Here is a 44,492-nt window from a genome sequence, read left to right on the forward strand (position 1 = left end):
GCGCGGGAACGAGCAGAAATAAAAGAACAGCAGTGAACGCGACCCCGAGACGGGCGGGGGCGCCATCCCCCCCAGGCGCAGGAGACTGCACTAAGCCCCCTACATTTGCGGCATCATCCGGCACACGAGTGTGCAACAACGTGCTTCTACATTGACGCGGGGGGAACATGAAGCGGGTGCTGGCGGCAATATGGGGGAGCCTGGCAATCGTTGCCGCGCATGCAGCCAGTTTCGATTGCGCACAGGCGGAATCCAGGGCGGAAAAGCTCATCTGCGCCAGCCCGAGCCTTTCGGCGCTGGACGAGAAACTGGCGTCGGCCTTCGGAGCCGCTCGAAGTGCCGCTTCGAAAGACCAACAGCAGCGATTGATCACAGCGCAGCGCCTCTGGATCAAGACCGCACGTGATCATTGCGCCGATGAAGCTTGCCTGGCAACAGCCTACGCTGCTCGTATCTCGCACCTTGTGTCCGCGCCTGCGCTGCACGCCGGCGAAGCGCCGTTCGTGCAGGCCAACACCCTGGCGAACCACCCCGCGCCGATCGGAAAGGGCTTTCCAGAGTTGATCCGCCCGATCGACGGCGATCTCGTCTATTCGCACTACGACGACAACGGCAATACAAGAAGCATTGTCCAATTCGACTTTACGAATGGGCACTGGACCAACTTGGTATCTGGGAAGACAGACCCGGCATTGATCGCCCAAGATGCCCGGTACATCGTGCTCCACACACCATATCCCGCATCCTTCCCGATTGAGGTGATCAACCGGAAAACCGGTGCAGTGCTGGGCAAGATACGTCTCGCCAATCCAGTTCTGGGTGCATTCATCCAAGGGAACAGATTGGTGTTGTTTCAGGGGCAGACGGGGGCCTACACCTTTCAACAGGCGGTCGCTATCCTGGCCCTACCCTCACTCAAGCTCATCCAGGAAACCACGGTGCCAGGCTTTCGCCTGATCGGCTCCCGGGGCGACCGCATCTATACAGCTACCTCGGCAAGCGGCAAGAACGATCTGATGGTCTTCGATCACCAGCTTCGAGAACTCGGGCGCATCCAGATCCCGCCGCCATTGGAAAAGATCAACGCCAACTGCGAACTCTCCGTGGAGCAAGCCGACAATGACAACGCCGTGCTGACCGCGAATTGCGGCGAGATGCATGTCGTGGACCTGAAGTCGTTTTCCATCGTGCAGAGCATCCCCAGGTATGCGCACTTCTATTCCATGGCGCTGCATGGCGGACTGATATTCACCACCGCAACTGACAAGTCCACCGGTGCCGATGGTGGCGTCGTCGTTTTCGACATGGGCACAGGTAAGGAGGTCGCACGTTTGCCAATCTCCGCCTCGACCATCGCCATCAAGGGAGACATCCTGCTGGCTGCGGGCTCGCCGGTTTCCACGGGCAACACTGCCAGTTGGCACATGGAGACGTATCGGATCAACGCAGATGCGCTTCGCAATGGCGCATGGCAGGAGGCGAGGGTCGTGCAGCAGTGCCGGCAGGCCGAGGCGCAATTGGCGGACTCGAAGGATCTGTATGCCGCAATCGGCCTCTGCAAACAAGCTGGTATCGAAGGCTTTGCTCGGGACGCATCCGTTTCGGCGGCCGTGTTTCCCGCGCTCAGGCAGTACGGGCTCTGGTTGAGCCAGACCTTGGATGAGTGCCCGAACGCGGTGAGGATCCTCGAAAAGGTGCAGGCTGCAAACCCTGATCCGGATGTGGCACACGCGCTGAATGAGGCGCGCCTCAAGGCGCAAGTCGTCAGTGGCGAGGTTGTGGTGGAGCTCTCCCAAGCCGAGCGGCAAACCGATTTCGCGCAGGTGCTGGTAAATGGGGAGCCGTTGGCAAACACAACCACCAAGAACCTGGAGTTTGGCGCTTTTCCGGAGCTGTTCCATTTCTCTGGTGACCGGCTTTATGTTGGACGCTATGGGTGCCGGACGACCCGTTGCGGTGGCGGCGCAACCATCGGCGTATTCGACCGCAACACGCTCGACGAGCTGGCATCCATCCAGATTGCGCCCAACGACGAGGAATACCAGGACGCCATCGGTTCCATCGCTGCAGACGACCGGCACATTTACGCTTCCGTGGGGTATCAGTACGAACAGGAAGGGCGGCCAAACTTTTTCGTCGTCGACCGCGCGACGCTCAGGATCACCAAGCGCGCCCAGGCCAAATCCATCGGCCTGCTGCACATCGAGCGAGGCAAGCTCATGGCATGCGGCTGCCACTTCACGCAGCAACAAGCTTGCGCTGAACTCGATCCGGACACGCTGAAATCGACGGAGACGCCGGACAAGGCCTGCGTGCAAAGCGAGCCGGGCAATGAAACCATTGTCACCGTTGATAGGAAGATGGTTTCAGATGCAAAGTTTTTCGCAGCGACCCGAGACTACCTGGTTGCGGGCGATGAAGTGAACAGCGACGCAGGGTATGTTTTTTACCCACGTGCCGGCGGGCAACCTCTGCCGCCCGTGCGTGGTTTGGGCGACGCGCTAGAGTGGCCGGTGTCCGTGGACGGCAATGACATCGTGATCCGACAGGGCACTCTGGGCGGGCAGTTGATCAAGCTCGTCAGCCTCCCGTCTGGTGCCGTTCAAACGCTCCTCGGCCTGCCGGTGACGCCCTTACGTGTGCCCGTACCCATGCTGCATGAGCAGACCCTCTATGTTGGTTACGGCAGAGATCTGCTGATATATGACCTCAGCGCCCGTCGTCTCAACCGCTACATCAAGGACTTCATTCCAGGCGAGTTCAAGAACAACGGATTTGGCCTGGATGCGCACCGCATTACTCGGTTGATGATCGACCAGGGCAGGCTGATCGCACTCACCTTCCATGGCGTGAACAGCCAAATCATTCGATTGAGCGATCTCTGAGCGAGGGTACGTCGCCGCGCTGGAGGGCGTGTTGGTGGATCTGTACCAGTGGGAAATCCTGCGCGTGCTGGAGCGCGGGAACGAGCAGAAATAAAAGAACAGCAGTGAACGCGACCCCGAGACGGGCGGGGGCGCTATAGAACGGCACCGGCAGAATCGCGCATCTGTGGCACCAACCGTGAAGAAAAAACCGGCGCCAAAACCAGCCGCTACCGGCTGCCCTGGCCGGCGGGCCGCATCCGCATGATCTGCACGGCCTTCAGAAGCCTTTCCACACAGTCCAGGAGGGGCCCGATGTCCTCCAGTGCAACACCGCCATCCTGGGGCCCGAACGACGATAGATTCTCCGAATGTTCCATCTCTTGAGCGCCGCCATCGGCATGCGCCAAGAGGCAGTCACGGGCTTCCTCCAGCCGCTGACACAGCGCAACGAAAGCCGCACGATCCGATGCCTCCGGAAATGCCTGCCGAACGCACGCTTCACGAAAGCTTGCGATGGGGGCGTCTCGGTTTCCGGCCACGTTGCCCTTGTCTTCCGTGCCCGGCTTGAACACGGTCAAGAACGTGATGACAGCCATCTGTGCCAGGCTTGTGCTGATGAGGGCGCCATCGACCGGGGTGGGGAAGGATTGATCGGCGAAATCCCACTTCAGGCCGGCTTGCTCGGCCCACTCGCGTGAGCGGATGGCCGTGCGCAGCATCCTGCTGCATCGGGTCAATGCCGCCATCCAAATGAAGCGCCGCGCCTCAAGCGCCAGTTCTGCGCCAGTGGGCGCGCTATCTCGCGCGACGTGTACGCTCCCGTCCGCCCTCTGCGGGGTCGGCGCGTTCTTGTCTCGGTCCTCGGTCATGGCTCAACCCTTGCTGTCGATGTCGCCTTCTGGGGCGGCTCAGGCCGTCCTTCAGCTTACGCGCACAAGCCAAGTGCGCAACGCCGAGCAAAAAGTGACGCGGGCGACCCTCAGACATCCAATCGCGAGGGTAAAACTGTCGCGTGCCAGGGTCTGAGACCCAAACGCCGAGCAAAAACACTCGAACGCCGATCTCAAAGACCCAAGCGCCGAGCAAAAACACTCAAGCGCCGACCTCAAAGACCCAAGCGCCGAGCAAAAACACTCGAACGCCGACCTCAGAGACCCGAGTGCCGAGCAAAAACACTCAAACGCCGATCTCGGAGACCCGAGTGCCGAGCAAAAACACTCGAACGCCGACCTCAAAGACCCGAGCGCCGAGCATAAACACTCAAACGCCGAGCTCGAAGGTCGAAAATTCCGAGCTCAGAGTGCCAAGCGCCGAGCTTGGAGGGCCAAACGCCGACGTCCGAGCTCGGAGCGCGGAGGCCAGAGCCCCGAATGCGGAGCTCAGAGGTCGAAAACTTCGAGCGCAGAGGCCCGAACGCCGAGTTCGGAAGCCCGAATGCCGAGGTCCGAGCTCCGGATGCCGAGCGCAGAAGCCCGAACGCGGGTATCTGGGACCTATCTGTGGGGGTATCGGGGGTATCCGTAATGCTGTGTGCGGGCGGGTCAAGCATCAGCGCCCGACGAGCAACCCCTACGCACTCAATGCCCCGTGAGCCGCAAGCCCAGCAGCAACACAACTGCCAGCGCCAGCAGCACCGCGAGTGTCTGCCAGAAGGCCACCGGATTGCGTTCCAGCAGCGGCACCGCGCGGCGGCTCTGGTATTGACGCCCGGCGGTGTGCAGGTCCTGCACGAACTCGGACAGCGCTTCCTGCCGCTTGCGCCCGCTCGGGTGCAAGGCCCGGCGCAGCACGCCGTCGATCCATGCGGGCAAGTCGGGCCGCCGCTCACGCGCAGGGATATAGCGCAGGCGCCGAAGATCATCGGGCGTGCGTACGCGCGTGACCTGCAGGCCGTAGGGCAGGTGCCCGGTCAGCATCTGGTACATGATCACCGCCAGCGAGAACAGGTCGGAAGCGGTGCTGCCGCCCAGCCCAAGGAAGTATTCCGGCGCGGCATATTGCAATTCACCCACCGGCGCCTGCGCGTGCGGGGTGCGCGTGCCTTCGGCCAGGCCGGCCACGTGCACGGCCGCAAAGTCGATGATCTTGACGGTGCCGGTGTGGTCGATCATCACGTTCTCGGGCCGCACGTCCTGGTGCAGCATTTCACGGTGGTGAAAGGCCTGCAGCCCCTGGGCAATCTGTTCGACGATGCGGCGCACGGTGTCGAGATCGGGGCGCGGGTGGTCGGTCATCCACTGCGCCAGGGTCTGGCCGTCCACGTATTCCATGGCGACATGCAGCGTCTGCCGCGCGTGGTCGGCCGCATGGGGCTTGAGCACATGCGGGTGGTCGATCCGGCGTGCGACCCATTCTTCCAGCAGAAAGCGGTCGAGGTAGGCGGGGTCTTCGCGCAAATCCACCGAGGGCGTTTTCAGCGCGACATGGCGGCCGCTGCGTTCGTCCACGGCCAGGTGCACGTGGCTGCGTGCGCTCGCATACAGCTCGCGCACGATGAGGTAGCCATCCACCTGCATGCGTGGCTGCAACGGCGGTGGCAGGACCAGGCTGCGGCGTTCGGCATGCAGGTCTTGCGCGGCGAGCTCGGGCAGCGCATCCACCCGCATCAGTTGCACGGTGATGTTGTCTTCGCTACCGCGCGCCAATGCGGTGGACACCAGCATGGCCGCGGCGGCATTGAGGTCATCGGGGTGCGCGGCCAGCGCCTGGTGCACGGCTGCGCTGTCGAGGTAGGCGTAGGCGCCGTCGGTGGCCAGGATGTACACCTCGCCCGCTTCGGCGCGCAGGCAGCGGTAGTCGACCTCCACGGTGGGCCCCACGCCGAGCGCACGGCCCAGGTAAGACTCGACCGAAGACACGCGCACGCGATGGTCTTCCGACAGTTGCTCCCAAGCCTGCGGATGCAGCCGGTAGATGCGCGAATCCCCGATATGCAGCAGGTGCACCTCGCGGCCCTTGAAGACCAGGGCGCTGAAGGTGCAGACGTAGCCGCGGTCCTTGTCGAAGCGCGCATCGCTGCGCTGGGTCTGCGCGTGCAGCCACGAATTGAGCGCCGCCAGCACGCACTGTGCCGACCGCCGCACGGTCCACGTCTCGGCCGTGCAGTAGTAGTCGTCCAGGAAGCCCCGCACGGCGGCAGCGCTGGCTACCTGGCTGACGGCGCTACTGCCGATGCCATCCGCCAGCGCCACGGCAATGCCCTTGGTGCTCAGGCGCGGCTCGGCCGGGTGCGCCGCGCCATGAAAATCCTGGTTGACGTGCTTGCGCCCCGCTACCGAATGCTGGCCGACCGAGACGCGCAGCGTGCTCATGCGTGCGCCAACCTCAAGCCAGGGCGCGCTTGGGGTCGCGCTTGGGTGCGGTCTTGTAGTGGGTGGAGTACAGCGCCGCCGCCACGAAGGTCAGGCCACCGACCACGTTGCCGAGCACGGTCGGGAGTTCATTCCAGAGCAGGTAGTCCATCAGCGTGAACTTGCCGCCGAGCATCAGGCCGGACGGGAACAGGTACATGTTCACGACCGAGTGTTCGAAGCCCATGTAGAAGAACACCAGGATCGGCATCCACATGGCAATGACCTTGCCCGACACCGAGGTCGACATCATGGCCGCCACCACGCCGGTGGACACCATCCAGTTGCACATGACCGCGCGGATGAACAGCGTGAGCATGCCCGCCGCGCCGTGGGCGGCGTAGCCAATGGTGCGGCTCTCGCCAATCAGGCCGATCTTCTGGCCGACCAGGCTCGGGGCCTCGCTAAAGCCAAACGTGAAGATGATGGCCATGAACACCGCAACCGTGAGCGACCCCGCAAAGTTGCCGCAGAACACCAGCCCCCAGTTGCGGAACACGCCGCCCCACGTCGCGCCCGGCCGCCGGTCGATCACCGCCAGCGGCGCCAGCGTGAAGACCCCGGTCAGCAGGTCAAAGCCCAGCAGGTAGAGCATGCAGAACCCGACCGGGAACAGCAGCGCGCCGATCAGCGGGTTGCCCGTATTGACGTTGATCGTGACCGCAAACACCGCCGACAACGCCAGGATTGCGCCCGCCATATAGGCTCGGATGAGGGTGTCCCGGGTGGACATCAAGAGCTTGGATTCACCGGCATCGACCATCTTGCCGACAAATTCGGCAGGAGCTAAGTAAGCCATCGCGCATTCCCTTAAGGGGTGGGGTCAAAAAAAGAAAAACGTCCGCGCCCGGGGTGCGAGCCAATGCTGCTACCCCGGAGGCGGACGCCGTTGTCCACGAGTTCCGGCCCTCCGCTTTACAGGCGGCTGGGGCCGATACCAAGCCGTCATTGGCCTGATGTACGCCGTTGTGCATATTCCATGCCTGGGGCATGCGACGGTGGCAGGCTTGGTTTCTGGGCGCTTGTGCGGGTGTGGCTGCACGGCTCTGGTGCGTGGGCGTGCGGTGCGCTCAGTTCTGGTGCGGGCGCGGGCGGGCGGGGGCGCCGGCAAATAACGCCATTCCCAACGGCTCGTGGGTGTCTAGGAAAGCCGGGGCGATTCACATCGCCGGAGCGTTTCGATGCACTAAGCTTCTATTCGCTCGGACAAAAAAACAGCGGGCAGGCCACATCCACTTGGCATATGAGGAGTTTCACCATGCTTGAACTGGTCGATCCGAATGACAGCCGCGCGGTTCGCAACAAAGACACCGTCCTTGGCTTCTACGACCTCGTGATCAACAAGAAGCAGTCCGAGGAATCCGTGGCCAAGTTCATCAGCCCCGGATACATCCAACACAACCCGCTGATTCCGGACGGCCCCGAGGCGCTGGGGAAATTCTTCAGCCAGATCACCAAGGAGCGCGCCAACGCGCGCGTTGTCGTGCACAGGATCATCGCCGTGGGCGACTATGTTTTCGCGCACGTCAATTTCCTGAATCTGTTCAACGACGACCCTGCGGATACGGGGATCGCTGGCGTTGACATCTACAGGATGGACGCCGACGGAAGGGCGGTCGAGCACTGGGACACGCTGCAGCCAGTCGGAGACCCGCAGAACTCGGCCCCGTGGCTCGCCCCGAATATCCCGCGCTCCAATTCCAATGGGATGTTTTGAGCGGGGCGCTCGGCAATAGCAGAGGTTTGAACGCCGAGCGCAGACCTTCACGCACGGAGCATCAGGTTCGTCATCCGCCTGCGCCACGCCCTACAACGCCCGCGCCAGGAACAGCGTCCCAGGAACCGGATTGAACGTAACGGCCGGCGCTGGCGTAAAACCCAGCGACGCATACAGCTGCTGGGCCGCCTTGAACTCCGGCAGCACGTCCAGACACATGCACGCATAGCCGGCGGCCTTGGCGTCTTCGAGCAGGCGCTCGACCAGGCGGCGGCCGAGCTGCGCTCCGCGCGCGGCCGGGCGAACGTAGACGCGCTTCATTTCGCACGTGGCGGCATTCACCTCCCGAAACGCCGCGCACCCGACCACGGTGCCGGCCTGCCACGCCAGCAGCAGCCGCCCGCGCGGCGCCGCGTATTTGCCGGGCAGCGCCGCAAACTCGGCTTCATAGTCCTGAAACTCCAGGCTGACACTGGGGCTCGCGACGTATTCGCGAAAGATGGCCTGCACGGCGGACATGTCGTCCGGAAACTGCGCCTGTCGAATGTTGATCATCGGTCGTTCATGTCCTTCAAGGTTCAGCGCCCCGCGCCGAGCGGCGGTACGGCGGGCAACAAAAAACCCGCCTCGGGGGCGGGTTCTGGATGGCTGACGGCCACGCACTACCCTCCCGTTGGCAGGTGGGCGCGAATAATCAACAGGGTGGTAGTGGGTGCGCGTTGCATGGCGTCATGGTGCCATTGGTTCAAGTGCCTGCACAAGCGCCTTACGCCGTCACAACCCCCCGCATCAACTGAGGCGGCATCGGCACCACAACCACCCGGTTCCGCCCGCCAGCCTTGGCCGCGAGCAGCGCGTCATTCGCCGTCTTGACGAGGACATGCGGCAACGCCCCATCCAGCGCCCAGCCGCCCGCCACGCCCACGCTCACGGTGACATGGCCCGCCACCACCGAGCCCGCATGCGCAATGTCGAGCGCCGCGACCGCTTCGCACAAGCGCTGCCCCACGTGCGCCGCTGCCTGCATATCGGCATCCGGCAGCAGGACAGCGAATGCCGCGCCGCCATAGCGGGCGATCAGGTCACCATCGCGCGGTACGTGCCTGGCCAGACAATCGGCGACAACGATCAGGCATTGGTCGCCCTGCAGGTGGCCGTATCGGTCGTTGTAATGCTTGAAGCAATCGACATCGATCAACAGCGCAGACAGCGCAGACCCGGCATGCGCGCCGCGCTGCCATGCCTCGCTCAGGCCAGACTCGAAGGCACGCCGGTTGGCCAGACCGGTGAGCGGGTCGGTGGCCGCGAGCCGCTTGAGTTCGGTGCGCGCGGCCACCAGCCGGGAGTGCAGGACACTGTTCTCGATCAGCAGCAGCAACAGGATGAAGCTCGCCCCCAGCAGCCCAAAGGCGCGCCCCAGATAGAAGCCGAGGTCGTAGCGCGCATGGTTGAACAGCGCGCTGAGCGCGATATCGCAAATCCACACGCACAGCACCACCATCAGCCAGATGTCGATGGTCAGATGCGGCTTGCTGCGCCAGAGCACGGCCAGCGCCACCACGCAAAAACCCCACACCGCGCCGGCAATGATGGGCTGGGCCGGGGCATAGCCATTGCCGGCCATGACCGCCGGCAGCCAGTGCCCGCCCGCCGTGGCCAACGCCACGCACGCAACCGCCGCGCCCACCACGGCGGCAATGGTGAGCAGCGTGGTCCGCCCCGTGAGCGTGTAGGGTGTGAAGCGATCGGGCTGCTGTTCTTCCCGGTCTTTGAGCACGGCATAGGCGATCACGAACAGCGGAAAGCCCGCGTGCCAGAACATGTAGATCCAGGCCGTGCTTTGCGGCCCCGCGCCGAGCAGCCCACTGGGCGCAAACAACCCCGGGAACGACAGCAGGTGCCCGCCCGCCACGGTGGCCGTAAACAGATAACCGCTCGCCAGTGCCAGCATGGCGCGTGAACGCGTGATGGCAAACTGGCCAAACAGCAGGACAGCCGTAATCAGGTCATTGAGGATGAGCGCCGACTCATAGGTCGGGATAAACGACGGAAGTTGTGCCAGCTGCACCTTGGCAAACGGCACCACCGAGAGCAAGACCACCAATGACAGCAAGGCAACCGCCTGCGCTATCTGATAGGTCCGACGCCCTGGCGACATGCCCAGCAGCAAGCCTGGTTGGACTGCAAGCGATCCCGATGCCAAGATGGCCCCCCTCAAGCGGCGGTGACTGCGTCACTCGTTCTATTGCGCGTACGGCTGTCGTATGTTCTGGTGCCGCAACGCCTCGTCAGGGCGCGTTGCGTGCCACCGATCATCACCTACCGTTGATAGTCAAGGGGGTAGCCGATGTCAACGCCGCAAATTAGGTACTGGCGGCGCGTGCGGGGTGGGGGGGGGGCCGATGGCGGATCGCGCCGCCCCGTAGGCATGACTCAGCCCGAGGTTTGTCTAACCAGTTGCACAAGCCTTGAAAACCAGGGGTGGAGGGGCTGGTTCAGGCTAAGGTGGGTCAGAAAATGATCGTCGCCTCGGTTTCGGTGGCAGGAGATCAGCCGGTTGAGACTCGTGTGCTTGAGGATGGCGTACATGCGCCGGTTCGAACGCGCCACACCCGCGTCGTCGTACTGCCCATAGCTCAGCAACATCGGAACGCTGTTTGCGGTTGCCCAGCTCAGGACGCTCATCGAGGCGGCGGACTCCGTCTCCTCCACCAGCACGGCGGGGTCATATTGCTTGGTGTCATCCCAGAACGAGCAGGGGTGCCGGAGATCCATGACGCCACTGATCGGCAAGCACCCGCGAACGGCCTTGTGGTTGAACTTCACGAGCTGCAAGGTCGATCGGCGCAGGGCGGTCATGGCGGCAATGGCGCCCCCGGTGGAATGCCCCGCGAGGTAAAAGCGATCCGGGTCGCCGCCCCATTCATGTGCGCGTGTGCTCAGGTGGGCAAGCAAGATGGCCGCGTCATCAAACGCGGCGGGGAGCCGATGCATGGGCGCCAGCCGATGCGTTGGCGCGACCAACACCATGCCAAGGCGGGTGATCGTGGATGCCAGAAACGACACCGCCTCCTTGCAGCCGCGCGTCCAACCTCCGCCGTGCCAGAAGACCAGCACCGGCGCGTTCTCCAGCCTGGGGGTGGTGAAGACGTCGTAACGATGCTGCGGGTCGGGGCCGTAGGACAGATCGCGCCACGCGCGAAGCCCGCTGGGAAACGGCTTTGCCCAGCCCAGTACGGTGTTCTCGTACTTGAAGACCGCCGGTGAGGGCAGGCTCATCGGGCCTGCGTGCAGCATGGACTCCGAGTCAATCAATTGCGGTTCAGCCCGAACGTCCATACCGACTACAGATGCCTACTAAAACGAGTGAATTGCCAATGCGCGGGTAGGGCAGGGATTCCAAAACCAGGCGCCTGCCTTGCGAGGTGAACCCGTGTGCCGTGCCAACGGGCTTGGCCGCAGGCGGGTGCGGACCCAATGTGGTTCACATGACCACGCGTCACGTCATGTTTGACGCGTGGGAGCGGGCGTAGACTACCTACCTCGTCCGATGTACTTTGTGCCGATCGGGACAAAGGCGACGACGACATGCACCAATCTGCCGGGCCGTTCGATCGGGCAAGAGCGGAAGCCATCCTGACCCAGGCGGGCTGGCTTGCTCTGCAGCCACCTGAATTGCAGCGCGAGGTCTTGCGCAGCGCTCGCCTTGTGCAGTTGAAGCCGGGAGAGATCGTCTACCGCGTGGGAGATCCGCTGGGGGGGATTTACGGCCTGGTTGGCGGGGTTGTGGCCGTCAGCGTTGCGCCAATGAAGACTGCGCCGAGACTTGTTCATATCAGCGAGCCGGGCTCCTGGATCGGCGAAGGTTGCTTTCTGACAAAGCAGCCCCGTCGTGTCGAAGTGCGTGCCCTCGACCATGCCTGGCTGTTGCACTTGCCGCTCGAAGACATGGACCGAATGGCCGCCGATTCACCAGAGGCCGCGCGCCAATTCGGGGCAATTTCAGTGCTGAATGGCGACAGGCTCATTCGATTGGTGTACGACCTGCTGATTCGGGACGTCACCCGACGGATCGCCGCCGTTCTCGAGCGCTTGGCGTCCGGAAACGAGCGGTTCGTACCGTTGTCGCAAGCCGAAGTCGGGGCGATGGCCAATGCCTCGCGCAAGCAGGTCAATGCCGCTTTGCAGCGCTTCGAGGCGAAGGGGTGGGTGCAACTCTCTTATGGTGCGGTCACCATTGCAGATGCCCGCGCATTGCGCGGGTTTGCGGCGGATGAGGATGGGGTGTGAATGGGATTTGGATCGAAGCGCGCACCACCCACTTCTATGATGCCGTCGCCGTCGGCGCATTGCTCCTGACCTTTGCACTTCCGTTTGGCTGGCAATCGCTCGGGTGGACGTGGTGGTGGCTCCTGCTCCTGATGGGCAGCGTCAGCGCGCTGGGCCATGCCTTGCTGATCCTGGCGCGAGCGCCGGTGGCGGCGCGCTACGAGTGCATGGGATGAGGCGGTCGCGCGCCATCGTTGTCAGCCGAATCGCTCAGCCGATATTCCATTGCGGGGCAATGGCCAGGAGTTCGCCACGCAGTTGCTCGACCTCGCTGGCGAAGCGCAGCGCCAGGGCGCGGTCGGCGGGCAGCGGGCTGGGCAAATGGCTTGCCGGTTGGCTGTCCGCCGCGCGCTCGTGCGTCAGGCGTGCGACCGTCCCGAACCTGAGCGCCCGCGCCATGCCGATCAGTGTGTCGCGCGTCTGTTGGTCCTCCATGGCAGACCATTCATCTGCGCTCGGGTGCGTGGCCGGTTCGCCCGACGATGCGCGTGCCGCGTCGAGCAGCTCCAGCGTGCTGATGCAGATGCGCAGGCTGCGCTGGATGCGTTCAAGCCGCGCAACCGGCACGTCGATCTCCTTGGACACCGAGGGCATGAGCGAACGCAGTTGCACCAGCAGCGTGTTCAGCTTGCCGAGGTGCGTGCGATACCCATCGCCCGTTGTGTCGCTCGTTGGGTCGCCCGCCGCCGAGAGGCTCGCATAGGCCTTGGCGCATTCACGCAGCGCATCGGCCAGCCGGTAGCGCCACGAGTAGGTGGCGTACAGCGGCAGCGCAAAGGAGAACAGCAGCGCAATCGCAATCCCGATCAGCACATTGAGCGTGCGCCAGGCGCCGTCGAGCAGGTTGTTGTCGCCATGCCCCACCACGATCACCAGCGTGATGGCCGCCAGCAGCGCGATATAGCCGCCCTTGCCGATCGCGTGATAGGCGCAGATGCTGCAGGCGATGGCCATCAGCGCGTAGGTCAGCGGCGGGTGGCCGAGCCAGGTCTGCTGGACGATGAGCAACAGGCCGGCCAGCGCGCCGATCAGCGTGCCCCAGGCCCGCTCGGCCGCGCGCTTGCGGATGTTGCCATGGTGCTGCAGCCCGGCGATGACGATCAGCAGCGAGATGGTGGCCCATTCCCCATGCGGCAGGCCGAGCCCCGACGTGACCGCGATGGACAGCAGGACACCCAGGCCGACCCGCGTGCCATGGATGGTTCGCGCAAAGCGATAACGCCGATGCGGGTCGCGCAGCAGCCGGAGGGTTTGAAGGAGGGGCATGGGAAGTCTTGAAGCTCGAGGGGCGCTGATGGAAGTCGGCATGGGAGGGGTTGGCTGTCGGTCCTAGGATGCGCCGTGCACTGCATCGGCGCCATTCACGTGCCGATGCTTCACCGTGGTGCGTGCGCGCGGCAAAACATCGGGTTTTCCCTAGGTATTGCACGAATCTTGCCATGTGCGAAGTGGCTTGGGTGACGCAATCTTTCAACAAAGCGCTTCAGTCGTCCCTTGGTGTTGCCGTTTAACGTGGCCGTAGTCCGAAGAAACGCGTTCTTCGAAAGCCCTGGGATTCGCCGATACCACCTCGAAAAGAAGGTCGAGCCCTATGACCACGCAAGCGCCTGCGCCTTGGCTCAGGTTTCTCACCATCGTTGAGCAAGTCGACCGCCGGCCGTATTTCATCGCCATTCGTCGGGGGCTTGCGCTGTCCCTGCCGCTCATCATGATTGGCGCGCTGGCGCTGCTGCTGCGTTATCCGCCCACCGCCGGGATACACCGGTGGTTGACCGACGCCTTCGGCACGCGCCTGGATTCCTTTTGCGACAGCCTGCTCGCCGGCACCTTCGGGATCGGCTCGCTCGTCGCCTTGTATGGTTTTGCGGATGTCCTGACGCATCTGCATAACCAGCGCGCCGGTCATCGCGTTGTCAATCCCACGGTGGCGGCGGCGGTGGTGGTGTCGTGCTTTTTTACGCTGATTGCCCCGAACGGCGACGCGACACTGATGGCGTCGCTCTCGCTGGGCCAGGGGCTGTTTGGCGCCCTGCTGGTCGCGTCGCTTGGCGGCAGTCTTTTCCTGAAGCTTTGCGGTATCCGCCGCCTGCGCATTCCGTCGAATCATCTCAGCAACGACCCGCTGGTCGGTGACGTGTTCACGGTGATGCCGGCCGGCATGCTGACGATCCTGGCGTTCGCCCTGCTCAAGGCAGCGCTGGTATGGGTCGGCTGGTCCAATTTGACCGGGGCATTGAGCGCGCTGCTTGCGGCGCCGTCCTCGAACGTCTCCAATAGCCTCCTGTTCGGCCTCGGCTACGAGACCGCCACCCAGGCGCTCTGGCTCTTGGGCATCCATGGGCCGAACGCGTTGTACAGCGTCCAGCAACACGTCCTCGAGCCGGCGGCTCACGCAAACGTGGCCGCGGTTGCCAGCGGCGGCCACCCTCAGTTCATCTTCACCTACGACTTTTTCTCGGCGTTTGCGCGCATGGGAGGGTCCGGCGGTACGCTGAGCCTGATCCTCGCGCTGCTGCTGTCGAGCAGCACCCTGCGCGGACGCAAGATGGCGCTCTTCGTGATGCTGCCGGCGCTGTTCAACGTGAACGAGCCCTTGCTCTTCGGGCTGCCGCTGGTGCTGAATCCCGTGTATGCGGTTCCATTCGTCCTGGCCCCGGTCGTGCAGATTCTCATTGCCTACGGAGCGATCGTCGCCGGCCTGATGCCGAACACGGGCTATAGCGTGGCCTGGACGACGCCGGCCCTGTTCAGCGGCTACGCGGTCACGGGCTCGTTTGCCGGCACGGTGGTGCAGGTGCTTGCCCTGGCGGCGGGGGCGGCAATCTACGTCCCGTTCGTCCGCATGGCCGAACAACTTTCCAGGCGCAAAAGCCAGGACGTGCTCGCGTCCCTTCTCCATATCGCGGAGTCGCCAGAGGCGAGCCTGAAGGCAAAACGGTGCCTCGACCTCCCGGGCGACGAGGGTCGGATGGCGGTGGCGCTGGCGAGCGATCTTGAAGATGCGGTCAAGACGGAGGAGGGGCAGATCTTCCTCGAATTCCAGCCGCAGGTGGATTGCCAGACCGGGCGCGTCTTCGGCGCCGAGGCACTGTTGCGCTGGCAGCATCCGGTGCTGGGGCGCGTGGCCCCGCCCATCGTCGTGACGCTGGCGGATGACATTGACCTGAGCGATCGTCTCGGCCTGCATATCCTGTCGCTCGCCTGCCGGCAACGGGGCCTTTGGCGCGGCGTCGTGCCGGATGACTTCATGATTGCCGTCAATCTCTCCCCCCGGCAGCTGCAGGACCAGGCGTTCCATCGGAAGGTGATCGACATTCTGCAGCGCGAGCAGCTGCCGCCTTCGGTGCTCGAACTCGAGATCACGGAGTCGACGATGCTGCTGCCGGACACGCACACGGTCGACAACCTGAAACGGCTTCGCGAGGCAGGGGTCAAGGTGGCGCTGGACGATTTCGGGATGGGGCACACCTCGCTGCACTATCTGCGCGAACTGCCGCTGGACACGGTCAAGATCGATCGCTCCCTGGCGGATGTCGGTGCCGGCAGCGTCAACGAGCACATCGTCCGGAGCATTGCCAATCTCAGCCGCACGCTCAATCTGTCCACCGTGGTGGAGGGGGTCGAGAATGCGCAGCAGCTCCAGCGTCTTTCCGCCCTGGGCTGCGATCGGTTCCAGGGCTACTTCTTCAGCCGGCCGCTGGCTGCCAACGGTTGCCTGGCGTTTGTGCTCGATGCTAATCGGGGGCGGTGGTTTGCGGCGTAGTTGCATTGGGGCGCCACCCGGCGTCCTTGCCTTCATCCAGACCGCCAACCATACTGCTTTCGTTTCGCATCCTTTCCAGGCGAGCTGCGATGAGTCACGACGATCCGCATGTGTTCGGGGGCGCGCAGCATCCGGACGACGGCCACCACCATCACGAGGGCAGCACGTTGTCGGCGATGGACTTGCGCGTGCGCGCGCTGGAATCGCTGCTGGTGGAGAAGGGCTACGTCGACCCCGCCGCGCTGGACGTGTTGATCGAAACGTACGAACACAAGGTCGGGCCGCACAACGGCGCACGCGTGGTCGCCAGGGCCTGGAGCGATGCGGCGTATCGGCAGTGGCTGCTTGACGATGCCACGGCGGCGATTGCGTCGCTCGGCTACACCGGCCGGCAAGGCGAGCACATGGTGGCGTTGGAAAACACGCCGGCCGTCCACAACATGGTGGTTTGCACGTTGTGCTCGTGCTACCCGTGGACGGTGCTCGGGCTGCCGCCGGTCTGGTACAAGTCGGCGCCGTACCGGTCCCGTGCTGTCATCGACCCGCGTGGCGTCCTCCAGGAATTCGGCGTCGAACTGCCGCCCGGGGTGGACATCCGCGTGTGGGATTCCACCGCCGAGGTCCGTTATCTGGTGTTGCCGATGCGCCCCGCCGGCACCGATGGCTTGAGCGAAGACGCGCTCGCCAAGCTCGTCACGCGCGACGCCATGATCGGCACTGGCTTGCCGAGCACACCGGGCGAACGGCCGCAGGAGGGCACATGAACGGTGCACAAGACCTGGGCGGCATGCAGGCGTTCGGCCCCGTCCGGCCAGAACCGGACGAGCCGCGTTTCCATGCCGATTGGGAACGCCGTGTGCTCGCCCTCACGCTTGCCATGGGGGCCACCGGCAAGTGGAACATCGACATGTCGCGTGCCGCACGCGAGAGCCTGCCACCCGCGCAATACCTGGCCAGCAGCTATTACGAGATCTGGTTCGCGGGTCTCAAGACCCTGCTGATCGGCGCTGGCCTGGCCACGGCCGAAGAGATCGAAGCCGGGGTGTCGCGCACGGCGGCCATGCCGGTGCCACGCGTGCTGAGCGCCGATCAGGTGCCGGCCGCGATGGCGCGCGGCAGTCCGGTCGAACGCCCGGCGCCCGCCGCGGCGCGCTTTGCGGTGGGCGACTTGGTCCTGACCCGTCAGTTGCACCCGCGCACGCACACTCGCCTGCCGCGTTACTGCCGGGGTAAGCGCGGGCAGATCATCAAGGTGCATGGCGCGCACGTCTTCCCGGACACCCATGCGATCGGTCAGGGTGAACAGCCGCATTGGCTCTATACCGTACGCTTTGAGGCCGCCGAGCTGTGGGGGGCGGATACGACGGCGTCTGCGGTGTGCGTCGACTGCTGGGAGCCGTATCTCGACTTCGCAAACGGTGGAGCACCCTGAGATGACCGCGCCCGACACGCCTGCGCGCAAGCCCTGCATGCCCGCACTGCAAGCGCCCGGCGACGGTGCCGCACCGGTGTTCGGCGCGCCATGGCAGGCGGCGGTCTTCGCCATGACACTTGCCCTGCATGAGCGCGGGCTGTTTACCTGGAGCGAATGGGCGGCGCATTTGGGGGCGGCCATTCGCGACGCGCAGGCCGCTGGCGATCCGGATCATGGCGATACCTACTACGACCACTGGCTGACTGCGCTCGAACGCCTTGCCACCGAAAAGGCATGGGTGACCGGCGATCTATTGCAGCAACGCCGGCAGGCATGGGACGAGGCCGCCCGGCGCACGCCGCATGGCAAGCCGATCCAATTGCCATGATCGTTCCTCCCGGCGACGGCCTGTGGCTGTAGCTGGATGTCGAAGGAAGCGGTCGGGTTGCAGGGCAGGGCGTAGGGAAACGGTGGCGCGGGCTTGTCCAGCGAGGCGCCGCTTGATCAACGGCAGTCGCAGGGGCTCGCCGGTTTGCTGAGGTGGCTGAAATGTCGATCGAGTATTTTGCAGAGAGCAATCCGGGCACGCGCACCCTGCCACGCTCGCTGGCGACGAAGGCTGGCGACTTTGTGTTTGTCTCCGGTCAGGTCGCCCGAGGTGAAGACGGCAGCATCATCGACGGCGACATCGAGGCGCACACCCGTCAGACGCTGACGAACGTCGCGCATGTTCTCGCTTTGGCGGGTTGCGCACTGGCGGACGTGGTGAAGACAACGGTCTGGCTGGAAGACGCGCGCGATTTTGATGCCTTCAATCGCGTGTACGGAGAATTCTTCCCGGAGAACAAGCCAGCACGTTCGACCCTTCAGGGGAAGAACATGGTCGGCACCAAGATCGAAATCGAGGCCATTGCCTACAAGCCTTGAACCACTGCGCAGCGGGCGCCGCCGGCCCGGCGGACGTGCTGCAAACGCTTGGGGCATCTGGCGGCGCCCCCGCTCATGCGCGCGGCGGAATGCGCCACCAGGTGACCACCACCACCAGCAAAAACGCCACATAGGCGATGGCGAACACCCAGGTCGGCAAGTCGTAGTACAGCCAGGCGCTCACCCAGCGTTGCACGAAGCCTTGTGGGCCGGCCGCGCCGGTGCGCAGCCAATCTTCCAGGACGGTGAGCGGGCACGGCACGTCGAGGGCCGCCAGCGCCGCGACGATGCCGATCGCCACCAGGTGCGTGAGCCGGAAAGCGCGGTTGCACACCCAGCCTTGCCTGAACGCGGCGCCCACCCAGATCGCGACCAACCCGCCCACGATGAAGAGGACGAGCAGCGCGTGCAATACCAGAATCGTATTCGCCAGCCAGATCATGGTCGTGGGGCGCCAGCCCGGTGCGGGTGGGCGAGTTGAAGGCCGGGCTCCGAGCCCTGGGAATGCCATGCCCATCGACATTCTCACGTTCGATGCCTTCCGTAAACCCAGCGCGGTTTCGCGGGCCGGAAGTCGGTGCGCGAACGCGGCGCCCCGTGCCGAACCAGCGCTCTGCGTCAGAGCGATAGCGCTTCGAAGTGTTCGAGCGGATCGCTGAGCGCGGAGATCGGCACTGAGAGGGGCGACGACGTTTGCGCCACGCTGCTCGCCCCGCCGTCGTCGAAGGTCCAGTACCGGTGCGCGAGAAAGGCGAGCGTGGCCGACAGCGCAGAGGCGGACAATTGGGCAACCAGGTAGTACAGCCCAAGCCGCAGCGCGACGGCCATGATGGCGGCATTGCACGCCACGGCCATGACCGCCACCGCGGCAAAGCGTGTCATGGCGTTGACGTGGCTGCGCGTGGCCTGATGAAACACCGTGCGCCGGCTGATCACGTAATACAGCACTGCACCAATGGTGTTACTGGCCACCGACGCGCGCCACGCTGGCACATGGGCGTGCACCAAACCGAAGAGCGCGGTGTAGTGCACCAGCGTCGCGCCGCTGCCGAATCCAACATAGCGGACAAACTGCTCCACCAAGGCCCGAAGCTGCTGCCGAAGGGTTTTCATGCGCGCGCCCCCTTGTTGTTGGAGTCGGTGACGGCGCTGTATCACGCAAGTCCTATGCCAGTGGCAGTTACGGGCCGCTTCGCACCTTGCGCCGCTGGGCGGCCCTAGGCAGCCGCCATTTCCGCGAGCGTGGCCACGGTGTTCATGTTGCGCGCCGTGCCAGCCTTGGCGGCGGGGATCTTCAGCTTCGAGCCCGCCATGCCATCGCCGTAGTGCACGTAGATCTCCCGCGTGCCGAGCGCCATCTCCTCGGTCTGCAGGCCGCTCACACCCGCCAGGGTATCGGCGGGCGGCGGTGCGTCGAGAAAGATGGCAACGGTTCGGTTGGGCGCCGTGGTCTTGAACGGATTGGCTTCCAGCACGGCGGCCAGTTCCGCGCCGGTGCGCACCAGCACGCCCACCGGCTTGCCGGCATAGGTCTGCAGGCACTGCTCCAGCCGGGCCTTGACTGATGCTTCGGCAAGCCGGCTCTCGAAGACGACATTGCCGCTCGCAATGTACGTGCGCACGTTGGTGAAGCCGGCCGACTCGCACATCGCCCGCAGCTCGGCCATGGGGAGTTTGCCGGTGCCGCCAACATTGACGGCCCGCAGGAGGGCGATATAGGTCGGCATGTGGGCCTCGGGTTGCCTGTGCATCGTTGGTGTGCTGCTTAGCCCGCATCATCCCACGTCATTGGACGCACCATTGCCGCACGCGATGCGCTGCGCGCCACATGCCGCCCCAGGTCACACCACACACATTCTGTTACTAGATTGTTGAGCTTGTGCCACAGCCGGCGATGCTATTCTTCGCCGCGAGCCGGTACCCACGGGATACGCAATCACCGGCGCGTGAATCAGGAGGAATCAAGCATGTGGAAAAAAATTGCCCCGACCCTCATCGTCGCTGCACTCGCGGGTGCGACGGCGCTGCCGGCAGCGGCGGATGATTTGAACAACGCGCTCGGAGGCGCGCTCGGCGGCGCGGCTGGCGCGGCAGTGGGCGGTGCCGTCGGCGGGCAGACCGGCTCGGTAATCGGCGGCGCGATTGGCGGCGGTGCCGGCGGCGCGGTGACGTCGAACCGGCGCGAGCGCACTGGTGCAATCGTTGGCGGCGCGCTTGGCGGCGGTGCCGGCACGGCTGCTGGCAATGCCATGGGCGGCCGCACGGGCGGCATTCTGGGCGCGGCCGTTGGCGGCGGCGCGGGTGCGGCGGTGGGCGGCAATCTCCAGCGCAATTCGTATGGCGGCGATCGCGGCGAAGGCCGCGGACACCACCACCACAAGCACCATCACCATCACGAAGATTGATGGCCTGCCCCGCGCGCGCGGCCACGGCTGATGCGCTGGGCGGGGCGGAACCCTGCACACCGACGGCGCCGCCTCACCTGCGGCCCGTCGGATTGGTACGGTGCCACGCGTCAGGTTGACGCGTGCGCCGGCCTCACACGCTCAGGTGATGGCGCGCGCGTTCGCTGCTCGCCCCCCAAGGACCTCGACTTAGCCAAGGGCGTACCGCGTCTGGCTGCACCGCAGCAGCAAAATCGACCGTCCGTCAAAAAATCGCCGGTTTCAATCACCAGCGCAAGCCCCACCGGAAACACCATTCTCCGGCCCCCTCCTGTTTGGAAGATCGAGCCTAATTGAGCCATTGGCGCGGCGGCATGCCGGGCCTATAAACAGATGTCGGGCATGACCCCGGCGGCGCGCCCGTGCGCGCACGATCGCCATCGACCCAGGCACGACAGGGCAAACAGGAGGAAGACACATGTCCACACCCGGCACGGTCGCGCCCGTTGAATGGAACGACGGCAAGCGCTATCTCTGGATGCTCGGGGCGCTGACCATCACGCTGCCGATCATTGCAGCGGTCTCGGCGCTTGCCACCGGTTGGCACGCGTTGTGGTGGGCCGGCCCCGTGATCGTGTTCACCGTCATCCCGATCCTTGACGTGCTCATTGGCGATGACCGCGACAACCCGCCCGAGGCGGTCGTACCAACACTGGAGAAGCAGCGCTATTACCGCCGCATCGTCTACCTGGCGACGACCGTGCTGTACGTCAGCTTTGCGGTGGCGATGTGGGTGCTGCACACCTACGAGTTGACGTGGTACGACTACGTTGCGTTCGCGTTTTCGGTGGGCGTGGTGACCGGCATCTCGATCAACACTGCGCACGAGCTCGGCCACAAGACCGACGGCTTCGAGCGCTGGCTGGCGAAGATCACGCTCGCGCCGGTGGCCTATGGGCACTTCTTCGTCGAGCACAACCGCGGCCACCACGTGCGCGTGGCCACCCCGGCCGACCCGGCCAGCGCGCGCTATGGCGAATCGTTCTGGGCGTTCCTGCCGCGCACCGTGGTCGGCAGCATCAAGTCGGCCTGGGCGCTGGAGAAGCAGCGGCTCGAACGCAGCGGCCACGCGGTGTGGTCGTGGCGCAATGACGTGCTCAACGCCTGGGCCATGACGGTGGTGCTGTGGGGCGCGTGCATTGCCGTGGTCGGCATCAAGGTGGTGCCGTTCCTGCTGATCCAGGCGGTGTACGGTGCATCGCTGCTGGAGGTGGTCAACTACCTGGAGCACTACGGCCTGTGCCGCAAGCAACTGCCCAGCGGCCGCTACGAGCGCTGCACGCCGCAGCACTCGTGGAACAGCAACCACGTGGTGACGAACCTGTTCCTCTATCAGCTGCAGCGCCACGCCGACCACCACGCCAACCCGACGCGCTCATTCCAGGCCCTGCGCCACTTCGAGCACTCGCCGCAACTGCCCGCCGGCTATGCCGCGATGATCCTGCTCGCCTATGTGCCACCGTTGTGGTTTCGCGTGATGAACCCGCGCGTGGTGGCGCATTACCACGCGGATATGTCACAGGCCAACATCAAGCCCTCGATGCGTGCGCGCGTGCTCGCGCAGTATCCGGCGCGCGCCTGACGATCGCTGCCCCCACACCGGCCGCACCCGCCGGCCGCGCCCGCTGCCAGCAGCCTTCCGCTGGCTTTGCACTCCCAGGGACTGTTCAACGCTGCAACGTGTGCATGTTGCAGCGTTGAACAGTCCCCAATCTTCGTTTGCCAGACGCATGTCGAGCCGTTAGAGTGTTTTGCACTGTGTAGCAAGCAGTGGTTTTCAGGCAAAACCGGAGCGATCCGGTGACGCAAAGCTAGAGGGGCTTCCGCTTTGGAAGTCAGCCAGTTGCCTGCTGCCATCTCGGGTTGGCGGCGGGCCAATTGACAGGCGCGGACCATCGCGTCGTCAGGAGGCATCACAATGAAAAAAGAGAAATTCACGGGGGGGCTCACGCCCGCATTCGCCGCTGCAGCAGCGGCATCGCTGGCGGCCGGCGGCCGCGCGGCTTTCGTACGCATCGCGTGTGTGAGCGTTGCGCTTGCGGCCGGCGTACTGGGGGCCGCCCCGCACGCCCGCGCGGAATCGCTGCTCGTGCCTGCGTACATCTATCCGTCTGACGCCGGCGCGACCCAATGGAACACGCTCGCCTCGACCGCGCGGACGGTGCCCACCACCGTCATCCTCAACCCCAACAGCGGCCCGGATACGGCGCAGGACCCGAACTACGTTGCGGCGGTGGCCCAGATTCATGCCGCGGGCGGCAAGGTGATCGGCTATGTGTCGACCTCGTATGCGGGCCGGCCGCTGTCGGATGTGGTGCAGGACATCAACACGTACCTGTCGTTCTACAACGTTGACGGCTTCTTCATCGACGAGATGACCGCCGACAGCGTGACCGCGAACGTCCAGTTCTACCAGTCGGTCTACAACTACATCAAGGGCTTGTCGCCCAACTACACGGTGACGGGCAACCCGGGCACCGACGTGCCCGAGATCTACGCCAGCCTGCCGGTGGCGGACCAGATCGTGGTGTTCGAGGACAGCGCCCGGAACTACGCCAGCTATGCGCCGCAGGCATGGCAGGCGAACTACCCGACCAGCCGCTTCGCGCATATCGTGTATGCCGCGTCGACTACGCAGATGGCGACCTTCGTGCGTGGGGCATCAGCCAAGGGCGCAGCCACCGTGTACATCACCTCCCTGACGCTGCCGGACCCATACGCGGCGCTGCCCAGGTACTGGAGCCTGGAGGTCACGGACGCGGCCGCCGCGAAGTGAGCGGAGCCCTCCGCTGACGTTCTCTCCATCGGCCACGCTCCGCTGAGGATGCGGTTGCTGGCGGTGTTGCCTTGATGTCTTGAAGCCGTCGCGGGGCCTGTGCCCCGCGCATGCTTTATATTCAGGCCACCCCTGCATCCACATCTGCCTCGCCTGCCGCTCTATGCGCGCGGCAAGGCGACAACAAGGAGAACCCCGTGGCCGTCACCTCCAACAAGCTGCCCCATTGGACGATTGCCGCCCCGTTGCTTGCGTGGGTGGTGCTGGTGGCCGGCACGGTGACCACGCGCCCCGGCTGGCTGATCGCGCTGATGGCGGTGGCGCTGGCCGGTGCCGTCTTCGCGGCTGTGCACCATGCCGAGGTGGTGGCGCACAAGGTGGGCGAGCCGTTCGGCACGCTGGTGCTGGCCATCGCCGTGACCGTCATCGAGGTGGCGCTGATCGTATCGGTCATGCTGTCGTCCGGGCCCGAGAAGGCGGGGCTGGCGCGCGACACCGTGTTTGCCGCGGTCATGATCATCTGCAATGGCATCGTCGGCGTGTGCCTGTTCGTGGGCGGCCTGCGCCATCGCGAGCAGGCCTTCCAGGCGCCGGGCGCGAATGCGGCCCTGGCGGTGCTGGCCGCGCTGGTGACGCTGACCATGGTGCTGCCGAACTACACCAGCTCTGCGCCCGGGCCCGTGTTCACCCCGTCGCAGCTCGGCTTTGCGGGCGTGACCTCGCTGGTGCTGTATGGCTGCTTCGTGATCGTGCAGACCATCCGCCATCGTGACTACTTCCTGGTCGAGGGCAGCGCCAGTGAGGACGTGCACGCGCCGCCGCCGCCGGCACGCGTGGCCATCGGCAGCGCCGTGCTGTTGATGGTGTGCCTGGTGGCCGTGGTGGGCTTGGCCAAGGTCCTGTCGCCCTCGGTGGAAGCGGCGCTGCTGGGCGCCGGCGCGCCGCTGGCGACGGTGGGTATCGTCATCGCCGCACTGGTGCTGCTGCCCGAAGGGCTTGCCGCCCTGCGCGCGGCCAATGCCGACCGCATCCAGACCAGCCTGAACCTGGCGCTGGGCTCGGCGCTGGCGAGCATCGGGCTGACCATCCCCACCGTGGCAGCAGTCTTCATCTGGATCGGCCGGCCGCTGGAGCTGGGGCTCGGGTCCAAGGAGACGGTCCTGCTCATCCTGACGCTGATCGTGTCGTCGCTCACGCTCGGCAAGGGCCGCACGACCATCCTGCAGGGCGTGGTGCATCTGGCGATCTTCGCGGCGTACCTGTTTCTTTCCGTGGTGCCCTGAAGCAAACAGGCCTGCACGCTTGCGCGGGCAGGCCTGTCTGCTGTTTGGCGCGGGGCCGGGCTCAGACCACGTTCAGCACGACGTTGATGTTGCCGCGGGTGGCCTTGGAGTACGGGCACAACTGGTGCGCATCGTCGACTAGGGCTTGCGCGAGTTCGCGGGCGACCCCCGGCAGGCTGACGTTCAGGCGGGCCTGCAGGAAGTAGGCGTCGCCCGTCGTGCCCAGGTCCACTTCCGCATCGACCGCCGCATCGCGCGGCAGCGCCATCTTCCTGGTGTGTGCCGCACGGCCCAGCGCCCCGATAAAGCAGGCCGACCAGCCCGCCGCAAACAACTGCTCCGGATTGGTCCCATTGCCCGCGCTGCCCGGCGGCGAGAGCTTGATGTCGAGCCGGCCGTCCGCGCTGCGCGCGGCGCCGTCGCGCCCGCCCGTGGTGTGGGTCTTGCCGGTGTACAGGATGTTTTCGATGTGCGTCATGGTGAGACTCGCTCAGGTGGTTGGATCGGTTGTCGCGCGGTGCGCATCGCGCCCGCCGCGCTACAACAGCATTTAAATCAACCGATGTATCTGGCCTGTAGCGATCGACGCCCCAAGTTGTGCGCCCACGTATCGGTGTCTGCGGCAGATACAGCCCGATACAAAGCAAGCCCGCGCACGCTCAGGCCGGCAGCGTGAGCGTGGCCTGCAGGCCGCCGCCCCGTCGGTTGGACAGGGCCAGATGCCCGCCCAGGGCCTGCGCCAGCTGCTGGGCAATCGCCAACCCGAGGCCGGTGCCGCCCGTGCCCCGATTGCGCGAGGTTTCGAGCCGGTAGAACGGCTGCATGACACGCTCCAGCTCCGCCTCGGGAATGCCGGGGCCGCGGTCCAGCACCGCGATGGCAAGGTCGCCGTCGGGCGCTCGGGACACCGCCACCTGCACATCGCCGCCAAACTTGATGGCGTTGTCGATCAGGTTGGTCAGGATGCGCCGCAGCGCCTGCGGCCGGGTCTGGAGCGGCGTACCAACCTTGCCTTCGATGGCGATCGCGGTGCCGCCGTCCTCGTAGTCGTGGGCCAGGCTGTCGAGCAGCGCATCGATATCCACGCGCGCGGGTGTCTCGGCGCTGCCGTGCAGCGTGCGCGCATAGGTGACGCCCTCGCGCACCAGATGCTCCATCGCGCGCAGGTCCTGCACCAGCTTCTCCTGCGTCTCCGATGGCTCCATCAGGTCCAGGCGCAGGCGCATGCGCGTGATGGGCGTCTGCAGGTCATGCGAGATGGCGGCCAGGATCTGCACGCGCTCGGCCAGGTAGCCGGCGATGCGCTGCTGCATGGCATTGAAGGCCGCTGCCGCATGCGCCACCTCCACCGGCCCTTGCTCGGAGAGGGTCGCTGCCTTGAGATCAGGCCCCAGGCTCTCCGCAGCCATGGCCAGTTGCTTGAGCGGGCGGGTGACCAGCCGCACGGCAAGCCAGGCGCAGCCGCCCAGCAGCAAGAGCTGCGCGCCCAGCAGTACTGGCAGCCAGCTCGACATCGCCGCGGGTGAGGGATGCACGTCGAGGGTGAGCGGGCTGCCGTCGCTCAGGCGCAGGTGGACCTGGTACTGGTTGCCGCCGCCGGGCACCGCGTTGGCGGTGACGTCATACCGGCCGTGCAAGGCGCGGGCGATGGTGGCGGCTGCGTCGCGGGACAGGGCGTCGCGCGGGGGCGTGTCGTTGCGGATGCCGTCGTCGAGCTGGTAGCGGTATGTACGCCGGCTCAGCCGACCGACCCAGGCTGCGCGCATCGTGGCGGGCATCATGTCGAGCATGGACACGGAGCTGGCCACGTCGGTGCCGAGATTGCCGAGCATCAACTGGTTAGCGGCATCGGAGCGTTCGTGCAGGACGAGGCTGAAGGCCAGCCCCTGCGCCAGCGCCAGCCCAACCACGAGGATCACCATCAGGCGCGCAAACAGCGTGCGCGGCCACAGCCGCACGGTACTCATGCGCGCGCCTCGCGAATCTCCACGGTGGCAGAGAACACGTAGCCGCCGTTGCGCACCGTCTTGATGTACTTGGGCTCGCGTGCATCGTCGCCCAGGCGCTGCCGCAGGCGGCTCACCATCAGGTCGATGGAGCGCTCGAACAGCTCGGCGTCGCGGCCTTGCGTGAGGTTGAGCAGCTGGTCTCGGTTGAGCACGCGCTGCGGGTGGTCGAGAAACACCCGCAGCAGCTTGTATTCCGCGCCGCTCAGCGCGACGACGACGTCATTCGCATCGAGCAGATGCCGGGCCGTCGTATCGAGCCGCCAGTCGCCGAAGGCCAGCACGGTGGCTGCCTCCGTGATCTGCAGATTGGGCGGCAGCATGCGCGCGCGCCGCAGCACGGAGCGGACGCGGGCCAGCAGCTCGCGCGCGGCAAACGGCTTGACGAGGTAGTCGTCCGCGCCCATCTCCAGGCCGAGAATGCGGTCGGCCTCTTCATTGCGCGCGGTCAGCATCAGGATCGGCAGGTTCTTGCGCGGGCCGGCGCGCAAGTCCCGGCACAGGGCGAGGCCGTCCTCGCCGGGCAGCATCAGGTCCAGCACGACCAGGTCGACCGAGCCCTTGTCGAGCGCCGCGCGCATCTCGCGCCCGTTCGATGCCAGCGTCACGCGCATCTCGTTGCGCTCCAGATAGGTCGCCACCAGTTCGCGGATCTCGCGGTCGTCGTCGACGATGAGGATGTGGTCAGGCTGGGTCATGGCGCGTGTTCAGTGGGGTCGGGGGGATGGACTCGTCACGGGCCCGGCTGGCGGGCGCGGGAAACACCCATCGGCAGGTGCCGGCACCGCGCAGCTCGCAGGTCAGCGCGGATAGTGCCATGGCAGCGAGGATCAGCAGGGGCCGCATTGTCGGTGTCCTTCATCGTGGTCGGTGACGGCATTGTGCGGTGGTTGCCGGGTGGCTTTGTATCGCTCTGTATCTGGCGCGGCCGCAAACAAGAAACATTGCACATGGGGCGGGTCCGGAAACAACACTGATACGCACCGGGCTTCAAATCACGCCATCGCATCCACCTGGAGAGGTTCACGATGGCCACCGTATCCCGCACATCTGCCGCGCACCTGCACGGCGGGCCCCTTGTTGACGGGGGGCGATCATGATCGACCTCGTTCTTGCAGCGTTGGCCGGCGTGCTGACGATCGCCTCGCCGTGCGTGCTCCCGGTGCTGCCCATGGTGCTCAGCGCCTCTACCGACGAGGCCAGCGCGCTGCGCCCGGTGGCGATTGTGCTGGGTTTCGTGGTGGCATTTTCCGCGCTGGGCGTTGCCTTTGGCGCGCTCTCCAGTTCGTTTGCCTGGGCGCATGACGCGGTCCGCAACCTCGCCATCCTGATCCTGTTCCTGTCTGGCCTCGCCCGCCTCTGGCCGAGCGGCTTCGAGCGGCTCATGGCGCCGTTCGGTGGCGTGGTCGACCGCTTTGCCGGTGTGGCGTCCCGGGCAGGCAACGGCCTGGCCGGCGGCTTCGTGCTCGGCATGACGCTCGGCGTGGTGTGGACCCCGTGCGCGGGCCCCACGCTCGCCGCCATCCTGGCCCTGGTGGCCAAGGCGCAGGACCTCGGCCGCGCAGGCGGGCTGCTCGCGCTGTTCTCGGCGGGCGCCGCCATTCCCTTGCTCGCCATCGCATATGGCGGGCGGTACGTGACCGCGCAAGTCCGCAAGGTCTCGCCGTACGCGCAGCGCGTGCAGCAGGTCTTCGGTGCAGCCGTCGCGGCCATTGCGGTTGCCATGTTCTTCCAGGTCGACGTGCTTGTCGTGGCACGGCTGGCCAGTGTCTTTCCCTCGATCAACCTAGGAGTCTGAATCATGCGCACCTCCCTTCGCGCCTGTGTCGCCGCCGCTGCGGTCTTTGCTGCCACCCTTGCCAATGCCGCGCCCACGCCGGGCGACACCGGCAAGGCCCCCGAGTTTGCTGGCATCGAGCAGTGGCTGAACTCGCCGCCGCTGACCCTCTCCGCCCTGCGCGGCAAGGTCGTCCTGGTCGATTTCTGGACCTACAGCTGCATCAACTGCGTCCGCACGCTGCCCTACGTCACCCAGTGGTACGAGAAGTACAAGGACAAGGGCCTCGTGGTCGTCGGCGTGCATACGCCCGAGTACCCGTTCGAGAAGTCCACCGCCAACGTGCAGGCGAGCCTGAAGCGGTTCGGCATCCGCTACCCGGTCGCCCAGGACAATGCGTACGCCACCTGGGACGCCTACAAGAACCAGTACTGGCCCGCGCTCTACCTGATCGACGCCAACGGCAAGATCGTCTACCAGCACTTCGGCGAAGGCCAGTACGCCGAGACGGAAGCGCAGATCCAGAAGCTGCTGCCGCGTTGACCCTGCACCTGACCCCACACCCCGCCCGATCCATCGTATGCGATGGATGGGCGGGCGACTTGTTACATGGTGGTCAGAATGCTGTTCCGCACGGTGGCTGGTTTCGCGAACGGCGCGCACCTAGAGTGGCTTCCATTCACCACCAACGCTTGATGCCAGGAGCCACCATGACCATCGAAGAACGCCTTGCAGCGCGCGGTCTCACGCTGCCCAATCCCCCGCAACCGCTCGGCAGCTACACCGCCGTCAGCCAGGCGGGCGACTTGCTGTTTGTGTCAGGGCAATTGCCGCTGGTCGACGGGAAGGTCGTCTGGCAGGGCCAGGTCGGCCGCGACCTGACGCTGGAGGAGGGCAAGCGAGCCGCCGAGCTGACGGCGCTCAACGTCCTCGCGCAGATCCGTGCGCATCTGGGCGGCTTCGAGCGCCTGGACCACATTGTTCGGCTGGAAGGGCACATCACTAGCGCGCCGGGCTGGCTGCAGCAGCCGGCGGTGCTGGACGGTGCATCGGATCTCTTTGCGGAAGTGCTGGCCGAGAAGGCCGGTCATGCGCGCGCGGCGTATTCGCAGTTCCAGCAGCCGGGCAATGCGGCGGTCATCCTGGTCGTGATCGCGCAGATCAAGCCGGCCTGATCGACCGGATCGGCTTGACGTCGGGCAGGCATGCATCGCGATGCCTCCCGTCGTCACTCCACCGGCCGCATCTCCTGCAGCAGTGTCGGCACCAGCTCCGACACGGTCGGGTGGATATGCATGGCGCGGCTGATCGTGGTGTACGGTGCCTTGGCATACATCACGTCGAGCAGCGAATGTACGACCTCGTCACCGGTCACGCCCAGGATCATGGCACCCAGGATCTCGTGCGTCTGCGCGTCGACGATCACCCGCATGAAGCCCTGGCTCTCGCCTTTCTCCACGGCGCGCCCGACGCGCGTCATCGGGCGGGTGCCCACCAGCAGCTTGCGCCCGGATTGCTTGGCCTCGGTGAACGACATGCCCACACGGGCCAGCGGCGGGTCGATGTACATCGCATACGCCTGGATGCGGTCCGACACCTTGCGCGGGTCATCGTCAAGCAGGTTGGCCGCCACGATCTCGAAGTCGTTGTACGACGTGTGGGTGAACGCGCCGCGGCCGTTGCAATCGCCGATGGCCCAGATGCCGGGGACATTGGTGCGCAGTTGCTCATCGACCTTGATATAGCCGCGCGCGTCGGTCTCGACCCCGGCCTTGTCCAGGCCGAGATCGTCGGTGTTGGGCACGCGCCCGACCGCCAGCAGCAGGTGCGAGCCTGAGACTTCGCGCGCGCCACCGGTGCAATCCAGCCCGACCACCACGTTGGCTCCGTTGCGCCTTGTGCTCAGGCAGTTGGCGCCCAGTTGGACGTCGATGCCCTCCGCCTCCAGGATCTCGCGCACCGCTTGCGAGACGTCCTCGTCTTCGCGTGCGATCAGGCGCGGGCCTTTCTCCACGATCGTCACGCGCGAGCCAAAGCGTCGGTACATCTGGCCGAACTCGAGCCCGACGTAGCTGCCGCCGACGACGATCAGGTGTTCGGGCAGCGTGTCGACGTCCATCATGGTGGAGTTGGTCAGGTAGGGCACCTGGTCCAGCCCGGGCATGGGCGGCACCAGCGCGCGCCCGCCGGCGTTGATATAGAGGCTGTCCGCCTCCAGCAGTACGCTGGTTCCACCCATGCCGACGCGAACGGCATGCGGGCTCTCGAAGCGCGCATGGCCCTGGATGACCGTGCAATGTTCCAGCCCGCGCATCCACTGTTCCACGCCACGGGCGGAGCGCCCGGCAATCTCGTCCTTGCGCGCCTTGACCTGCTGCATGTCCACCGAGACCGGCCCCCCGATCACCACGCCATATTCAGCGGCGCGTTGCGCCAGCCGCGCCGCATAGGCGCTGGCGACCAGCGTCTTGGTGGGGATGCAGCCGGTGTTCACGCAGGTGCCGCCAAAGCGCCCCCGCTCGATGATGGCGACCTTCATGCCCGCGCCGGATAGTCGCGCGGCCAGCGGCGGGCCCGATTGCCCGGTGCCGATGATGATGGCGTCGAAGCGTTGCGTCATGGCGCTCTCCTTCGTGGCGGCTGCAATCCGTTGCCGAGGTATGGTAGACCGTCGGCCCGCTGAAGAGAAATGCGGTTGGCTGCCAGGGCCGAGACGCCCTGGTCCGGTTCTGTGAAAATGGCGGCCCGGCAGCACGCCGGTCAACCGTCTCCTGATCTCACCTCACATCCCGCCCCCATGGAAGCACGCCCCATCGGCATCGTTGCCGCATTGCACGAAGAACTCAGCGAATTGCTGGCGCTCATGCCCAGCGGGCAGCAGGTGCGCATTGGCAGCCGAGAATTCTGGACGGGGGAGTTGGACGGGCACCCCGTGGTGGTCGTGCTCTCGCGCGTCGGCAAGGTGGCCGCCGCAGCCACCACGGCCGTGTTGGCGGCCCATTTCGGGGTGCGGGCGGTCGTCTTTACCGGCGTGGCGGGTGCACTGGCGCCCGGCGTCGCCATTGGCGATGTGGTGATCTCGACGGAGTTGCTGCAGCACGATGTCGACGCTTCGCCGCTGTTCCCCCGCTGGGAGATTCCGCTGACCGGCATGGCGCGCTTCCCGGCGGATGCCGCCTTGGTCGAAGGCCTGATCGAGAGTGCCGCAGCGGTGCTGGCCGACCCGCGCGCCCTCCTGGGCGAGCCGGTCATGCAGGCGTTTGGGATCGCGTCGCCCAAGGTGGTCACCGGCCTCATCACCAGCGGCGACCGGTTCGTGGCGACCGCCGCAGAGAGCCACGTCCTGCGCGAGGCGCTGCCCGATGCGCTGGCCGTGGAGATGGAGGGCGCGGCGGTGGCGCAGGTCTGCCACGAGTGGGGCATCCCCTTCGCGGCCATTCGCACCATCTCCGACCGGGCGGACGATGATGCGCACGTGGATTTCGCGCGCTTCGTGGCAGAGGTCGGCTCGCGCTACAGCGCGGCGATCGTGCGGCGGTGGCTGGCCGGTCAGTAGTCTCGTCGCCCACCGCGCTTCGGCTTTCGGCTGTTTGCGCAGGCCGTGCGCGATCGGGCCGCGCGCCATACGACCCAGCCGCGCGGCAAGCCGTGACGCGCTGGGCGTCAGGCCGGCATCCGATCCGTGTCGACGGACATGACTTCCGGCCCATTTGAGCGCGGGGTGGTGGCCGCTACGGTGGCAATGCATGCAATGGCGCATGCCTGGTGCGCACCGCGCAACCAGCCACCCCATGGAGATGCACGATGCCACTCGTCAATGAAGTCGCAGGCAAGCCGTCGAAGGCCAAGGATTCGACCGTCAGCCAGTACCACCAGCAGAAGCAGAAGGGCATGAGCTACTGGGTCGGCCAGCGTGCGCTGGATGACCGCAGCAACCCCGACGTCTACGTGCTGGGCGGCCACCTCGTCGTGCGCCTGAACAACGTGGACGACGACCACGACGCGGACACGCTGGCGGGCCCGGACAACTACATCCTCAAGTCCAAGGACACGCACTACTACGGCGTGGTCGTGCCGGGGCCGCTCGACGCTTAGTCGCCGTGCCGTGTGGCTTGCGCGACGGCGGGCCCGCTCCCGTCGCGCAGGGCCCGCAACTGATCGACCGACACCGTTGCCCCGCCGCACACGATCACGGCAATGTCGTCCACGTGCTCGAACACCGCGTGGCCGCGATCGAGCACGGCCAGGGCGGCACCGCAGGCCGGCTCGACCAGCACGCGCTGCGCGTCGAGAAACGCCAGCGCCGCGGCAACGGCTTCTGCGTCGGACACCACCACGTTGTGGATCGCGTGCCGGCTCGTCCAGGCGAGCGCGCCATCGCAGGGCCGCTTCGCCCCCAGCGATGTGGCCACGCTGGTGATGGCGGGCAGCTCCACCGGCTTGCCCTGCGCCACCGACAGCGCGTAGCACTCCGCCCCCACCGTCTCCGCCGCGATGACAGGCACGTCGGACCACCCGTTGCGGTGCAGCCCCTCCAGCACGCCGCACAGCAGCCCGCCCCCGCCCACGGCCACGACGACGGCGCCCGGCTTGGGGCCGGTGGCGGCCATCTCGTCGATCATGCTGGCGTGGCCGTGCCACAGGAGTGGATCGTCGAAGGGATGCACGAAGGCATCGCGCGGGCCGGTCAGGGAGCGCGCCAGGTCGTTCGCGTCTGCCCACGCGGCGCCGTGCACGACCAGCTCCGCGCCTTCCTGCCGGATCAGCTCACGTGCGCGCTCGGATGTGCTCTCGGGCACCACCACCAGCGCGGGTATGCCCAGCGCGCGAGCGCAATACGCCACCGCAATCCCCGCATTGCCGCCCGACGACGACACGAACCGCTGCGCGCCGGCAGCACGCTGCGCCTCGCACACCGCACCGATGCCGCGCAGCTTGAAGGAGCCGGAGGGCTGCGCGGCCTCCATCTTGAGCCAGACGCGCTTGCCCAGGCGGTGCGAATACAACTGGGACTGGATGTACGGGGTCGGGATATGCAGCGGCATGGATCGAAGCGAAAGACCGAGAAGGAACGCACGATCCTATGCAATGGACGGTATGCGCACAAATACTATCGGCGTCGCTTTGCTATGCTTATCAGGTATGCATCAAGCGGGAGGGGGAGGGCGATGCGCACTGTGGAAATGCGCCACCTGCGCTACTTCGTGGCGGTGGCGGAAGCCGGCAGCGTGATGGCCGGCGCACGGACGGTCGGGATCGTGCAGCCTGCGCTGTCACGGCAGATTCGCGAGCTGGAGGCGGCCATCGGCACGCCGCTGCTGGTGCGCAAGACCAAGGGCGTGGAGCTGACCCCGGCCGGGCAGAGCTTTCTGCGCGATGCGAAGCAACTGCTGGCGGACCTGCAAGGCAGCCGCGAGCGCGCCCTGCGCAGCGCGGCGGGGCAGCTTGGCGAGCTGCGCCTGGGCGCGCTGCCCAACTACCTTCCGCTGCCGGTGGTCACGCAGGTGCTCAAGGCATTCCGCGCGGCATGCCCGGAGGTGAAGGTGTCGGTCGAGCCGATGCTCTCTGCCGAACAGGTGACGGCCATCGCGCGCGGACAACTCGACGGCGGCATCATGGCCTGGCGCGACGAGGCGGCACCGCAACTGTCCGGCATTGCGCTGCTCAGCGACCGGTTCGTGCTGGCCATGCCGGCAGCAGCGGGCAGCCGGCGCAAGCCACCCGCCGCGCTGGCAGAGCTGGCCGATCAGCCCTTCGTCTGGTTCGACCCCGAGCGCTCCGCTGCGCACCATCGCTTCCTGATGGCGCAGTGCGAGCGCGCCGGCTTCACGCCTCGCGTTACGCAGATCGGCGCCGACATCCCGACCGTGATCGGGCTTGTCTCTGCCGGCATGGGGTGCGCATTTGTGCCGGAGAGCCTGTCGGTGGTGTGCCCGCCCACCGTCCGCCTAGTGCCGCTGGATGAGGTGGCCGAACGGTTCAACGTGGACTTTGCGTTTGATGGGGCGTCGCAGCCGCCCGTCGTGGCGCGCTTTGTGCAAGCGCTGGAGGCAGTGACAGGCGGGCGAGCATAGGCAGGCGCGTTGCTTCCCGCAGCACGTCCCGCGTCAGCCGTGCGCAATCGGTCGCGCAGCGTGGGCCGGGCGGTGGCTCGGTGTCGCAACGCGAAAGGCCGATGAAAGCCAGGCTGCCGTAAAGTGCATCCACTGCGCGGTGACGGTCTCTGCCCGCGCAGCGGAATCCTTGATGAACGGGATCGGTCGGGTGAAATCTGAACGGTAGGTCCACAGCCGTACGCAGCAAGCGGCTGGTCGTAACACTTGGTGGACGCAACGGGCACCAGCCGGCCCATGCTCTTCGTCAACCATGTCTCCTCTCTCCATTTTCAGCCCGCTGCCTCGCGGGCTTTTTTCTTTCCCAGCCACGGCAGCACCTGCGGCCCCTGCGACCATCCGGGCCCTCGCGGCATACTATCGGCTTGGCAAGCTGGTGCCGCTTCGGCACTTCGCCACACGACGCCGCTGCCTGCGCCCCTGCACATGGAACTCTATCAACTCAAGGCGGTACTCGCCGTTGCTCGCACCGGCCAGCTCGGTCGCGCGGGCGAGCAGCTGCATCTCACGCAGTCCGCCATCTCCAAGCAGATCAAGAGCCTGGAGGATGAACTGGGCGTGCTGCTGTTCGACCGCACCCCCACCGGCATGACCGTCACGGCGGCGGGCCGGCGCCTGCTGCCCATCGCGGGGCGCGTGGTGGATGGGGCGCAGGAGATGGCCGCGCTGGCGGCGTCCCTGCGCGGCAACATCACTGGCGTGCTGCGCCTGGGGACGATCATCGATCCGGAGTCGCTGCGCCTGGGGCCGTTGCTGGCCGCGTTGCTCAAGTTCTATCCGCACATCGACGTGACGCTGGCTCATGGCATTTCGGGCAGTGTCCTGCAGATGCTGCGCGACGCTCAGGTGGAGGCGTGCTTCTACCTCGGCACGGTGCGCGACCCCGAGATCATGGTCCACCCGCTCGCAGTCGAACACTACGTGGTGGTCGCGCCCGTCGCCTGGGCGGCGCGGCTGCGTACGGCCACCTTGCAGGAGCTCTCTGCGATGCCATGGTTGGCGACGCCCGCCGGCAGCTCGCAGCACGGCATGGTCGCGCAGATGTTTGCCGAGCGCGGGCTGTCCTACAGCACCGTGGTCGAGGCCGACCAGGAAGCGTCGATGATCGAGCTGGTGCAGTCCGGTGTGGCGCTGGGCCTGATGCGCGAGCGCCTGGCCGCCGGCATGGTGCAGAGCGGGCAGGCCGTCATCTGGGACGGCGCGCGCCTGCCGTGCCCGCTGTGCCTGCTGCACCGGCGCGCCAGTGCGGAGGAGCCGATGGTCCAGGCACTGCTGGCGACCGTGCCGATGGTCTGGCCGCCGGAGGCGGACGCTGCCTGAGGCGCGCCGGTCGCGCCGCAGGGTTGGGGGATCGTCGGCAAAGCCTCGTCGCACCAGGGGTTTCCCGTGCGGCCAGGCGGCCTTGAGGATTTGCCAATAGGCGCGTCGCACCTTCGTGCGTAGACTGCAACCGGGCCGCATGTCACCCGGCGCGGCTTAGATTCGCTCACATCATCCGAGGCAGTCCATGCATTCCAAGCCCCACGCCAACCAGCGCGCGCTGCTGCGCGCCATGTTCGACGCCGCGGTTGCTTCCGCCCAGCCGGCGCGCTGCCTCGCACCGCATCTGCCGCAGCCGCCCAAGGGGCGCACCATCGTCATTGGGGCCGGCAAGGCATCGGCAGCGATGGCGCAGGCACTGGAAGCCCACTGGACCGCGCCGCTCGAAGGGCTGGTCATCACGCGCTACGGCTATGCGGTGCCATGCGAGCACGTCGAGATTGTCGAAGCCGCGCACCCGGTGCCGGACGAAGCGGGCCTGCACGCCACCGCGCGTATCCGCGAGCTGGTGTCGGGGCTGACGGCGGACGATCTGGTCATCGCCCTGATCTCTGGCGGCGGCTCGTCGCTGATGGTGGCGCCGGGCGAGGGCATCACGCTGGCCGACAAGCAGGCCGTGAATGGCGCGCTGCTCCACAGCGGCGCCAGCATCTCGGAGATGAACTGCGTGCGGCGTCATCTCTCGCAGGTCAAGGGCGGCCGGCTGGCCGCGGCGTGCTATCCGGCGCGCGTGCTGACGCTGCTGATTTCCGACGTGCCCGGCGACAACGCGGTCGACATCGCGTCCGGCCCCACCGTGGCCGACCCGACCACGCGCGCGGATGCGCTCGCCATTCTCGACCGCTACCGGATCGCCGTGCCCGACAGCGTGCGGGCCTTCCTGCAGCGTGACGAGGCCGAGAGCATCAAGCCCGGCGATGCCCGCCTGCAGAACACGGAGACGCGCTTCATCACCACGCCGCAAGTCGCGCTCGAGGCCGCCGCCAAGGTGGCGGAAGCCGCCGGCTACACGCCGTACATCCTCGGCGACAGCCTGGAAGGCGAGGCGCGTGACCTGGGTCGTGCCATGGCCGGCATGACGCGGCAGGTGGCGGTGCGCGGGCAGCCGTTCAAGGCGCCGTGCGTGCTGCTCTCAGGCGGCGAGACGACCGTCACCGTGCGGGGCAGCGGCCGGGGCGGGCGCAACGTGGAGTTCCTGCTGTCGCTCGCGGTTGCGCTCGACGGCTTGCCCGGCGTGTACGCCATTGCCGGCGACACGGATGGCGTCGACGGGGCCGAGGAGATTGCGGGCGCGTGCATCACGCCGGACACGCTCGCGCGTGCCTGGGCGCTCGGCATCCCGCCGCGCAAGTCGCTGGACAACAACGATGGCCACGGCTTCTTCCAGGCGCTGGGCGATTCGGTCATCACCGGCCCGACGCTGACCAACGTCAACGATTTTCGCGCCATCGTCATCGACGCTCAGGAGGCGGGCGCGTGATTCACACCGCGCCCGCAATCGCCTCCCGCAACCACTGGTGTGCCGGGTCACGATGCACGCGCTCGTGCCACAGCATCGACATCTCGTAGCCGGGCACTTCCACCGGCGGCGCGACCATCTGTAGCGCGCTGGCACCGCGTACCAGACGCTCCGGCAGCATCGCCACGAGGTCGGTGCTGGCGACAGCCGTCATCACAAACAGGAAGTGCGGCACCGACAGCACCACCCGGCGCGTCAGGCCGGCGGCCTGGAGCGCTTCATCGGTGACGCCGAAGAAGCCCCCGCCGTCTGGCGAGGTGATCACGTGATCGAGCGCGCAGAACTGCGCCTGCGTCGGCCGCCGTTTCAGGCGCGGGTGCCCGATGCGGCCCACCAGCACGTACCGCTCCGTAAAGAGCGCGCGGCGGCGCAGGCCGGGCGGTGCGCCTTCCGTGGTGTGGAAGGCGAGGTCGATCTCGCCCTGTTCCGCCTGCCGGGCGATGCGCGGCGGCACCAGCTCCAGCACGGCCAGCCGGGTGCCTGGTGCAGCGGTGCGCAGGCGGTTCAACGCAGGTAGCACGATGGTCGACTCGCCGTAGTCGGTGGCGGCCACGCGCCAGGTGTCGGTGGCCTGGGCCGGGTCGAACGGGCTGGCGGGGGCGACCGCCTGCTCCAGTGCTTCGAGCGCCTGCCGCAACGGCTCGCGCAGCGCCTCGGCCCGTGCGGTCGGGCGCATGCCGCGCGGGCCGGGCAGCAGCAGTGGGTCGCCAAAAATGTCGCGCAGCTTGGCCAGCTGCACGCTGATGGAGGGTTGCGAGTAGTTCAGCCGCTGCGCCGCGCGCGTGACGTTGTGCTCGGCGAGCAGCACATCCAGCGTGACCAGCAGGTTGAGGTCCAGCCGCCTGAGATTATTCATGGCAATACCTGTAATATGGAGAATTCATTTTCAATATACCTGGCGCGGCCCCATTCTGAAGCCATCCCGCTACGGAGTGACCGCCATGAATGTCCTGATTGTCTATGCCCACCCTGAACCCACCTCGCTAAACGGCGCGCTCAAGGACTTTGCCGTCCAGCGCCTGGAAGCCGCCGGCCACACGGTCCAGGTCTCCGACCTGTATGCCATGCAGTGGAAAGCCACGCTCGATGCCGACGACAGCACGGTTGCGCCGGTGGGCACGCACTTCCACCCGTCGCTTGATTCCAAACATGCCTTCGAGCATGGCCTGCAGAGCGACGACATCGCCCGCGAGCAGGACAAGCTGCGCTGGGCCGATGCCGTCATCTTCCAGTTTCCGCTGTGGTGGTTCTCGATGCCGGCCATCCTCAAGGGCTGGGTGGAGCGTGTCTACGCCTACGGTTTCGCCTATGGCGTGGGCGAGCACTCCGACACCCACTGGGGCGACCGCTACGGCGAAGGGTCCCTCGCCGGCAAGCGCGCCATGCTGGTTGTCACCACGGGCGGCTGGGCATCGCACTACAGCGCGCGCGGCATCAATGGCCCGATCGACGACCTCCTGTTCCCGATCCAGCACGGCATCCTGTACTACCCCGGCTTCGACGTGGTGCCGCCGTTCGTGATCTACCGCACGGGCCGCATGGACGACGCCCGCTTTGCACAGACGCGCGAGGCGCTCGGCCAGCGGCTGGACACGCTGTTCACCGCGGCGCCGATCCCGTTTCGCCAGCAGAACGCCGGTGCGTACGAAATTCCGGCGCTGACCTTGCGCGCGGACATCGCGCCGGATGCATCCGGCTTTGCGGCGCACGTCGCGTAGGGACACGGTGCATCTGGCTGCTGGTGTACAGTCCCGCCGACCGCATTGGCCGCAACGGACACGACATGACAGCCCCCGGCACCATCCAGCTCACCCGAACCCTTTCGCACCCGCCTGCCAAGGTGTGGGCTGCCCTGACCGACCCGGCAACCCACGCCCGCTGGTGGGCCGCCGGAGACATCCGCGCCGCCGTGGGGCACCGCTTCACGCTGGACATGGGGCAATGGGGCCAGCAGCCGTGCGAAGTGCTGGCGGTCGACGCGGAACGGCGCCTGTCGTTCGCCTTCGCGCCCGGCACATTGAATACCACCATCACCTGGCGCCTTGCTCCCGAGGGGGAGGGCACCCACCTCACGCTCGAGCACGCGGGGTTTGACCTTGATGCGCCAATGGGCAGCGCTGCCTTCCACGGCATGGGCAAGGGCTGGCCGATGGTGATCGATCGGCTTGAGGCGGTGCTGGCGGGCTGAGGGTGGAAGGCATCGCGAGCGCGCCTTACTTCTTCGGCGGGTTGTAGCGCTCGTAGGGTACGCCGCGCTCCGGGTGTGCCGTCGTCTCGTCGACCACACGTTCGACGTCGGGCACCTCTCGTAGCGCCTCAATGAACGGCGCTACCGCCACGCCCGGCGCCACGCAGCCCTGCACCAGCATCCACCGCTGCCATACCGTCACCCACAGCGTGCTCTGCCGCCATTCGGGCATGTGGATCGACAGATACTGCAGCCGGCGGCGCGCGCTGTCGGCAATCTCATCGTCGTAGGCAAAGGCATTCGGCAGGCGGCAGCGGCCTTCCACCCAGCAGTGGTTGCCATGCTCGATGCGGTGGTGCGACTCGCGCTTCCACTCGGCCTCGCTCACGCGGGGGCCGGCGGGCTCCGGGCAGTCGGGGATCGCCGAGGAGATCTGGAAAAACGGATCGTGGCCGCGGTTCTGCAGGTCAGAGGTGTCGCTGGCGGCGTGGGCGCCGGGCACCAGCAGAAGCAACGACAGCGCAAACGCGATGCGGCGAGGGTGGAGCGTCATGGGATGTCTCCTGGGCGCTGTCTGGGGTCCGGGGTGGGGCCTATCGTACTGCCATCCTGGTCTCGCCAGCGTTCCGGTTGCCATCGTTTGCGCGCGGCGCCAGCGCGCCAATAAGACGTCCGGCGCAATAACCGCTCGCGATCCCGCGGGCAATTGTCAAAAGTGACGCATACGCGCTGAAATTTGACCTTCAGGAAACGTAAATTCTGGCGATAGAGATCATGGAAGCGAGCCACCCCACGGGTGACGTGCCTGTGGCGAGGTTGCGCTTCCCATCGCAATCCTCATCCAATGCCAACCCGGCAGACGAATCCCAACCCGAGCGCCCCTCTGGTAACAGGACCCCCCAATCATGGTGAGAAAGATTGCGAACCGGGTCGCTCAATTCATGGGTGTGCCACGCGACAACCCGGAGCTGCTCAAGGCGCAATATCACGCCCTGTCGCGCCAGTTGCCGATGATGTATTTCATCCTCATCACCAGCAGCTGGGCGGTGGCCATGGCCTTCTTGTGGCACGCGCCTGCCTGGCTCACGGTGGGGATACCGGCCGCGCTGACGCTCGGCTGCGCGATTCGCGTGGTCCACTGGTGGCGATCCCGCCGCATCGAGCCGACTCCCGAGTTCGCCCACCGCGTGCTCACGCGCACCAATCGCCTGGCCAGCGTCATTGCCATCGCGTTCACGTCGTGGTCGCTGATGCTGTTCGAATACGGCGACGCCTATACGCGCTCCTACCTGGCCTTCTACATGGCCATTACCGTGATCGCCTGCATCTTCTGCCTGATGCATCTGCGCTCGGCCGCCGTCATGGTCACGGTCATCGTCAACGGGGCGTTCATCGTGTTCTTTGCGGGGACGGGGCAGCCGACCTTCGTCGCCATCGCCGTCAACATGGCGCTGGTCTCGTTTGGCCTGCTGGTCATCCTGATGATCAGCTACCGCACCTTCACCTCCATGGTGAACGCGCAGACCGAGGCGCGGCGCCGGGAGCAGGAGCAGAGCCGCCTGCTGCGCATGATCGACGACATGCCGGTTGCGGTCATGACCGTGGAGCCGGACAGCCTGATCGTCAACTACGCCAACACCACGTCCAAGCGGCTGGTTGACAAGATTGCGCACCTGTTGCCGATCACTGCGGATACGCTGCTCGGCACCTGCATCGACGTCTTCCACAAGATGCCAGGGCACCAGCGCCGGTTGCTCTCCGACCCGGCCAACCTGCCGCACAACGCGCGCATCACCTTGGGGTCGGAAGTGCTGGACCTCCAGGTGTCGGCGGTCAGGGGGGATGACGGCAGCTACCTCGGGCCCATGCTGACCTGGGCGCTCGTCACCAAGGAGGTGGAAGCCGAGAACCGCATCCGCCAGCTTGCGCATTACGACACGCTCACCGGCCTGGCCAATCGCATGACCTTTCGCGAGCAGCTGGAGACCAGTCTCGCGCAGGCAGGCATGCACCACGGGCTGCTGTACATCGATCTCGACGGCTTCAAGCTCGTCAACGACACCCGTGGCCATCACGTTGGGGATACCTTGCTCGAGCTGGTGGCGGACCGGCTGCGCGCCGTATGCGATGGGCCTGGCGTCTCCATCGGGCGGCTCGGCGGCGATGAGTTTGCCATCCTCCTGCCGCACAGCGATGCGGAGGAGGCGCAAGCGCTCGCCATGACCCTCATCGGCGCGCTGAGCGCACCGTATCGCCTCGAGGCCGATCAGAACGTGCGGATCAGCGCATCGATTGGCGTCGCGCTCGCGCCCATCCACGGGCACGACGCGGAAACCCTGCTCACGCGCGCCGACATCGCCCTCTACGTGGCCAAGGCCGCCGGCAAGGGCGTCTCGCGCGTGTTCTCGATAGACATGGAGCGGCGCGTGCAGGAGCGCGCGCGCCTGGAAGCGAAACTGCGCACCGCCCTGGAAAACCAGGACGGCATGTTCGTGTTCTACCAGCCGATCGTCGACGTCGAGACCGGCAAGGTCACGGCGCGCGAGGCATTGGTGCGCTGGCACCATGCGCAGCGGGGCTGGGTCGCTCCGGTGGAGTTCGTGCCCATTGCCGAGCAAAGCGGCCTGATTGATCTGCTGGGCGAATTCGTGCTGCGGCGCGCTTGCCTTGAGGCGGCCGGATGGCAGGACAGCGCGCGCGTTGCCGTCAACATCTCGCCCATGCAGCTCGGCAAGGGCACGCTCGCGAAGGTCGTGCTCGCGGCGCTGCTCGAATCCGGCCTCCCGCCCGACCGGCTTGAAATCGAGGTTACGGAGACCGCCCTCATCAACAACGAGGAAGAGAGCTTCGAAGACTTGCGCCGGCTCTACGACATGGGCGTGCGCGTGGCCCTCGACGATTTCGGCACCGGCTACTCATCGCTTGCGCATCTGCGCGCCTTCCCGTTCGACAAGATCAAGATCGACCGGTCGTTCATCACGGACATTGCGGATCGGCCGGACTGCGCGGTGCTCGTGCACGCGATTGCCGATCTCGGCAAGCGCCTGGGCGTCACCACCGTGGCCGAAGGCGTCGAGACGCAGGCGCATGTCCGGTGGATTCGCGAGGCGGGATGCAGTGAAGCCCAGGGGTATTTCTATGGCCGGCCCGTGCCAACCGCAGACGACGCCCCGCTCGTGAACGCGCTGGATCGGGTGCAGAACGCGGCGGCGTGATGTGGCGGCCTGAGCCGGCATTCAGCGGATACGCAACCCGACGCTTGCAGCGTCCCGCAACGCCGCCGCATCCAGCGCAAACGGTGCCACCGGCTGACTGACCGGCAGCGCAAACCAGTGCGGCACCGGCTGCTCGCAGGCAAACTCGATCGCCTTGCGGTGCGAAACATCCCGGCCGACGGCGCTGGCGCCAAGCGCTTGCCATAGCGCGTCGAAGCGCTCGGACACATCGCCCAGCCGGTCGATCCTGAACGCCCCGACGGAGCGCCAGGCATTGACGGCGCCCACCTCGGCAAATGCCACCTCACGCCCCAGCGCGCCGAGCCCAAGGCGGCGGGTCAGGTCGGCAAAGAACGCTGCGCCATCCACCGCATGGCCCAAGGCGATTGCGCAGGCCGCGGCCAGCCGCGCCGTCTCCTGCGGGGTGCCACGCAGGCGCACGCCGAAGAACGCGCTGCCGAAGAACGCCTCGAACGCCACCTCCGTGGCACCGGCGAGATACGCGTGGATGCGTTCGGGCGTTGGCACGGCAGAGGCGGGAAAGGACCATGCGGCCTCCCACTGGCCGTCCTTTGCGAATTGCCCAAGGTCCGGCCGCGGCCTGAATGCGGGGTGGTCAATCATGGTGGCTGTGGTGTTGGTGTTGTGGGTTGCGGCCCCTCAACGCAGCGGTGGCTCGAACCGCCCCACCAGAAAGTCCACGAACAGCCGGATGCGCGAAGACAACTGGTGCCGGTGGTGATAGACCGCGTAGATGTCCGCCTCTGGCGTGGCGTACTGCGGCAGCACCTGCACCAGCCGGCCGCTTTTGAGGTAGCGGTCGATGTCCCATTCCGCTCGCATGACGATGCCGTGGCCCTCCAGCGCCCAGCTGACGGCGATCTCGCCATCGTTGGTGGTCAGGTTGCCGCGCACGTGCACGGGCTCCGTACGGCGCTTGGCGCCCTTGCCCGAGGTCAGCCGCCACACGCCATAGGCGTCGCTGCCCTGGCGGATGCCGATGCAGTTGTGGCGGGCCAGATCGGCGGGCGTCAGGGGCGTGCCGTGCTGCCGCAGGTAGCCGGGCGATGCGCACAGCAGCCGGCGGTTGGGCGCCACCTTGCGGGCGATGATGCGCGCGTCCGGCGGTTCGCCAAAGCGCACGCACACATCAAACAGGTCTTCGTTCAAGGGCGGCGGGTCGGCCGAGAGCTGCAGCTGCACGTCCACATCGGGATACGCCTTCACATATTCCGAGATGGCCGGGGCGATGTGCATGCGCCCGAAGCCGAGCGTGGCATTCACGCGCAGCAGGCCGCTCGGGCGCCCTTTGGCCTGCGTGAGCAACTGGTCCAGATCGTCGATCTCGCCCAGGATGCGGCGGGCGCGTTCCAGGAAGACCTCGCCTTCGGGCGTCAGGCTCATGCGCCGGGTGGTGCGCGTGAGCAGCGGCATGCCGATGCGCGCTTCCATCTGCGCCAGGCGCTTGCTGACCGCGGGCGTGG

Annotated in this window: 43 protein-coding genes and 1 riboswitch; of the genes, 24 read left to right on the forward strand and 19 right to left on the reverse strand. The window is 66.3% G+C overall.

The genetic code is table 11. From position 1 onward, the window contains the following. The first annotated feature begins 167 nt into the window (after nt 1-167). Nucleotides 168-2,885 (forward strand): lysozyme inhibitor LprI family protein, encoded by a 2,718-nt coding sequence (locus QZ609_RS05440; protein ID WP_295492024.1) that lies wholly within the window; start codon nt 168-170, stop codon nt 2,883-2,885. 209 nt (nt 2,886-3,094) lie between these two features. On the opposite strand, the gene QZ609_RS05445 is transcribed toward QZ609_RS05440, so the two are convergent. From QZ609_RS05445 to QZ609_RS05455, 3 genes are all read right to left on the reverse strand, one after another. Further along, nucleotides 3,095-3,736, reverse strand: coding sequence for a hypothetical protein (locus tag QZ609_RS05445; protein WP_295492026.1), 642 nt, complete (start codon nt 3,734-3,736; stop codon nt 3,095-3,097). Between the two features lie 708 nt (nt 3,737-4,444). After that, nucleotides 4,445-6,178, reverse strand: coding sequence for a bifunctional protein-serine/threonine kinase/phosphatase (locus QZ609_RS05450; protein WP_295492028.1), 1,734 nt, complete (start codon nt 6,176-6,178; stop codon nt 4,445-4,447). A 13-nt stretch (nt 6,179-6,191) separates the two neighbouring features. Continuing rightward, on the reverse strand, nt 6,192-7,016 hold the full coding sequence (locus tag QZ609_RS05455; RefSeq protein ID WP_295492030.1) for a formate/nitrite transporter family protein: 825 nt from the start codon (nt 7,014-7,016) through the stop codon (nt 6,192-6,194). A gap of 459 nt (nt 7,017-7,475) precedes the next feature. Here QZ609_RS05455 and QZ609_RS05460 point away from each other — a divergent pair, with 459 nt between their 5' ends. Beyond that, complete coding sequence (locus tag QZ609_RS05460; RefSeq protein ID WP_295492032.1) at nt 7,476-7,934, forward strand: nuclear transport factor 2 family protein; 459 nt, start codon at nt 7,476-7,478, stop codon at nt 7,932-7,934. A gap of 90 nt (nt 7,935-8,024) precedes the next feature. On the opposite strand, the gene QZ609_RS05465 is transcribed toward QZ609_RS05460, so the two are convergent. From QZ609_RS05465 to QZ609_RS05475, 3 genes are all read right to left on the reverse strand, one after another. Beyond that, nucleotides 8,025-8,489, reverse strand: a complete 465-nt coding sequence (locus QZ609_RS05465) for a GNAT family N-acetyltransferase (RefSeq protein ID WP_295492034.1) — start codon at nt 8,487-8,489, stop codon at nt 8,025-8,027. Nucleotides 8,490-8,700: 211 nt separating this feature from the next. Then, complete coding sequence (locus QZ609_RS05470; protein WP_295492036.1) at nt 8,701-10,047, reverse strand: GGDEF domain-containing protein; 1,347 nt, start codon at nt 10,045-10,047, stop codon at nt 8,701-8,703. A 320-nt stretch (nt 10,048-10,367) separates the two neighbouring features. Then, nucleotides 10,368-11,231: an alpha/beta hydrolase fold domain-containing protein gene (locus QZ609_RS05475; RefSeq protein WP_295492039.1), complete on the reverse strand. Its 864-nt coding sequence runs from the start codon at nt 11,229-11,231 to the stop codon at nt 10,368-10,370. 291 nt (nt 11,232-11,522) lie between these two features. On the opposite strand from QZ609_RS05475, the gene QZ609_RS05480 reads away from it, so the two are divergent. Then, entirely contained in the window at nt 11,523-12,224 is a 702-nt protein-coding gene (locus QZ609_RS05480) for a Crp/Fnr family transcriptional regulator (RefSeq protein WP_295492041.1), read from the forward strand. After that, a complete protein-coding gene (locus tag QZ609_RS05485; RefSeq protein ID WP_295492043.1) occupies nt 12,221-12,439 on the forward strand; it encodes a hypothetical protein in 219 nt (72 codons plus the stop codon). Before QZ609_RS05480 ends, QZ609_RS05485 begins: the two co-directional genes overlap by 4 nt. 34 nt (nt 12,440-12,473) lie before the next feature. Here the strand turns inward: QZ609_RS05485 and QZ609_RS05490 are convergent, their stop codons facing one another. Beyond that, nucleotides 12,474-13,571 carry an FUSC family protein gene (locus QZ609_RS05490; RefSeq protein ID WP_295492045.1) on the reverse strand — a complete coding sequence of 366 codons (1,098 nt, stop codon included), beginning with the start codon at nt 13,569-13,571 and terminating at the stop codon, nt 12,474-12,476. A 283-nt stretch (nt 13,572-13,854) separates the two neighbouring features. Here QZ609_RS05490 and QZ609_RS05495 point away from each other — a divergent pair, with 283 nt between their 5' ends. From QZ609_RS05495 to QZ609_RS05515, 5 genes are all read left to right on the forward strand, one after another. Next, nucleotides 13,855-16,026, forward strand: coding sequence for an EAL domain-containing protein (locus tag QZ609_RS05495; RefSeq protein WP_295492047.1), 2,172 nt, complete (start codon nt 13,855-13,857; stop codon nt 16,024-16,026). 89 nt (nt 16,027-16,115) lie between these two features. Continuing rightward, nucleotides 16,116-16,790, forward strand: coding sequence for a nitrile hydratase subunit alpha (gene nthA / locus QZ609_RS05500; protein ID WP_295492049.1), 675 nt, complete (start codon nt 16,116-16,118; stop codon nt 16,788-16,790). Further along, the gene (gene nthB / locus QZ609_RS05505; protein WP_295492051.1) at nt 16,787-17,458 is read left to right on the forward strand and encodes a nitrile hydratase subunit beta; all 672 of its coding nucleotides are present in this window, start codon (nt 16,787-16,789) and stop codon (nt 17,456-17,458) included. The genes nthA and nthB overlap by 4 nt, the downstream gene beginning before the upstream one ends. A gap of 1 nt (nt 17,459) precedes the next feature. Beyond that, the gene (locus tag QZ609_RS05510) at nt 17,460-17,828 is read left to right on the forward strand and encodes a nitrile hydratase accessory protein (protein WP_295492053.1); all 369 of its coding nucleotides are present in this window, start codon (nt 17,460-17,462) and stop codon (nt 17,826-17,828) included. Nucleotides 17,829-17,989: 161 nt separating this feature from the next. Continuing rightward, on the forward strand, nt 17,990-18,367 hold the full coding sequence (locus QZ609_RS05515; protein ID WP_295492055.1) for a RidA family protein: 378 nt from the start codon (nt 17,990-17,992) through the stop codon (nt 18,365-18,367). 73 nt (nt 18,368-18,440) lie between these two features. Here QZ609_RS05515 and QZ609_RS05520 read toward each other — a convergent pair whose 3' ends face one another. The 3 genes from QZ609_RS05520 to QZ609_RS05530 all read right to left on the reverse strand — a co-directional run bounded on the left by QZ609_RS05520 (nt 18,441) and on the right by QZ609_RS05530 (nt 20,094). Beyond that, nucleotides 18,441-18,809: a DUF2784 domain-containing protein gene (locus QZ609_RS05520; protein WP_295492056.1), complete on the reverse strand. Its 369-nt coding sequence runs from the start codon at nt 18,807-18,809 to the stop codon at nt 18,441-18,443. A gap of 176 nt (nt 18,810-18,985) precedes the next feature. After that, entirely contained in the window at nt 18,986-19,480 is a 495-nt protein-coding gene (locus QZ609_RS05525) for a GtrA family protein (protein ID WP_295492058.1), read from the reverse strand. A gap of 104 nt (nt 19,481-19,584) precedes the next feature. After that, entirely contained in the window at nt 19,585-20,094 is a 510-nt protein-coding gene (locus QZ609_RS05530; RefSeq protein ID WP_295492060.1) for a DUF1697 domain-containing protein, read from the reverse strand. Between the two features lie 240 nt (nt 20,095-20,334). Here QZ609_RS05530 and QZ609_RS05535 point away from each other — a divergent pair, with 240 nt between their 5' ends. From QZ609_RS05535 to QZ609_RS05550, 4 genes are all read left to right on the forward strand, one after another. Beyond that, on the forward strand, nt 20,335-20,772 hold the full coding sequence (locus QZ609_RS05535) for a hypothetical protein (RefSeq protein ID WP_295492062.1): 438 nt from the start codon (nt 20,335-20,337) through the stop codon (nt 20,770-20,772). Nucleotides 20,773-21,229: 457 nt separating this feature from the next. Continuing rightward, nucleotides 21,230-22,393 carry an alkane 1-monooxygenase gene (locus QZ609_RS05540; RefSeq protein ID WP_295492064.1) on the forward strand — a complete coding sequence of 388 codons (1,164 nt, stop codon included), beginning with the start codon at nt 21,230-21,232 and terminating at the stop codon, nt 22,391-22,393. A 188-nt stretch (nt 22,394-22,581) separates the two neighbouring features. Beyond that, nucleotides 22,582-22,662: riboswitch (cyclic di-GMP riboswitch) on the forward strand. A 67-nt stretch (nt 22,663-22,729) separates the two neighbouring features. Then, nucleotides 22,730-23,587, forward strand: coding sequence for a spherulation-specific family 4 protein (locus QZ609_RS05545; protein ID WP_295492066.1), 858 nt, complete (start codon nt 22,730-22,732; stop codon nt 23,585-23,587). Nucleotides 23,588-23,784: 197 nt separating this feature from the next. After that, complete coding sequence (locus QZ609_RS05550; RefSeq protein ID WP_295492068.1) at nt 23,785-24,870, forward strand: ionic transporter y4hA; 1,086 nt, start codon at nt 23,785-23,787, stop codon at nt 24,868-24,870. Nucleotides 24,871-24,931: 61 nt separating this feature from the next. On the opposite strand, the gene QZ609_RS05555 is transcribed toward QZ609_RS05550, so the two are convergent. From QZ609_RS05555 to QZ609_RS05565, 3 genes are all read right to left on the reverse strand, one after another. Further along, nucleotides 24,932-25,348 (reverse strand): organic hydroperoxide resistance protein, encoded by a 417-nt coding sequence (locus QZ609_RS05555; protein ID WP_295492070.1) that lies wholly within the window; start codon nt 25,346-25,348, stop codon nt 24,932-24,934. A 181-nt stretch (nt 25,349-25,529) separates the two neighbouring features. Further along, on the reverse strand, nt 25,530-26,837 hold the full coding sequence (locus tag QZ609_RS05560) for a HAMP domain-containing sensor histidine kinase (protein ID WP_295492072.1): 1,308 nt from the start codon (nt 26,835-26,837) through the stop codon (nt 25,530-25,532). Then, nucleotides 26,834-27,574 (reverse strand): response regulator, encoded by a 741-nt coding sequence (locus tag QZ609_RS05565; protein WP_295492074.1) that lies wholly within the window; start codon nt 27,572-27,574, stop codon nt 26,834-26,836. Before QZ609_RS05565 ends, QZ609_RS05560 begins: the two co-directional genes overlap by 4 nt. 398 nt (nt 27,575-27,972) lie before the next feature. Between QZ609_RS05565 and QZ609_RS05570 the strand changes: the two genes are divergently transcribed. The 3 genes from QZ609_RS05570 to QZ609_RS05580 all read left to right on the forward strand — a co-directional run bounded on the left by QZ609_RS05570 (nt 27,973) and on the right by QZ609_RS05580 (nt 29,828). Beyond that, nucleotides 27,973-28,674 (forward strand): cytochrome c biogenesis CcdA family protein, encoded by a 702-nt coding sequence (locus QZ609_RS05570; protein ID WP_295492076.1) that lies wholly within the window; start codon nt 27,973-27,975, stop codon nt 28,672-28,674. A 3-nt stretch (nt 28,675-28,677) separates the two neighbouring features. Further along, nucleotides 28,678-29,196, forward strand: a complete 519-nt coding sequence (locus QZ609_RS05575; protein ID WP_295492078.1) for a thioredoxin family protein — start codon at nt 28,678-28,680, stop codon at nt 29,194-29,196. Nucleotides 29,197-29,363: 167 nt separating this feature from the next. Next, a complete protein-coding gene (locus tag QZ609_RS05580) occupies nt 29,364-29,828 on the forward strand; it encodes a RidA family protein (protein WP_295492079.1) in 465 nt (154 codons plus the stop codon). A gap of 53 nt (nt 29,829-29,881) precedes the next feature. On the opposite strand, the gene QZ609_RS05585 is transcribed toward QZ609_RS05580, so the two are convergent. Then, entirely contained in the window at nt 29,882-31,273 is a 1,392-nt protein-coding gene (locus tag QZ609_RS05585) for an FAD-containing oxidoreductase (protein WP_295492081.1), read from the reverse strand. Nucleotides 31,274-31,450: 177 nt separating this feature from the next. Here QZ609_RS05585 and QZ609_RS05590 point away from each other — a divergent pair, with 177 nt between their 5' ends. Together QZ609_RS05590 and QZ609_RS05595 are read left to right on the forward strand one after the other, a co-directional pair. Next, nucleotides 31,451-32,209, forward strand: a complete 759-nt coding sequence (locus tag QZ609_RS05590) for a 5'-methylthioadenosine/adenosylhomocysteine nucleosidase (RefSeq protein ID WP_295492083.1) — start codon at nt 31,451-31,453, stop codon at nt 32,207-32,209. Between the two features lie 248 nt (nt 32,210-32,457). Next, entirely contained in the window at nt 32,458-32,748 is a 291-nt protein-coding gene (locus tag QZ609_RS05595; protein ID WP_295492085.1) for a hypothetical protein, read from the forward strand. Here QZ609_RS05595 and QZ609_RS05600 read toward each other — a convergent pair. Further along, nucleotides 32,745-33,698 carry a pyridoxal-phosphate dependent enzyme gene (locus QZ609_RS05600; protein WP_295492087.1) on the reverse strand — a complete coding sequence of 318 codons (954 nt, stop codon included), beginning with the start codon at nt 33,696-33,698 and terminating at the stop codon, nt 32,745-32,747. The two genes, QZ609_RS05595 and QZ609_RS05600, sit on opposite strands and share 4 nt — an antisense overlap. A 123-nt stretch (nt 33,699-33,821) precedes the next feature. On the opposite strand from QZ609_RS05600, the gene QZ609_RS05605 reads away from it, so the two are divergent. The 3 genes from QZ609_RS05605 (at nt 33,822) to QZ609_RS05615 (ending at nt 37,566) form a co-directional block, all read left to right on the forward strand. Further along, nucleotides 33,822-34,727, forward strand: coding sequence for a LysR family transcriptional regulator (locus tag QZ609_RS05605; protein ID WP_295492089.1), 906 nt, complete (start codon nt 33,822-33,824; stop codon nt 34,725-34,727). Nucleotides 34,728-35,192: 465 nt separating this feature from the next. Next, nucleotides 35,193-36,086 (forward strand): LysR family transcriptional regulator, encoded by an 894-nt coding sequence (locus QZ609_RS05610; protein ID WP_295492091.1) that lies wholly within the window; start codon nt 35,193-35,195, stop codon nt 36,084-36,086. A gap of 187 nt (nt 36,087-36,273) precedes the next feature. Beyond that, a complete protein-coding gene (locus QZ609_RS05615; RefSeq protein ID WP_295492093.1) occupies nt 36,274-37,566 on the forward strand; it encodes a glycerate kinase in 1,293 nt (430 codons plus the stop codon). 1 nt (nt 37,567) lies between these two features. Here QZ609_RS05615 and QZ609_RS05620 read toward each other — a convergent pair whose 3' ends face one another. After that, nucleotides 37,568-38,461 carry a LysR family transcriptional regulator gene (locus QZ609_RS05620; RefSeq protein ID WP_295492095.1) on the reverse strand — a complete coding sequence of 298 codons (894 nt, stop codon included), beginning with the start codon at nt 38,459-38,461 and terminating at the stop codon, nt 37,568-37,570. 85 nt (nt 38,462-38,546) lie between these two features. Here QZ609_RS05620 and QZ609_RS05625 point away from each other — a divergent pair, with 85 nt between their 5' ends. Then, entirely contained in the window at nt 38,547-39,323 is a 777-nt protein-coding gene (locus tag QZ609_RS05625) for an NAD(P)H-dependent oxidoreductase (protein WP_295492098.1), read from the forward strand. Nucleotides 39,324-39,388: 65 nt separating this feature from the next. Further along, the gene (locus QZ609_RS05630; protein ID WP_295492100.1) at nt 39,389-39,793 is read left to right on the forward strand and encodes an SRPBCC domain-containing protein; all 405 of its coding nucleotides are present in this window, start codon (nt 39,389-39,391) and stop codon (nt 39,791-39,793) included. A gap of 25 nt (nt 39,794-39,818) precedes the next feature. Here the strand turns inward: QZ609_RS05630 and QZ609_RS05635 are convergent, their stop codons facing one another. Then, the gene (locus QZ609_RS05635) at nt 39,819-40,346 is read right to left on the reverse strand and encodes a BON domain-containing protein (RefSeq protein WP_295492102.1); all 528 of its coding nucleotides are present in this window, start codon (nt 40,344-40,346) and stop codon (nt 39,819-39,821) included. Between the two features lie 388 nt (nt 40,347-40,734). On the opposite strand from QZ609_RS05635, the gene QZ609_RS05640 reads away from it, so the two are divergent. After that, a complete protein-coding gene (locus QZ609_RS05640) occupies nt 40,735-43,008 on the forward strand; it encodes an EAL domain-containing protein (RefSeq protein ID WP_295492104.1) in 2,274 nt (757 codons plus the stop codon). Nucleotides 43,009-43,029: 21 nt separating this feature from the next. Here the strand turns inward: QZ609_RS05640 and QZ609_RS05645 are convergent, their stop codons facing one another. Both QZ609_RS05645 and QZ609_RS05650 read right to left on the reverse strand, forming a co-directional pair. Next, nucleotides 43,030-43,536 carry a hypothetical protein gene (locus QZ609_RS05645; protein ID WP_295492106.1) on the reverse strand — a complete coding sequence of 169 codons (507 nt, stop codon included), beginning with the start codon at nt 43,534-43,536 and terminating at the stop codon, nt 43,030-43,032. Between the two features lie 132 nt (nt 43,537-43,668). Further along, nucleotides 43,669-44,492, reverse strand: an 824-nt coding sequence (locus QZ609_RS05650) for a LysR substrate-binding domain-containing protein (RefSeq protein ID WP_295492108.1), incomplete at its 5' end; no start/stop codon positions are given.

Origin of the sequence: uncultured Ralstonia sp., assembly GCA_913056305.1 — a bacterium.
In the GTDB taxonomy this organism is placed as follows: Bacteria; Pseudomonadota; Gammaproteobacteria; order Burkholderiales; family Burkholderiaceae; genus Ralstonia.

Coding starts and splice junctions, on each gene's coding strand:
- QZ609_RS05440 (WP_295492024.1), top strand. CDS start 168: ATGAAGCGGGTGCTGGCGGCAATATGGGGGAGCCTGGCAATCGTTGCC.
- QZ609_RS05445 (WP_295492026.1), bottom strand. CDS start 3,736: ATGACCGAGGACCGAGACAAGAACGCGCCGACCCCGCAGAGGGCGGAC.
- QZ609_RS05450 (WP_295492028.1), bottom strand. CDS start 6,178: ATGAGCACGCTGCGCGTCTCGGTCGGCCAGCATTCGGTAGCGGGGCGC.
- QZ609_RS05455 (WP_295492030.1), bottom strand. CDS start 7,016: ATGGCTTACTTAGCTCCTGCCGAATTTGTCGGCAAGATGGTCGATGCC.
- QZ609_RS05460 (WP_295492032.1), top strand. CDS start 7,476: ATGCTTGAACTGGTCGATCCGAATGACAGCCGCGCGGTTCGCAACAAA.
- QZ609_RS05465 (WP_295492034.1), bottom strand. CDS start 8,489: ATGATCAACATTCGACAGGCGCAGTTTCCGGACGACATGTCCGCCGTG.
- QZ609_RS05475 (WP_295492039.1), bottom strand. CDS start 11,231: ATGCTGCACGCAGGCCCGATGAGCCTGCCCTCACCGGCGGTCTTCAAG.
- QZ609_RS05480 (WP_295492041.1), top strand. CDS start 11,523: ATGCACCAATCTGCCGGGCCGTTCGATCGGGCAAGAGCGGAAGCCATC.
- QZ609_RS05490 (WP_295492045.1), bottom strand. CDS start 13,571: ATGCCGACTTCCATCAGCGCCCCTCGAGCTTCAAGACTTCCCATGCCC.
- QZ609_RS05495 (WP_295492047.1), top strand. CDS start 13,855: ATGACCACGCAAGCGCCTGCGCCTTGGCTCAGGTTTCTCACCATCGTT.
- nthA (WP_295492049.1), top strand. CDS start 16,116: ATGAGTCACGACGATCCGCATGTGTTCGGGGGCGCGCAGCATCCGGAC.
- nthB (WP_295492051.1), top strand. CDS start 16,787: ATGAACGGTGCACAAGACCTGGGCGGCATGCAGGCGTTCGGCCCCGTC.
- QZ609_RS05510 (WP_295492053.1), top strand. CDS start 17,460: ATGACCGCGCCCGACACGCCTGCGCGCAAGCCCTGCATGCCCGCACTG.
- QZ609_RS05515 (WP_295492055.1), top strand. CDS start 17,990: ATGTCGATCGAGTATTTTGCAGAGAGCAATCCGGGCACGCGCACCCTG.
- QZ609_RS05520 (WP_295492056.1), bottom strand. CDS start 18,809: ATGATCTGGCTGGCGAATACGATTCTGGTATTGCACGCGCTGCTCGTC.
- QZ609_RS05525 (WP_295492058.1), bottom strand. CDS start 19,480: ATGAAAACCCTTCGGCAGCAGCTTCGGGCCTTGGTGGAGCAGTTTGTC.
- QZ609_RS05530 (WP_295492060.1), bottom strand. CDS start 20,094: ATGCCGACCTATATCGCCCTCCTGCGGGCCGTCAATGTTGGCGGCACC.
- QZ609_RS05535 (WP_295492062.1), top strand. CDS start 20,335: ATGTGGAAAAAAATTGCCCCGACCCTCATCGTCGCTGCACTCGCGGGT.
- QZ609_RS05540 (WP_295492064.1), top strand. CDS start 21,230: ATGTCCACACCCGGCACGGTCGCGCCCGTTGAATGGAACGACGGCAAG.
- QZ609_RS05545 (WP_295492066.1), top strand. CDS start 22,730: ATGAAAAAAGAGAAATTCACGGGGGGGCTCACGCCCGCATTCGCCGCT.
- QZ609_RS05555 (WP_295492070.1), bottom strand. CDS start 25,348: ATGACGCACATCGAAAACATCCTGTACACCGGCAAGACCCACACCACG.
- QZ609_RS05560 (WP_295492072.1), bottom strand. CDS start 26,837: ATGAGTACCGTGCGGCTGTGGCCGCGCACGCTGTTTGCGCGCCTGATG.
- QZ609_RS05565 (WP_295492074.1), bottom strand. CDS start 27,574: ATGACCCAGCCTGACCACATCCTCATCGTCGACGACGACCGCGAGATC.
- QZ609_RS05570 (WP_295492076.1), top strand. CDS start 27,973: ATGATCGACCTCGTTCTTGCAGCGTTGGCCGGCGTGCTGACGATCGCC.
- QZ609_RS05575 (WP_295492078.1), top strand. CDS start 28,678: ATGCGCACCTCCCTTCGCGCCTGTGTCGCCGCCGCTGCGGTCTTTGCT.
- QZ609_RS05580 (WP_295492079.1), top strand. CDS start 29,364: ATGACCATCGAAGAACGCCTTGCAGCGCGCGGTCTCACGCTGCCCAAT.
- QZ609_RS05585 (WP_295492081.1), bottom strand. CDS start 31,273: ATGACGCAACGCTTCGACGCCATCATCATCGGCACCGGGCAATCGGGC.
- QZ609_RS05590 (WP_295492083.1), top strand. CDS start 31,451: ATGGAAGCACGCCCCATCGGCATCGTTGCCGCATTGCACGAAGAACTC.
- QZ609_RS05595 (WP_295492085.1), top strand. CDS start 32,458: ATGCCACTCGTCAATGAAGTCGCAGGCAAGCCGTCGAAGGCCAAGGAT.
- QZ609_RS05600 (WP_295492087.1), bottom strand. CDS start 33,698: ATGCCGCTGCATATCCCGACCCCGTACATCCAGTCCCAGTTGTATTCG.
- QZ609_RS05605 (WP_295492089.1), top strand. CDS start 33,822: ATGCGCACTGTGGAAATGCGCCACCTGCGCTACTTCGTGGCGGTGGCG.
- QZ609_RS05610 (WP_295492091.1), top strand. CDS start 35,193: ATGGAACTCTATCAACTCAAGGCGGTACTCGCCGTTGCTCGCACCGGC.
- QZ609_RS05615 (WP_295492093.1), top strand. CDS start 36,274: ATGCATTCCAAGCCCCACGCCAACCAGCGCGCGCTGCTGCGCGCCATG.
- QZ609_RS05620 (WP_295492095.1), bottom strand. CDS start 38,461: ATGAATAATCTCAGGCGGCTGGACCTCAACCTGCTGGTCACGCTGGAT.
- QZ609_RS05625 (WP_295492098.1), top strand. CDS start 38,547: ATGAATGTCCTGATTGTCTATGCCCACCCTGAACCCACCTCGCTAAAC.
- QZ609_RS05630 (WP_295492100.1), top strand. CDS start 39,389: ATGACAGCCCCCGGCACCATCCAGCTCACCCGAACCCTTTCGCACCCG.
- QZ609_RS05635 (WP_295492102.1), bottom strand. CDS start 40,346: ATGACGCTCCACCCTCGCCGCATCGCGTTTGCGCTGTCGTTGCTTCTG.
- QZ609_RS05640 (WP_295492104.1), top strand. CDS start 40,735: ATGGGTGTGCCACGCGACAACCCGGAGCTGCTCAAGGCGCAATATCAC.